This is a genomic window from Saccharothrix sp. NBAS 001 (genome assembly GCF_056640475.1).
This window is the reverse complement of sequence record NZ_CM153251.1, coordinates 5,209,980-5,267,650: the sequence shown is the minus strand read 5'-3', so window position 1 is coordinate 5,267,650 and position 57,671 is coordinate 5,209,980. Positions and strand designations below refer to the sequence as shown.

Genomic DNA, 57,671 nt, shown 5'->3' with positions numbered 1-57,671 from the left:
CCGCTCGCATCCCCGCGGTGGCTGCCTCCGCGCCCAGCGGCAACCATTCGCAACTCTCTGCTCGCATCCCGCCGCCAATGCCGAAGTCCGGTTGCGGCTGCCCCGCTTCTCCGCTGCCCCGCCTCTTTGCCTTGTCCTGCGGCCTGCCGCGCCTTCGCCGTTTCCGATCAAAAGGTCTTGGCGACCTCCCGAGCGGTGGCGAGCGCGGCCTGGCGCGAGTCCTCGGCGTCACCGGCCAAGGTCGGGTGGTGGCGGATCGAGGTCAGGTCCGTGATCCCCGTCCACCGGAGCCAGTCGTCGAAGTAGGCGGACTGGAAGTTCGACCCGAACGTCGGCGCGACCCCGGGCCCCCACACCGCGCTGGTGTAGACGACCGCCGCCCGCTTGCCCCGCCCCGCGAGCAGCGGCAGGTAGCCGGTCTCGGCGTCGAGGCCGAACACCAGTCCGGGCTGCGACACCACGTCCACGAACTGCTTCAGCACGTACGGGATGCCGGAGTTCCACATCGGCACGCTGAACAGCAGTCGGTCGGCCGAGGTGAACCGCTCGACCGCCGCGACCACCTCGCGCCAGACGGCCACCTCGTCCCCCGTCGGCTCGCCGCCGCGGATCACCGCCATCTTCGCGGCGGTCGCCGTCGGGCCGAACGCGGGCAGGCTGCCGTCCCAGAGGTCCCAGTGCTCGACCTCGGCACCGCGACGGGCCTCCCGGTAAGCCTCGACGAACGCGGACGCGATGGTCAGCGACTCGGACGCCTCGGCTCGCGGTGAGGTCGACACGTGCAGGAGCTTGGCCATGGCAATTCCCTTCCTCCTCAAATCGGACTAGAGTCCGTTTCATGGCTGCCGACAGTAGCGGACCGCAGTCCGGTTCGTCAAAGACTTCGATCGACATTTCTTTCCGGGACCTGTCGGTCGAGTACTCGCCGCCCCTCCGGGCCGACGCCGCCCGCAACCGGGTGAAGGTGCTGGCGGCGGCCGCCCACCTGTTCTCCGAGCGCGGGGTGGAGAACGTGACGATGGACGACGTGGCGGCCACCGCCGGCGTCGGGAAGGGGACCCTGTACCGCCGCTTCGGCGACAAGTCGGGCCTGGCCACGGCCCTGCTGGACCACCTGGAGGCCGAACTCCAGCAGGGCATCCTGAGCGGCCCGCCGCCGCTGGGCGGCGGTGCCTCCCCGGTCGAGCGGCTGGTCGCCTTCACGGTCGCCTACCTGGAGTTCCTCCGCGACTCGCTGGACATCGTGCTGCTGTCCCAGACCTCGACGACGGGTGCCCGCTTCCGCACCGGCGCCCACGCGTTCTGGCACAGGCACTGCGAGCACCTGCTGGAGGAGTGCCGCGCGCCCGCTCCCGGCATCGCGGCGGACGTGCTGCTGGCCGGCCTGTCCGCCGAGCAGGTGCAGCACTGGCTGGTCGACCAGGGCCTGCCGTTCGACGACCTGGTCGACGCGTTGTCGCAGGTCACGAGGTCGCTGACAACCTGAGGAAATTCATGACAACCCCCGAGCCTCCCCACCGCATGGATATGGGCGAGGGGGTCACCAAGGAGGTGGTCCACCAGCACCAGGGAGCAGAACCATGCGCACACGTCTCGTTGTCGCGGCCGGCGCCGTCCTCGTCGGCGGCATCGTCGCGGCCGTCCCCGCCCTCGCCGGTCCGTCCGTTGACAACCCGCCCGCACCGGCCGCCCCGACCACGGCCCTGCCCACCGGTCCGTCCGGCCCGCACCCCGGCCCGCACCCCGGTGTCACCCCGGCACCCGCCCCGCCGACCGCCCTGCCCACGACACCGGCCCCGACGACCCCGCCGATCCAGACCAGTCCGCCCCTGCCCACCGCGATCCCGACCACGGCGTTCCCGACCACGGCGTTCCCGAGCACCCCGGCACCGACCTCGCCGCCCGCGCCGACGACCGCGCCCCACCCGCCGACCGCCTACCCGACCACCGCGTGGCCGGAGCCGACCGCGTACCCGACCACCGGCTACCCCCAGCCGACGCCGGCACCGAGCACGACGAGGCGCTGACGGCGTGAGTTGGGACGCGGAGTTCACCGAGCACTTCGACCGGTGCGCCGACTCGATGCGCTTCACGGCGTATTTGTTGTGCGGCAACCACCACGAGGCCGAAGACGTGGTGCAGGCCGCGTTCCTCAAGCTGTACCTGGCCGGGCCGAAGCTGGTCCAGCGAGAGGGCTTGGACGCCTACCTCAGGCGGATCGTGGTCCGCACGTTCCTGGCCGAGCGCCGCAGGGTGCGCTGGCGCCGGGAAAAGCTCAGCGACGTGCTCCCGGAGACCCCGGTGGGCGCGGGGCTGAGTGAAGACAAGTTGGTGGTGTGGCGGGCTTTGTCGGCGGTGCCGGCACGGCAGCGCGCCGTGCTCGTCCTCCGGTACTGGCACGACCTGGGCGTGGAGGAGACGGCGGCCGCGTTGCAGTGCTCGGCCGGCACCGTGAAGAGCAATACCAGTCGCGGCCTCAAGGCGTTGCGGCAGAAGCTGGGACCGGCGTTCGGCGAGCTGTGGCAGGAGGTGTCACCCAATGCTTGAAGACCAACTCAAGGAGCTGTTCGAGGAACTGAACATCGAGCGCCGGCCACGGACGTTCGGTGCCGTGGATGTCATCCACCACGGCCAGGAGGTCAAGAACCGCCGCCGGGCCTTGACCGTGGCGGGCAGCGCCCTGGGCACCACGGCCCTGGTGGTGGCGGTCGGCTTGGCCCTGGCCGGGCTCCCCGGCTCCACCGGTCCGGCCACCCCGCCCGCCCCGGTCAGCACCACCACGGACGGGCCGCACCCGGAACCGTCGATCACGCCGCCCCTGCCGGTCGAGCCGACCGGCTCCCCACCGGTCGAACCGTCGCCCACGACCGCGCCCCGCTCGACCGGCTTCCGGACAACCACCGGAGCGACCGTGCCGCCCGACACCGGGACACCTCAGCCGACAGCCGTGGACAACCCGGCGGCGACCACCCGCAACCCCGGCAGCCCGCCCGTCGTCACCTCGTTACCGGTCGGCCCGACGACCGGCGGTCCCACCCCACCCAACCCCGCGAGTACGGAGGTGTCGACAACGAGCGGACATGCCGCACCGACAACGACGGCCGGTTGACCTGGCGGCGGGCGATGTGGGTCCGTGCCGGTCGCCGAAGCGAGGGCCAACTCGCCGGCTGCGCTCGGGACCAACCCTGCGCAACCCGTCGACACGTGACCTCCGGCCCACGGGGTGTCGCACAGTCCGGCCGCGCCTCCAGCGCGCCTACGACTGGCGATTGGTCGCGTTCCTTGCCTGACGTGGCCAGGTCAGGTGATGACGCGGTGCAGACGGTGCTCGCGACAGGCGGTCATTGGCGGCTGGGCGGTGATTCGTCTGTGTCGACGGGGCTGACCGGGTCGATGCCGACCGCCGTGCCGGAGGCACCGCCTGCTGCCGGGCCGAACTCGCCCTTGCCTCCGTCGCCCTTCGGCTCCGATGACACCTGGCATGGCGTTGCCCAGGCGGTGTCCTGTGGTTGATCAGGGCTTCTGGTAGTTCTGGTGCGTGGCGGGTCGTGGTCGGCGATCGAGCTGTTGCCGCCGCCGGTGGCCAAATGGTGGCCGCAGGTGGCGGGATCGCCGGCGGGTGGTCAACGCGATCCTGTGGAAGCTGCGGAGCGGCGCTGCCTGGCGTGGCCTGCCCGAAGGTACGGTCCGTGGGAGGCCGCCCACGAACGCTTTCGGCTGTGGACGGCGGACGGCACTTGGCGGCGCATCCTCGACCGGGCCGTGGTGAAGGACGACTCGGTCGGTGACATGGAGTGGGTGGTCAGGGTCGACTCCAGTGTGATCCGGCACACCAGCACGCGGTCGGTGCCCGGAGAAAGGGGATGCGGACCCGCCATCGAGGGCCCTCTCGGTCGCGGGCGAGGCGCTCGGACGGCCCCGGGGCGGGCTGAGCACCAGGATCCACCTCGTCGTGGACTGGCGCGGTCTGCCGGTGCGGGTCCTGGTCACGCGCGGCCAGGCCGGGGACAATCTGCAACTGTTGCCGCTGCTGGACACGGGGTACTCGCACGACTCCACCAGGAAGACCCTGAGGGATAGGGGCTGCGGTTCGTCTGTTCCGAACGGGGCCAACCACTCGCCCGCCGCACGGCCAAGGGCTCGCACGGTGGCGACCATCCCCGCCATCGTTTTTTGGCTCAGATGGCACCTGGCGTGGCGTTGCCTAACCCAGTGAGCCGGTGGCGAGGAGGCCGCCGTCGACCCGGACGGTCTCGCCGGTGATCCAGGCGGCGCTGTCCGACACCAGGAAGGCGACCAGGCGGGCGACATCCTCCGGGGTGCCGAGGCGCTTCAGGGGGTACGAGTCGGCCGCTGCCTCTTCCCGCCCGACGTAGAGGGCTTCGGCGAACCGGGTCTTCACCACGGCCGGGGCGACGGCGTTCACCCGGACGCCGGGGCCCAGCTGCCAGGCCAGCTCCTCGGTCAGGCGGATGAGCGCGGCCTTGCTCGCGCCGTAGGCCGCGATGGCCCCGGTCGACCGCAGGCCGCCTACCGAGGCGACGTTGACGATCGCGCCGCCGTGCTCGGCCAGCCACGCCTTCCACGCCAGCTGCACGAAGCCGAGGGCGGCCACGACGTTGACGTCGAAGATCTTCCGGACGGCGTCGAGGTCCGCGTCCACCAGCGGGCCGAAGGTGGGGTTGATGCCGGCGTTGTTCACCAGGACGTCGAGGCGTCCGAACCGCTCGACGGTCCGGGTGACGACTTCGGCCCGGTCTTCGTCGCGGCCGGCGTTGCCGGGCACGGCCAGCACCCGGTCCTCGGGCACGCCCGCGGCGGCGGCCAGGTTCGTGGCGGCCTCGGCCAGGGCGTCGGGCTTGCGGCCGGTGATGGTGACCGCCGCGCCGCGGGTGAGCAGTTCCAGCGCGATGCCGTAGCCGATGCCTCGGCTCGCGCCGGTCACCAGGGCGGTTTTGCCTGAGAACTCGCCGGTGGTCATCCACGCAATGTATGCCGGTGGACACAGGTGGCAAATTCGGTGGCGAACTACCCGTACACTGGTGTCGTGGTCATTTTGATCGAGTAGGTCCGGCGCTCGCCGCGCGCCGTCGACCCCGTCCGACCACTCACCCGGAGCTTCCTCTTGATCACCGCAACCGACCTTGAGTTGCGCGCTGGTTCGCGCATCCTGCTCTCCGACGCGACCCTCCGCGTCCAGCCCGGCGACCGGATCGGCCTCGTCGGCCGCAACGGCGCGGGCAAGACCACGTCCCTGCGCGTTCTCGCGGGCGAGGGGCAGCCCTACGCGGGCGAGGTCCGGCGCACGGGCGAGCTGGGCTACCTGCCGCAGGACCCCCGCGAGGGTGATCTGTCGGTGATCGCGAAGGACCGGGTCCTGTCCGCGCGCGGGCTGGACCAGTTGCTGCGCGACATGGAGAAGTCCCAGTCGGCGATGGCCGAGCTGGTGGACGACGACGAACTCCAGGAGGCCGTGCGCAAGTACGGCCGCCTTGAAGAGCGCTTCTCCGCTCTCGGCGGGTACGCCGCCGAGAGCGAGGCCGCACGCATCTGCTCGAACCTGGGCCTGGCCGACCGCGTGCTGGCGCAGCCGCTGCGCACGCTGTCCGGCGGTCAGCGGCGGCGGGTGGAGCTGGCGCGCATCCTGTTCGCGGCGTCCGAGGCCGGGGTGGGGGCCAAGTCGAGCACGATCCTGCTGATCGACGAGCCGACCAACCACCTCGACGCCGACTCGATCGCGTGGCTGCGCGGCTTCCTCAAGTCGCACGACGGTGGTCTGGTCGTGATCAGCCACGACGTCGAGCTGCTCGACGACGTGGTCAACAAGGTGTGGTTCCTCGACGCGACGCGCGGCGAGGTCGACATCTACAACATGGGCTGGAAGAAGTACCTGGAGGCGAGGGCCGCCGACGAGAAGCGCCGCCGCCGGGAGCGGGCCAACGCCGAGAAGAAGGCCGGCGCGTTGATGGCGCAGGCCGACAAGATGCGGGCGAAGGCGACCAAGGCGGTGGCCGCGCAGAACATGGCGCGCCGGGCCGAGAAGCTGCTGGCCGGTCTGGAGGACGAGCGCCAGGCGGACAAGGTGGCGAAGATCCGCTTCCCGCAGCCTGCCACGTGCGGCCGCACGCCGCTGACCGCCGAGGGGCTGAGCAAGTCCTACGGTTCGCTGGAGGTGTTCACCGGGGTCGACCTGGCGATCGACCGGGGTTCGCGGGTGGTCATCCTCGGGCTGAACGGCGCGGGCAAGACGACGTTGCTTCGCCTGATCGGGTCGATGGAGCGTCCGGACGCGGGCGAGGTCGTGCCCGGTCACGGGCTCAAGCTCGGCTACTTCGCGCAGGAGCACGAGACGTTGGACCACGAGGCCAGCGTCTGGCAGAACATCCGGCACGCCGCGCCGGACGTGCAGGAGCAGCAGTTGCGGTCGCTGCTCGGCACGTTCCTGTTCAGCGGTGAGCAGCTCGACCAGCCCGCCGGCACCCTGTCGGGTGGTGAGAAGACCCGATTGGCGCTTGCGGGTCTGGTGTCGAGCGCGGCGAACGTGCTGCTGCTGGACGAGCCGACGAACAACCTCGACCCGGCCAGCCGGGAGCAGGTGCTCGACGCGCTGCGCCGCTACGAGGGCGCGGTTGTGCTGGTCACGCACGATCCGGGTGCCGTGGAGGCGCTTGAGCCCGAGCGGGTGATCCTGCTGCCGGACGGGGCCGAGGACCACTGGTCGGACGAGTACCTGGAACTCGTGCAGTTGGCCTGAGCCAAGGGCTTTCGCTCCGTAACCCCTGATCCACTCTCAGTGATCAACCGACCGCTCGCCGATCTTTTCGCATGATCGCCTGGCGTTCTTGGTCTTCGTGTTCGATCATTGCGACGACAGGGGCTTTCACGGCCCGACCTGCTGTCTACGGAAGGCGGGACAAGGTGGCTGACCTGAAGAAGGGCGCCCGGATCACCGGCGCCACGCGGGACAAGCTGGCCGCTGACCTGAAGAAGAAGTACGAAAAGGGCGCGAGCATCCGGGCGTTGGCGGAGTCCACCGGACGCTCCTACGGCTTCGTGCACCGGGTGCTCAGCGAGTCCGGTGTGCAGCTGCGCGGTCGCGGTGGCGCCACCCGCACGAAGAAGAAGTAAGCTACCCTCCGGTAACACCGGGCGTCGAGGAGAGACGGCGCCCTCCCGAACCCGGAGGTCACACGCATGTCGGCACCGACCACCATCGACGCCGACCTGCTGGAGCGCGGTGGCGTGCGGCTCGTCGTCGACGGACCGCGCGCGACGGTCACGCTCGACCGTCCCGATGTGCTCAACGCACAGACGCCGTCCACCTGGGCGGCGTTGAGGGCGATCGGCGCGCAGTTGGACCCGGACGTCCGCGTCGTGGTCGTCCGGGGCTCCGGTCGTGCCTTCTCCGCTGGGCTGGACCGGCGCATGTTCAGCGGCGCACCGGTCGAGGGCGAGCCCGGCCTGCCGGAGATCACCCTGCGGGGTCCCGAAGGCGGTGCCGCGCTGATCGCGGAGTTCCAGGAGGGCTTCCGCTGGCTGCGCGACCCCGGCCGGGTGACGATCGCCGCGGTGCGCGGGCACGCCATCGGCGCGGGCTTCCAGCTCGCGCTGGCGTGCGATTTCCGCGTGGCCGCCGACGACGTGCAGTTCTGCATGGCCGAGACGTCCCTCGGCCTGGTGCCCGACCTCGGCGGCACGTTGCCGCTGGTCCGACTGGTCGGGTACGCCCGCGCGGCCGAGATCTGCGTGACCGGGCGACGGGTGGGCGGTGAGGAGGCGCTGCGGATCGGCCTCGCGAACTCCGTCGTGCCCGTCGACGGTCTCGACGCCGCGGTGGACGACCTGGTCGCCCAGGTCGTGCGCCCGATGCCGGGCGCGGTCCGGGAGACGCTCGCGCTGCTCGCGCACGCCGCGGCCGGTGCTTCCGAGGAGGAGCAGCTGGTGGCCGAGCGCACCGCGCAGGTGCGGCGGCTCGCCGAGCTGACCGCCCTGGCGACCGGCACGGCCTCGGCCTGACCGGTCCGACCGGTCCTTCCTCCGGACACCCTTCCCTGATACTGGGCTTGACCTGGGCAAAGTCGGCTTCTGGCGGGCGGTGACCCGGCCGCCGGCAGTGCCTGCGGGGGTTCGCCCACGGCGTAGTGGGGAAGTTCGGGTGCCGGGTCCGTGTTCTGTCTGAGGTGGACGGTTCTCGGGGCTTGATGCGCAGTGCGATGGCGGCGTCCGGCGCGCCCAAAGGGGTGCGGCGGGGGACGTTCCGGCGGGTGGTGGGGTTCGCCCGGCCGCATCGGGCCAAGTTGATCGCCTTCTTGTTGCTCAGCGTGGTGTCTTCCGTGCTCGCTGTGACTACTCCGGTGTTGGCGGGGCGGGTGGTCGATGCGATCGTCGGTGGGCGGGACGTGTCCGTGGTCGTGTGGCTGGCCGTGGTCATCGCGGTCATCGCCGTGGTCGACGCCGGGCTCGGCCTGGTCGAGCGCTGGCAGTCGACGCGGATCGGCGAAGGGCTGATCTACGACCTGCGGCGGGCGGTGTTCGAGCACGTCCAGCGGATGCCCGTCGCCTTCTTCACCCGCACCCGCACGGGGGCGCTGGTCAGCCGGCTGAACAACGACGTGATCGGGGCTCAGCGGGCGTTCACCTCGACGCTGTCCGGAGTGGTCACGAACGTGATCCAGCTCGGGTTGTCGCTCGGCGTGATGTTCACCCTTTCGTGGCAGGTCACCGCGCTCGCGCTGCTCCTGCTCCCGGTCTTCGTGCTGCCCGCGCGGCGGATGGGCAACCGGATGGCCGACCTCCAGCACGAGGCCGCCACCCTCAACGCGGGCATGACCACCCAGATGACCGAGCGGTTCTCGGCGCCCGGCGCGACGCTGGTGAAGCTGTTCGGCCGGCCGCGCGCCGAAGCCGACGAGTTCGGTGCCCGCGCCGCCCGCGTCCGCGACATCGGCGTCCGCACCGCGATGGCCACCCGGTGGTTCCTCACCGGTCTCACCCTGGTCTCCGCCCTCGCCCAGGCCCTCGTCTACGGCCTCGGCGGCTACCTCGCGCTCACCGGCCACCTCGCCGCGGGCACGGTGGTCTCGCTGGCCCTGCTGCTGTCGCGCCTCTACTCGCCGCTGACCGCGCTCGCCAACGCGCGCGTCGACGTGATGACGGCCCTGGTCTCGTTCGAACGGGTCTTCGAGGTGCTCGACCTCAAGCCGATGATCGACGAGGCGCCGGACGCCCGCCGGCTCCCGGACGGCCCGGTGTCGGTGGAGTTCGACGACGTCCGGTTCGGCTACCCGGCCGCCGACCGGGTGTCGCTCGCCTCGCTCGAATCAGTGGCCACACTGGACACCCGGGGTGGCGAGGAAGTGTTGCACGGCATCAGCTTCCGGGCCGAACCCGGACAGCTCGTCGCCCTGGTCGGCTCGTCGGGCGCGGGCAAGTCGACCATCGCCTCGCTCGTCCCGCGCCTCTACGACGTCGACGCCGGTTCGGTGTCACTGTCCGATGTGGACGTTCGGGGGCTGACCTTCGACTCGGTGCGCGGCGCGGTCGGCGTCGTCACCCAGGACGGTCATCTCTTCCACGATTCGATCCGCGCCAACCTGACCTACCCGCGTCCGGAGGCCACCGACGAGGAACTCTGGGACGCCCTGGACCGCGCCCGGTTGCGGCCCCTGGTCGAAGCGCTGCCCGACGGGCTGGACACGGTGGTGGGGGAGCGGGGCTACCGGCTGTCCGGCGGTGAGCGGCAGCGGCTGACCATCGCGCGGCTGCTGATCGCCCAGCCCCGGGTGGTGATCCTGGACGAGGCCACCGCGCACCTGGACTCCGAGTCCGAAGCCGCCGTGCAGGCCGCGCTGGCCGAGGCGTTGCAGGGCCGGACGGCGCTGGTGATCGCGCACCGGCTGTCCACGGTCCGGGCGGCGGACCAGATCCTGGTCGTGGAGGCCGGGCGCGTCGTGGAACGCGGCACGCACCTCGAACTCCTCGCCGCCGACGGGCGTTACGCCGAGCTGTACCGCACCCAGTTCGACGAAACGCCCGCCGTGGCCTAGAGGCCCCTGCCCGGAAACCCTTGCCGGAAACCGTTACAGGGCACCGAGGAAGGTCGCGGTCGTGTTGACGGCGACCTTGGAGGTGCCCGCGTCCACCACCAGGACCGCGAACGCGAGATCGCCCCGGTAGCCGACGAACCAGCCGTGCGAGCTGGTCCCGTCGCCGTGCTGCGCGGTCCCGGTCTTGCCCCGCACGCCACCGAGCCCGGCCAGCGCCTGCGCCGTGCCCCCGGTGACGACCTCGCCCATCATCGAGCGCAACGCCGTCACCACACCGCCCGGCAGGGCGCGGCCCTGCCCGCCCCGGGTCGGGATCTCGCGGATCAGCTGCGGGGTCGGGGTGCTGCCGTTGGCCACGGTCGCCGCGGCCAGCGCCATGCCGAACGGCGTGGTCTGCATGGTGCCCTGGCCGATGCCCGCCTCGACGCGCTGGGTGACCGTCTCCGAGGGCGGGATCTTGCCGGTGTTCGTGGTGAGGCCCGCGACCGTGTAGTCCGCGCCCAGCCCGAACAGCGCGGCCGCCTGCGGCAGCGCGGTCGGCGGGAGGTCCGCGGCCAGTTGGCTGAAGCTGGTGTTGCACGACGCCGCGAACGCCCGGTGCAGCGGCACGGTGCCGAGGTCGAACTGGTCGTCGTTGACGATCTGGCGCGGCCCGATGGTCTTCTTCCCCGGGCACTCCACGGGCGTGTCCGGGGTGACGCTGCCCGACATCAGCGCCGCCGTCGCGGTCACGATCTTGAACGTCGAGCCCGGCTCGTAGTAGTTCTGCAACGAGATCGGCCCGCCGGCACTCGCCGCGCCGTTCTGCGCCACGGCCAGGACCTCCCCGTTCGACGGGGCCAGCGCGACGATCACGGCGGGCTGCGCCACCTGGTCCACGGCGTTCTGGGCGGCGTTCTGGGTGGGCGGGTCCAGGGTCAGCGTCATCTGTTGGCGGACCTTCGCCTTCTTCTCCGCCAGCACGGTCACCGGCGTGCCCGCCGGGTCGACCACGGCGACCTGCCAGCCCGGCTCACCGGTGGAGCTGCCCAGCTCCTTGGTCACCGACGACATCACCACGGGCGCGAAACCCGGCGGCACGGGCGTTCCGTCGCGGTCGAGCAGCGCGCCGTCGCCGGACGTCGTGCTGTAGGCCAGGGACTGCCCTTCGGCCAGGTTCGGGTGCAGCAGCGCGGGCGTCCAGTGCACCTTCCACTTGTCGTCCGCACGGCGCAGTTCCAGCGACACCGCGTACTTCAACGGTGTGCTGTCGGGCAGCGTCCAGGTCACGTCGGCGGCCAGGGTCGCGGACTTGTCGTCGTCGCCGACCGTCGGTGCCGCGCCGACCCGTGCCCCGTAGGCGACGCCTTTCATGCCGTGCAGCATCTTCTCGATCGCGGGTTGCGCCGCGGCGGTGCTGTCGGTCGACGCGGCGGCCTGTGCCGCGTTGCCCGCCATCAGCGCCCCGACGAACTGCTGGGCCACCGGTGCCGGCAGGGGCTTGACGGTGGGCAGCGTCGTGGCGGACTTGCTGTCCGTCGGCCACAACACGATCACGCCCGTCACGATGACGGCCACCGCCGCCACGCCCCCGCCGGCCAGAATCCACCTTTTGCTCGTCCTGTTCATGATTCCCCCTCTGCGGTCGGAGACTAGCCAGACCGCGTGGAGGAATCGTGAGCAGATCTACTCAGCCGAGCTGCGGGATGCGGGTCTGGTACTTGCGCAGCAGGTCGGAGTTGGCCGCGTCGCCGCCTTCGACGTTCGCGCTGCGCCACAGCGGCAGTTCCACGCCCGACTCGGCGGCCTTGTCCAGCAGCCGCACCAGCAGCAGGTTCCACAGGAACGCGGTGGCCACCGTCGACACGGCCGCGGTGACCGGGTTCTCCGCCGGGTAGAGGGCGTCGCCGGGCGGCACCAGGTTGTCCAGCACCACGGTGGCGTTCTCGGCGAGCGTGGTGCCCGCGCGGCGCGGGGCGGCGGCGCTGGCGGCCAGGGATGTCACGGCGACCACGGGGCAGCCCGCGTCGGCCGCGAGCACGGCCAGTTCCACCGGGTACGGGTTGACGCCCGAGGTGGAGAACACGAACAGCACGTCGTGCGCGGCGAGTCCGGCGTCCCGCAGCACCTCGGCGGCCAGTCCGGAGCGGCGCTCGGCGGACGTGCTGCTCACCGCGCCGTGCATGGGCAGCAGTTCGGGGTGGTAGATCGGGCGCACGCAGGCCAGCCCGCCGGCGCGGTAGAAGGTCTCGGCGACGGCGGCCAGCGAGTGGCCGGCACCCGCCGCGAGCACCATCCCGTCCGCCTGCACGCCGGCCAGGACGAGTTCCGCAACGTCGTCCAACGCGCCGGCGTTCTGCTGCTCCACCCTGGTCAGGTGGGTGCGCACGACGTCGCCGAAGTCGGAGCCGGGCACGGTCTCGGTCATGCGGTCTGCCCTCCGGTGGTCTACACCAAGTTGGTGATCGCCAGTCCTACCCGATCGGCGGTCGCGCCGCCAGCAGCTGTTTGACGATCGAACACAGCTCATGTTCAGATGAACAGCATGGATGTTGCCAGACGGCACGAGCTGATCCTCCAGAGCCTGCGCCAGGGCCAGCGGGTCGGCGTCGGCACCCTCGCCGACCTCGTGGGCGCGTCGGAGATGACCGTCCGGCGCGACCTCGACGTGCTCGAACGCGACGGTCTGCTGCGGCGGGTGCGCGGCGCGGCGGTGAGCATGCTGACCGGCGAGGAGACGCCGTACGCGGCCCGGTCCCGGCAACGGCTGGAGGCCAAGCGCCGGATCGGCCTCGCCGTCGCCGAACTGCTCGACGACGGCGAGACCGTCGTGCTCGACGGCGGCACCACCACCCTGGAGGTCGCGCGCCGGCTGGCCGACCGGCGGCTCACCGTCCTGCCGCTGTCCCTGCACTCCGCCGACGTGCTGCGCACCGCCGAGCAGGTGCGGCTGGTGCTGCCCGGCGGCGACATCCGCCCCGGCGAACTCGCCCTGGGCGGCCCGCTCACCGAGTACGCGTTCAAGATCATGCGCTTCGACACGGTCGTCCTCGCGTGCTGCGGCCTGAGCGCCGCCAACGGCGTCTCCGCGCACGACCTGGCCGAGGTCGCGGTCAAGCGGGCCGCCGCCGACGCCTCCGCGCGGGTCATCGTCGCCGTGGACAGCTCCAAGTTCGGCCGCACCGCGTTCGGCCGGGTCTGCCCGGCGCGGGACGTCGACGTGCTGGTCACCGACGAGGACGCGCCCGAGGACGAGGTGGCGCGGCTGCGCGACGCGGGCGTCGAGGTGCGGCTGGTCTGACCCCGCTCAGTGCGACGGCGGTTCGTAGCAGGAGCCCTCGCCCGTCGTGCCGGTCACCGACACCGAGACCTGGCCGGGCCCGCCGTCCGGGCCGGTGCCCAGGCTGCCCAGCAGGCACCCGGTGCCCTGCGTGCTCTCCAGGGTGAGCACGAACGTCACCCCCGGTGGCGGCGTGACGCCGTACGGGGCGCGCAGCCCGGTCAGCCACACGTTCGGATGGCCCGCCCGGGTGAACACCGCCCGGGTCGCCTCCGGCGAGAAGTTCCCCGCGTCGCACAGCGCGGCCAGCACCGGCTTCACCCGCTCCGCCACCGCGACCGTCGCCGCGTGCACCTCCGGCTGGAGCGCCTTGCGCACCCGCCACGACCGGTTGTCCACGTGGTTGGGCGGCATGTCGCCGGGCAGTTCGCGCGTGGTCGTGCTCGTCGGCGCGACGGCGGGCGTCGCCGGCTCGGCGACCTCGAACCTGACCTGGCACGGGCCGTTCGGCGGCACCGACGTGGGCCCGGTCGACGTCGTGGGCACCACCGGAAGCTCGCCGACGCCGTCCGACGCGGCTTCCTGCACGTGCCTGGCACACCCCGCCACCGCCAGCGCCGTCAGCAGCAGCCCCACCCCGAGACGTGACATGGGATCGACTCTGGCACACGAGATCCGCGCCCGCGCACGGATCAGCGGAGATCCTCCGGACGGTCGACGTCCGCGCCGTCCGCCAGGTCCTCGCACGGCACCGACACCGCGCCGTGCGCACGCAGGTAGTCCCGCGCGCCGGCGTCACCGGTCGCCGAAGCCGACACAGCCGCCCAGTGCTCGCGGCCCAACAGCACCGGGTGACCCGGCGCGCCGCCGTAAGACGCACGCAGCAGCGCCGTGGGCGACGCGAGGTCGACGAACCGCCGGACCGCTCCGACCGTCACGCCCGGTGTGTCCACCGGCAGCACGACCACAGCGTCCGCCGAGGCGTCCATCGCCGCCAGACCGGCCTTCAGCGACGAACCCATGCCCGTCGCCCACTCGGTGTTCTCCACGACCACGGTGTCGTCCAACGCCGCCCGTGCGCGCACCTCGTCGGCACTCGCACCGATCACCACGACCACAGGTGCGCACCCGGCGTCGCGCAGCACGGACCGGGCCGACTCGACCCACAACGCGCCGCCGTGCGACACGAGCGCCTTGGGCCCGCCGAACCTGCGCCCGGCACCTGCGGCCAGCAGCAAACCAGCGACCCTCATGGGGTCACACTAGGGCCTGGTGTCCCTTCAGTTCGGTCCGGCTGGCCACCGCCAGCTTGCGGTACACCCTGGTCAGGTGCTGCTCCACGGTGCTCACGGTGATGTGCAGCCGCATCGCGATAGCCCGGTTGCTGTGGCCACACGCGGCGAGGGTCGCGACCCTGTGCTCCGAGTAGGTCAACTCCGTCATACGGACAAACACGTGCCACGCCGAGGGTGCGGTTCAACCATCACGGAAAAATCACGATGCGAGATGTTCCAGCAACAGCGCGGTGAACACCTCCGGCACCTGCTCCGGCACCCAGTGCGAGACGTCCTCCAGCATCTCGAAGCGGTAAGGCCCGGTGACCCACTTGGCCGTGTCGAACGCCGCCGTGGACCCGAACGCCACGTCCTCGGTGCTCCAGACGTACATCGTCGGCACCGTCACGTGCTCGATCCGGCCACCCGGGCGGCCCGCGCGGTACCAGTTCAGCGCGGCGGTCAGCGCGCCCGGCTCGGCCAGCCGCTGGAGGTAGTCGTCGATCCGCGACGGCGGCACCTGCCACTCGAACATCTGCCGCAGCGCCGCGCCGTTGTCCGCCAGCATCCGCCGTTCGGTGGAACTCTGCCGCCACTCGGTCAGGTACGCCGAGCGCATGTGCTGGTCCTCGTCGGTCTGCAACGCGTCGGCCAGCGCACGCGGGTGCGGCGTGGACACCGCGGTCAGCGTCCGCAGCCGGTCGGCGTGCTCGTAGGCCGTCCACCACGCCACCGTCGCGCCCCAGTCGTGCCCGACCAGGTCGAACCGCGACCACCCCAGCGCGTCCGCCACCGCCAGCACGTCGCCGACCAGCGAGTCCAGCCCGTACTCCAGGGCCCGCTCCGGCCGCACGCCGGGGGAGTAGCCGCGCTGGTCGAACGCCACCGCCCGGTACCCGGCGCGGCCGAGCACCGCCACCGGGTGCTCCCACGCGACGGCGGCCTCCGGGAAGCCGTGCAGCAGCAGCACCGGCCGGCCGTCCTCCGGACCGGCCGCGATCGCGTCGAACACACCTTCGGCCGTCTGCACCCCGAGCTGTTCGGTCACTGTGATCCGAGTCCCATCCTCGATCCGGTCGTCCTGTCCGAGCGAACATTGTCCTGTGGAACCCGCCATCGACGTCCTCGCACCCACCGGACCGGTCCGCGCGGTGGTCCTGGTCCTGCACGGCGGCAGTGTCGAGGGCCACCAGCCGGTGAGCCGCCGCAAGCTGCCCTACCTGCGGATGGTCCCGTTCGCGCGGGCCGTCCGCCGGCGCGGCGAGGGCATCGCCGTGTGGCTGCTGCGGCACAGCCACAACGGCTGGAACGCTCCCCACATGCACCCCGTGCAGGACGCGCGGTGGGCACTGGACAAGATCCGGCGCGAACACCCCGGCGTGCCTGTCGTGCTCGTCGGGCACTCCATGGGCGGCCGGACGGCCCTGTACGTCGCCGACGACCCGCAGGTGGTCGCCGTGTGCGCGCTCGCGCCGTGGATCGAGGCCGGCGACCCCTACCAGGGGCTCGCCGGACGTGCGCTGCTCATCGCGCACGGGGACCACGACCGCACCACCGATCCGGCGGCGTCCTACGAGTACGCGCTGCGTGCCCGGCAGGTCACCGACCGCGTCGCCCGCTTCACCGTGCTCCGCGAGGGGCACGCGATGCTGTTCCGCTTCCGCTCCTGGACCCGTCTGGTCACCGATTTCGTACTCGGCGTGCTCGACGTCGAACCGCTCGCCCCCTATCTGTCGAACGCCATGCGTGAGCCCACACCGAGGGGCCTGGACATCCCATTGGGAGGAACGCGTGGTGGTATCCGGTGAACGGCAGCGGGTAGCGGTGATCGGCAGCGGCGTCTCCGGACTCACCGCCGCGTACCTGCTCCAGCGCCAGTACGACGTGGTGCTGTTCGAACAGGACGAACGTCTCGGCGGCCACGCCCACACCCACGAACTGGCCACCGCCGACGGCGGCACGACCACGGTGGACAGCGGGTTCATCGTCCACAACGAACGGACCTACCCCAACCTGGTGCGGCTGTTCCGCGAACTGGGCGTGTCCACTCAGGACTCCGAGATGTCGATGAGCGTGCGGTGCCGGGGCTGCGGCCTGGAGTACGCGGGCGCGCGCCGGCTGGCCGGGCTGTTCGCCCGGCCCGGCAACCTCGCCCGGCCCGCCTACCTGCGGATGCTCGCCGAGATCACCCGGTTCCACAAGCACGCGAAGCGGCTGTTGGCGGTGCCCGACGAGCACGACACGACGCTCGGCGCGTTCCTGGCCATCGGCGGGTACTCGCGGTACTTCGTGGACCACTTCATCCTGCCGCTCGTGTCCGCCGTGTGGTCGGCCGGACCGGAGGTCAGCAGGAGCTACCCGGCGCGGTACCTGTTCGAGTTCCTGGCCAACCACGGCATGCTGTCCGTGGGCGGCACACCGCAGTGGAAGACCGTGGTCGGCGGGTCGCGCGCGTACGTCGAGCGCGCCGTGAAGGGCCTCACGGCCGTGCAGGTGTCCACGCCCATCCGCACCCTGCGGCGCACCGCGCACGGCGTGGAGCTGCGTGACGACGCCGACCAGCGGCACGTGGCGGACAAGGTCGTCGTCGCCACCCACCCCGACCAGGCGCTGGCCCTGCTCGCCGACCCGACCGACGCCGAACGCGAGGTGCTCGGGGCGTTCCGCTACTCCCGCAACGAGACCTGGCTGCACAACGACTCCGGAGTGCTGCCCCGGAGTGCCGGCGCCAAGGCGTCCTGGAACGTGCTCAAGCCCACGTGCCACGAACGTGGCGGCTCCATCCTGGTGAGCTACCACATGAACCGCCTCATGCGGCTCGCCGAGCCTCTTGACTACGTGGTGACACTGAACGCGACCGATCTCGTCGACCAGGGTTCGGTGATCGCCCGCATGGTGTACGAGCACCCCGTCTACACGCCCGAATCCCTTGCTGCGCAACGGCGGCTGCCCGAACTCAACACCGGTCGCACGGCGTACGCGGGCGCTTACCACGGGTGGGGGTTCCACGAGGACGGGTGCGCGTCGGGGGTGCGTGCCGCAGCCGGCCTGGGAGCGGCCTGGTGAACCTGTACGAGGTCGAGATCGGGCACGTCCGCCGGGAACGGCTGGACCGGTCGTTCAGCCACCGGGCCTACCTCTGGCTGGTCGACCTGGACGCGCTGCCGCGGCTGCCTCGATGGCTGCGACCGTTCGCCCGGTTCGAAGCGCGTGACCACCTCGGATCGCCGCAGCGCACCATCCGCCAGAACGTGGACGCGTGGCTCGCCGCGCGTGACATCGACCTGGGCGGCGGACGGGTCACCATGCTCGCCAACGCCCGTCTGCTCGGTTACGTGTTCAACCCCCTGTCGCTCTTTTGGTGCCACAACGCGTCCGGGGCGCTTGAATGCGTGATCGCCGAGGTACACAACACCTATGGGGAACGGCACGCCTACTTGTTGCACCCTGACGCCGCCGGGCGTGCACGGGTCGACAAGGACTTCTACGTGTCGCCGTTCCTGGAGATGTCCGGGCACTACGTGATGCGCGTGCCCGAACCGGCCGACGAACTCTCCGTGACGATCGCCCTGCGCCAGGGCGGTGCCACGCCGTTCAGCGCCACCATGAAGGGGCGCAGGCGGCCTGCCACACCGCGTGAACTGGTGCGGTTGCTGGTCCGCCGGCCGTTGATGACGTACCGGGTTTCCGGGTTGATCCGCCGTCATGGCATCGCGCTGTGGGCGCGGCGCGTGCCCGTAGTACCGAGGAGTAGCAACCTATGAGCACGATCGACCTGCCCCGTCCCAACCAGGGGATCTGGCCGGGGCTGCACCACCCGCCGCGCTCGCCGTGGCGGGCCGGGATCGCCGAGGCGCTGTTCCGCCGCGCCGTGCGCACGCTGCCGATCAGCGTCGTGCTGCCCGGCGGCGCCCGGCTCGGCGCGGGCGGCCCCGACGCGCCGGTCATGCGCATCCACCGCCCGGCCGCGTTCTTCCACCGGCTCGGCGTGGACGCCAAGATCGGCTTCGGCGAGGCGTACATGGTCGGCGACTGGACCTGCAACCGGCTCGCCGACCTGCTCACGCCGTTCGCCGAGCGGTTGACCACGCTCATCCCGCCCAAGCTCCAGCTGCTGCGGCGCTGGGTCGAGCGCAGGCACCCCGCGTCGGACGCCAACGACGTCGCCGGGTCGCGGCAGAACATCCACCGGCACTACGACCTGTCCAACGACCTGTTCACGGTGTTCCTGGACGAGACGATGACGTACTCGTCCGCGTGGTTCGACGGCACCGACTCGCTGCACGAGGCGCAGTTGCGCAAGATCGACGGCGTGCTGGACTACGCGGGCGTGCGCTCCGGGTCCCGTGTGCTGGAGATCGGCACCGGTTGGGGCGCACTGGCCATCCGCGCGGCGCAGCGGGGCGCGACCGTGACCTCGTTGACGCTGTCCGCCGAGCAGAAGGCGCTGGCCGAGCAACGGGCGTCCGCTGCGGGCGTGGCCGACTCCGTGGACATCCACCTGCGCGACTACCGCGAGGAGCGCGGCACCTACGACGCCGTGGTCAGCGTGGAGATGATCGAGGCCGTGGGCGGCGAGTACTGGCCCGCCTACTTCTCCATGGTCGACCGCTCACTGGTGCCCGGCGGCCGGTTCGGGCTCCAGGCCATCACCATGCCCCACGACCGGATGCTGGCCAGCGCGGCCAGCTACACGTGGATCCACAAGTACATCTTCCCCGGCGGGCTCATCCCGTCCGTGCGGGCGATCGAGGAGACCGTCCGCGACCACACCCGGCTGCGCGTCGAGGCGACCCGGGAGTTCGGCCTCGACTACGCCGAGACCCTGCGCCGGTGGCGCGAGCGGTTCCTGGAGCGTTGGGAGGACGTGGCCGCGCTCGGGTTCGACGAGACGTTCCGCCGGATGTGGGAGTTCTACCTGGCGTACTCCGAAGCGGGGTTCCGAGTGGGTTACCTGGGGGTGCGCCAGTTCGGCATGGTGAAGTAATCACGACGCCGACTGCGCCGATCGGCTCATCCTCTCCCTCGGTCGGGTGCTGTTCCCACCACGTGGGCCACGATCGTGGTCAGCTTTGGCGAATCCCGTATCAGGGGCGGACGTGCTCCCTCCTCATCAATGAGCCGGGATGTGCCGGAAGTTTGACGAGCGTGAGGAGGTCGCCGGATGGTGCACGCATCCGTGCGTACCGACGTCGGGATCGAGATCGGCGCGGTCGGCGACGCAGGCGCACCCGGCCGTCCCGAGGTCCGTCTGGTCGCGGGCGGCGTGCCGACCAGGGTGACCACCCGCTGGCTCGCCGAGGCCGAGATGTCGGAGCTGGTCGACGCCGCGCTGGCGGGGGAGCCGCGCGCGGTCGAGCAGCTGCTCACCCGCATCCAGCCGCTGGTGCTGCGGTACTGCCGGGCGCGGGTCGGGTCGCGCGAGCGCACCCTGGTGTCGGCCGAGGACATCGCGCAGGAGGTCTGCCTCGCGGTGGTCTCCGCGCTGGGCAAGTACCGCTACGAGCCCGGTTCGTTCCTGGCGTTCGTGTACGGCATCGCCGCGCACAAGGTGGCCGACGCGCGAAGACGTGCCGTGCGCAGCCGTTCCGAGGTCGTCCCGGAGCTGCCCGACACCCCGACCCTGGAGGACGGGCCGGAGCAGCGCGCCATGAACGGGGAGATGATCGAGGCCGTCACGCAGCTGCTGCGGCGGCTGCCCGAGCGCCAGCGCGAGATCCTCGTCCTGCGGGTCGCCGTGGGGCTGTCCGCCGAGGAGACCGCCGCGGCCGTGGGCTCCACGCCCGGCGCGGTCCGCGTCGCGCAGCACCGCGCGCTCGCCCGGATGCGCGAGATGTTCGCGGCCAGTGGGGGCTGACCTGGCATCGTAGGGGGATGACGACCGCCGACGAGCCCGCGTTCGACGTGTTGTTGTCCGGCACCGTGTTCCTGGACATCATCTTCACCGGCCTGCCCCGGCCGCCCGCGCCGGGCACCGAGGTGTGGGCCGAGGGGCTCGGGTCGTGTCCGGGCGGGATCGCGAACCTGGCCGTGGCGCTGAGCAGGCTGCAACTGCGCACCGCGCTGTCCGCCGCGTTCGGCGAGGACGCCTACGGGGACTTCTGCTGGGAGGTCCTGTCCGAGCAGGAAGGCGTCGACCTGTCCTACTGCCGCCGGTACTACGGCTGGCACTCCCCGGTGACCGTGTCGATGGCGATGGACCGCGACCGTTCCATGGTCACCCACGGGCACCGGCCGCCCACGTCGGCCGACGAGATCCTGTCGCCGCCGCCGTCGACCCGCGCGTGCTTCGTGCACATCCAGCCCGAAGAGGAGCAGTGGGTGCGCACGGCCAAGGCCGCGGGGGCGTTGCTGTTCGCCGACATCGGGTGGGACCGGACCGGTGTGTGGGCGCCCGAGCTGCTGCGACGGCTCGACGGGTACGACGTGTTCCTGCCCAACGACGTCGAGGCGATGCGGTACACGCGCAGCGAGACGGCGGAGCGCGCTGCGATGGCGTTGGCCGAGCACGTGCCCGTGGTGGTCGTCACGCGTGGTGGTCGCGGGGCGGTGGCGGTCGACGCGTCGACGGGGGAGGTGGCGGACGTGCCGGGGCTCAACGTCGCGCCGCTGGACTCCACCGGCGCGGGCGACGTGTTCGGCGCGGGGTTCGTGCTGGGCACGTTGGCCGGGTGGCCGTTGGCGGACCGGGTGCGGTTCGCGAACCTGTGCGCGGCGCTGTCGGTGCAGCACTTCGGCGGGTCGCTGTCGGCTCCGGGCTGGGTCGACATCGCGACGTGGTGGCGCACGGTGAGCCGTCGGGCCGACTCCGACCTGCGCGGATACGGCTTCCTGGAGGACGTGCTGCCCCACCACGCGGGCGTCGAGGTGCGCCGGGCAAGTGCGACGATCCGCCTCCGGGCCTCCGGATGATCACCCGATAGTGATCTTGTGTCAGGTCGAACTCCTGTTCGAGAATCGACCCGAACGGTCGCCGCCACCCGGAGCAGGGGGTTTGGCGTCGGCGGGATTCGGGCAGGAGTAATTTCGGGCGGGCGAGCAACCTGGAGCGGTCGCCAAGCGACTTAGAGATCAGGGGGCTTTTCCCGATGGGGATCGCAGGGGCTTCGCAAGGGGATCGGAAGGGGTTGTTCGGTGTTCGCCGCGCGCGCGACGGGTCTGTTCAAATTGCTGGGGCTGTGCCTGATGGCGGGCGTGCTGCTGGCCGCTCTGCTGTTCCCCGTCGTGGGCGGGATGGGCCTGGCGTCCAACCGGGCCGCCGACACCGTCGACCAGACCTCGGGTGAGCTGACCAAGGCCGAACCGCCGCTGGTCACCACCGTGCTCGACAAGGACGGCGCGCCGATCGCGTACCTGTACGACCAGTACCGCATCCCGGTGCCGTCCTCCGGCATCTCCGACACCATGAAGGCCGCGATCATCGCGATCGAGGACAAGCGGTTCTTCGAGCACAAGGGCGTCGACTGGCAGGGCATCGCGCGCGCGGCGGCCAAGGCGGGCGTCGACGGCGGGGCGTCCCAGGGCGCGTCGACGCTGACCCAGCAGTACGTGAAGAACTACCTGGCGTTCGTGGTCGGCGAGGGCAGCCAGGAGGCGTACGAGAAGGCCACCGAGGCCACCCTCGGCCGCAAGATCAGCGAGGCCCGGATCGCGACCCAGCTCGAACAGAAGATGAGCAAGGACGAGATCCTCACCGCGTACCTGAACATCGTCCCGTTCGGCAACGGCACCTACGGCGTCGGCGCGGCCTCCAAGACCTACTTCGACACCACCCCGGACAAGCTCACCGTGCCCCAGGCCGCGATGCTGGCCGGCCTGGTCAACGAGCCGAGCCGGCTCAACCCCGGCGCGTCCGTGGAGCCCGCGATCAAGCGGCGCAACACGGTGATCGACAAGATGCGCGAGAACGGGGCGTTCGGGCCGGACGCGAAGGTCGCCGGCGAGAAGGCCGACGAATACAAGGCGGCCGACATCGGCGTCGTGCCGGACCTCCAGCTGCTGCCCAACGGGTGCGTCGGCGCGGGCGACGGCCCGGTGTACGGCTTCTTCTGCCGGTACCTGATCGACTACCTGTCCACCGCGGGCATCTCGCCGGACAAGCTGCGCAAGGGCGGCTACACCATCCACACCACGATGGACCCGGTCGCGACCCGCGCCGCGAAGGAAGCCGCCGAGGGCCAGGTGCCCAAGACCCAGCCGGGCATCGCGAACGCGATGGCCGTGGTCGAGCCCGGTGACGACAAGCACCGCGTCCGGGCGTTGGCCGCGAACCGCGACTTCGGCAACAACGCCGACGCGGGCCAGAGCGCGTACTCGATCCCGGCCGAGGTCACCAAGTTCGGCGCGGGCTCCATCTACAAGGTGTTCACCGCCGCGTCGGCCCTGGAGAAGGGCATCACGGGCATCGACAAGCAGATCGACGTGCCCGCGACCTACGCGTCCAAGGTGTACAAGGACAGCGGCAAGCCGTACACGGTGAAGAACGCCGGCACGTACAAGGACAAGATGACGCTGACCGAGGCGCTGGCGCAGTCGCCGAACACCGCGTTCATCATCCTGGAGGAGAAGGCCGGCCTGAACAACGTGGTCGACATGGCCCACCGCCTGGGTCTGCGCGAGTCGATGCAGGGCGTCAACCGCGACGGCGACCCGTTGAAGCCGGACGGCTCGAACGGCCCGAGCCAGGGCGACGTCTACAAGCGCGACAACAGCGGTTCGTTCACCCTGGGTGCCGGCCCGACCAGCATCCTGGAGCTGTCGAACGTGGCCGCGACCATCATGAGCGGCGGCAAGTGGTGCCCGCCGACCCCGGTCGAGAAGATCACCGACCGCAACGGCAACCCGGTCCAGCTCAACGAAGCCCCGTGCGACCAGGCCGTGGCCCCGGAGATCGCGAACGCCCTGGCCACCGGCATGAGCGGCGACGTCAAGCCCGGCGGCACCGCGCACGGCGCGATCGGCGGCTGGGACCGCCCGATGATCGGCAAGACCGGCACCACCGAAGACCACTGGTCGGTCGCCTTCATCGGCGCGACCCCCCAGTACGCGGGCGCGGTGATGACCTTCACCGACGGCGTCGCCCCCCAGGTGATCTGCAACGGATCCCCGCCCCGCCTGTGCGGCACCAACGACGCGGGCGGCGTGTTCGGTGGCCAGGTAGCGGCCCCGACCTGGTTCAACGCCATGCGGACCATCCACGGCAGCGCGGAAGTCAAGCCGCTCCCCCCGGTGGACCCCCGCTACCGCTAGTCCCACCGGCCAGTACCACCCACCCCAGTCGAACCCCGCCCGCCCTCAAGGCAGGCGGGGTTCGTCACCTCCGCCCCCGCTCCGCGTCTCGCGGGCGTCCGGGCTGCTCTCGTTCTCGCCTCGGCTCCACGCCCGGCCGCTCCGATGGCCACACCCTCACCGGTCTCGTGCCCGGCGGGCGACGTGGCCGCCGCCCGCCGGACTGCGTGCGTCGGGTGGACCGGTCCCGACGCATCGCGTTCGTCGTGGCGACGGCTCAGACCCCGCCTCGGCAGCGCGGGCGAACCGGGCAGAGCCTGGCGGCGCGGCGCAAGCGGGCTGATGCGTTCGCGGCGTTGCGGCGCGCAGGTCGCCGGGCCAGACGGATCTCGACGCTGTCGTCCGTCCGCCGGGCACGGTCCTGCCCGGTACGGCTCTGGCGGTGCCTCTCCCGGGACCGGGGTTCTTCGGGCCTGCCTGTTGCGGTGAGTCAGGGGGTTGTTGCGGGGCGTTGGTTGATCACGTTGCGTTGCCTTCGGGAGGCCGTGCGCACCCCTGCCCTGACCTGCGGTTTATAACGGTGGAATACGAAACCTGCACGTGTTTGAACACGTATTGTGACGATCAGTGGGCTATCTCACCAAATTGCCCACGTTCGCGAGGTGTGGGTTGCCTTCGTTCATCACGGCGGGTTACGTTCCCCGCCGCATGTCACGGTTCGGTCACCAAAAGGACACGGCGGTGCTCCCCGAAAGCCCCGCCACCCGGATCCCCCGCCGGGCGTCCTGACCGGGCTCCCCGATGCAGGAAGGCAACCCCCTTGGCACGGCATACCAAGGCCCGTGGTCGCAGCGTGCTCGCCACGCCCCCGAGGACCACCGGCAAGCGTGGCTCGCACCGCGCGGAGGACGACAGACCCCAGGCCACCGGCAAGATCACCGCTGTGGTGGCGTTCGGAGCACTCACCGCCGGCGTCGGCGTCGCGGCCGGCTCGTCCGGCCCGCAGATCACGCCGCTCGCGGCCTCCACGGACCTGGCCGCCGCCCTGGCGTCCACCTCCGCCGCTCCGCAACCGCAGTCGATCCAGACCCGGCACGCGATCGAACCCGGCCTCGAAGCCGCGAAGCTCATGCGGTCCGAGGGCATGTACGCCCGGCAGTACGTCGACCAGGCCATCAAGCACGCCTCGGCCGGCTACGTCGACCGGGAGGCCATCCGCGAGGCGGACCGCCAGGCCGAGCTCAAGCGCCAGAAGGACGCCGACGACGCCGAGAAGGCCCGCGTCGCCGCCGAGGAGGCCGCTCGCAAGCCCAAGGTGTTCAAGCCCGCCGAAGGCACCTTCACCTCCGGCTTCGGCTCGCGGTGGGGCACCACGCACTTCGGTGTCGACATCGCGAACGCCATCGGCACCCCGATCGTGGCCCCGCTCGACGGCGTCGTCGTCGAGGCCGGTCCGGCCAGCGGGTTCGGGCTGTGGGTGCGGGTTCAGCACTCCGACGGCACGATCACCGTCTACGGGCACGTCAACGAGATCCTGGTGTCCCAGGGCCAGCAGGTCGCGGCCGGTCAGCAGATCGCGACCATCGGCAACCGCGGCCAGTCCACCGGCCCGCACCTGCACTTCGAGGTGTGGATCGGCGGCTCGCAGAAGATCGACCCGATCGGGTGGTTGGGCGAGCGCGGCATCAACCTCTGACGGCACGGCGGGCCCGGCCCGGACCAGCTCTCCTGGTCCGGGCCGGGCCTGTCGCGTGAGGCGGGCACCCGGCCGCCGGGTGCATACCGACTGGTCGGTACCTGAGGTACGGTTGGCCTCCAGCCCTGTACCGGACGGAGGCGCGATCGTGGGTCGTTGGGGAATCACGCTGCCGCTGACGGGTGTGCCGGTGCTCGACCACCGCGGCCTGGTCGCCGAACTCGCGGATCTCGGCTACACCGACATCTGGTCGGCCGAGACCGCCGGCACGGACGCGTTCACGCCGTTGGCGCTGGCCGCCCAGTGGTCCGACCGGCTCCGGCTCGGCACGGCCATCGCGCCGGTCTACACCAGGGGGCCGGCGACGCTCGCGATGACCGCCGCCACCCTGGCCGAGGTGTCCGGCGGCCGGTTCGTGCTCGGCATCGGGTCGTCGTCGCCGGCGATCGTGCGCCGCTGGAACGGCGTCGAGTTCGCCGAACCGTTCAAGCGCACCCGCGACACCCTCCGCTTCCTCAAGGCCGCGCTGGCGGGAGAGAAGGTCACCGAGGAGTACGAGACGTTCGCCGTGCGCGGGTTCCGGCTGGAACGCGTCCCGGAGCGGCCGGTGCCGATCATGCTCGCCGCGCTGCGCCCGAACATGCTCCGGCTCGCCGGGCGCGAGGCGGCCGGGGCCATCACCAACTGGCTCGGCGCCGAGGACGTGGTGAAGGTCCGCGCCGAACTCGGGCAGGGCGAACTCGCGGCGCGCATCTTCGTCTGCCCGACCGAGGACGCCTCCGCCGCCCGCGCGCTCGGCCGGATGCTCATCAGCACCTACCTGACCGTGCCCGCCTACGCCGCGTTCCACGACTGGCTGGGCCGGGGCGACGCGCTGCGGCCCATGCACGAGGCGTGGCACGCGGGCGACCGTCGCGGCGCGGGCGCGCTCGTCCCGGACGAGGTGGTGGACGACCTCGTCGTGCACGGCAGCGTCGAGCAGTGCCGCGCGCGGGTGGCCCGGTACGCCGCCAACGGCGTGGACACGCCGGTCATCGCCGTGCTGCCCACCGGGGCCGACCAGCTGGACCTGGTGCGCGCGCTGGCCCCGGGCGCTTGAGGTGGCCGACCGGGGGCGGGCGACGTCGGAGCGGATCGTGCGCGCGGCGGTCCGGCTGTTCGCCGCCAAGGGGTTCGACGCGACGACCGTCCAGGAGGTGGTGGCGGCCGCCTCGGTGACCAAGGGCGCGTTCTACCACCACTTCGGTGCCAAGGACGACCTGCTCTTCGAGATCTACCGGGCGCTGATCGAGCGGCAGACCGCCGACCTGGACCGGATCGTCGCGCAGGGCGCGGACCCGGCCACGACGGTCCGCGAGGTCGTGGTGAACCTGGTCGAGACCACCGCGGCGAGCGTGGACGAGACCGCCGTGTTCGCGCGCGAGGTGCACCGCCTCGACGCCGGGCGGATGGCCCGGTTCCGCGCGGACCGCCGCCGCTACCACGAGACGTTGCGCGCGGTGGTGGCGAAGGCGCAGGCCGAGGGGCTGTTCAGCGCGCGGGTGCCCGCCGACACGGCCGTGCTGATCGCGCTCGGCGTGGTCGACCAGCTGCCGACCTGGTACCGGCCGGACGGCCCGAAGCCGCCTGACGTGCTCGCCGCCGAGATCGCGGACTTCGTGCTCGCCGGCCTGCGCCCCTGACCGCGTCAGCGGCCGGCGTGGGCGCGCAGGGCGGCGAGGGCCTTGTCGGCGTGGGTGGTCATGGAGAACTCGGACCTGATCACGTCCAGGACCGTGCGGTCGGTGTCGATCACGAACGTGTGGCGCTTGACCGGGAGCGGGCCGAACCGGCGCTTGACCCCGAATCGGGCCGCCACCTCGCCCGACTCGTCCGACAGCAGCGGGTAGTCGAAGTGGTTGAGGTCCGCGAACTGCTTCTGCTTGGCCACCGGGTCCGTGCTGATGCCCACCCGCTGGGCACCGGCCTGCGCGAACTCGGCCGCCAGGTCGCGGAAGTGGCAGCTCTCCGCGGTGCAGCCGCCGGTCATCGCGGCCGGGTAGAAGAAGAGCACCACCGGGCCGTCCGCCAGCAGCCCGGACAGCGTGCGCGGCGTGCCGTCCTGGTCGGCCAGGGTGAAGTCGGGGGCGGTGTCGCCTGCCTTCATGGGTGGCGCGTCCTTCCACTCGGTGAGGTCCACGGGGCGTGGTGGTCACGTCTCGCAGGGTGTTCGCGTCGGGGCGACCGTACGGTTCTCGCTAATCTCGTGTCAGGTCGGGAGGTGTGCATTGACCAGCATGTCCGATGTCGCGCGCGCCGCCGGCGTGTCGGCGGCCACCGTGTCGCGCGCGCTGCGGGGCGAGCCCGGGGTGTCCGAGGCGACCCGCCGCTACGTCACCGAGGTGGCCAAGCGGATGCGGTACGCGATCGCGCGCGACGCGTCCAGCCTGGCGGGTGGGCGCAAGTACGCGGTGGCGGTGCTGACCGTCGACGTCGGGCGCGGCGACCTGCTCTCGGGCGCGGAGGGCGCGCTGCGCAACGCGGGCTACGACGTGCTGCTCTACGTGCTGCGCGACGACGAGGCGCGCGCCAGGTTCTTCGAGGACCTGCCCGCGCTCGGCCGGCGGGTGGACGGGGTCCTCGCGCTCGCCGTCGGCTTCTCCCACGACGAGCAGCAGGCCCTCGACGCGCTCGACGTCCCGGTGGTCGCGGTGCGGCCGGACGACCTGCGCGACGCGTTGCGGCTGGCCGCGGGCCACGTGCTCGAACTCGGCCACCGTGAGGTGGCGCTGGTGCTGCCCGAGGACGTGGACGAGTCCTACGACGAGCTGCTGGTGGCCGAAGGGCTGGACGTGCGTCCGGAGTGGACGCTCTGGTCGTCGTCCACGGTCGCGGGCGGCGAGCAGGTGGTGGACGTGCTGCTCGACGGCGACCGGCTGCCGACCGCGGTGATCTGCGCCCGGGGCGAGGTGGCGCTGGGGGTGTTCCTGCGGCTGCGCCGGGACGGCCGGGGCGTGCCCGAGGACGTGTCGATCGTCAGCCTGGACGGTCCGGAGCTGGCCCGCGCGGTCGGCATCACGGCGGTCGAGGGCGCGTGGCGGGAACGCGGCGAGCACGCGGTGGCCGCCCTCCTGGCCGGACTGCGCGACGAGCCGCACGACGACCGGCCCCCGTCGGTGCACCTGGTGGTCCGGGAGTCGACCGGTCCGAGGTGACCGCCGGCGGTGGAGCCCGGCGGTCGGGCGGGGGTGTTGTTGATCACTCGTCCGGGCGGTGAACTCCGATGAACCTCCTGCGACCATCGGGTGACCAAGGCGACCCCGCCTGGCCTCCGGGCACCCGGTGCGACGAAGCTGTCGCACGTGGACGACGAGCTGGCCGCACTGGCCGAACTGCACGGTGTGGCCACCCACTACGAGGATTCCGGGCAGCGCCGCGCGGACGTCGACGCCGACGTGGTGGTGGCCGTGCTCGCCCAACTGGACGTGGACGCCTCGACCCCGGAGGCCGTGCGCCGCGCGCTGGCCGCGCCCCGGCCCGAGCCGAGGACCCTGGTGCTCCGGGTCGGCGACGTGCTCGACGGGGTCGGGGTGCTGGCGCTGGAGGACGGCGGCGAGCTGACCCTGCCCGCCGAACCGCCGGCGGGCTACCACCGGCTGGGCGGGCGCACGGTGGTGGTCGCGCCGCGCGAGTTGGCCCCGGTGCCCAAGACCTGGGGCTGGATGCTCCAGCTCTACGCGATGCGCTCGGACGGGTCGTGGGGCATGGGCGACTTCGCCGACCTCGCCACGATCGCCCGGCGCAGCGCCGGCGAACTCGGCGCGGGCGTGCTGCTGGTCAACCCGGTGCAGGCGGTCGCGCCGACCGTCCCGGTCGAACGGTCGCCCTACTCCCCGTCCAGCCGCCGGTACGCCAACCCGCTGTACCTGCGGGTCGAGGACACCGACGCCTACCGGGCCGCCGACGACGCGACCCGCGCGGCGGTCGACGCGCTGCGCCCCGCCAACGACACCGAGCTGATCGACTACGACGCGGTGTGGACGGCCAAGAAGGCGGCCCTGGAGCTGCTCTGGCCGGCCGTGGAGCACGCCGCCCCGGAGGGCGACCTGCGGGAGTTCGCCCGGTTCTGCGCCCTCGCCGAGGTGCACGGCCCGGACTGGCGGCAGTGGCCGGCGGCGCAGCGCGACCCGGCGACGGCGACCGCCGACCCGGACCGGGTGGCGTTCCACGTGTGGCTCCAGGAGCTGTGCGAGCGGCAGCTCGCGGACGCCCGCCGGGCCGCCGGGGCGATGCCGGTCGGCATCGTGCACGACTTGCCGGTCGGCGTGCACCCCGGCGGGGCGGACACCTGGGCGCTGCGCGACGCGTTCGCGCCGGACGTGCGGGTGGGCGCGCCGCCGGACGGGTTCAGCCAGCTCGGCCAGGACTGGAACCTGCCGCCGTGGCGGCCGGACCGGCTCGCCGAGCAGGGCTACGAACCGTTCCGCGCGGTGCTGCGCAACGTGCTGCGGCACGGCGACGGCATCCGGATCGACCACGTCGCGGGCCTGTGGCGGCTGTGGTGGATCCCGCCGGGCGAGCCCGCGAGCCGGGGCACCTACGTGCACTACGACGACGACGCGATGCTCGCCGTGCTGACCCTGGAGGCGCACCGGGCGGGCGCGGTGGTGGTGGGGGAGGACCTGGGCACGGTCGAGCCGAAGGTCACCGACAGCCTGCACGAGCACGGCATGCTCAGTTCGGCCGTGCTGTGGTTCCAGCGCGACTACGACCGGCCCGGCCACCCGCTGATCCCGCCGGCGGAGTGGACCACGTCGGCGATGGCCAGCATCTCCACCCACGACCTGCCGACCGTCGCCGGCTTCCTGAGCGCCGAACACGTTCGGCTGCGAGCCGATCTGGGGCAGTTTGCCGGCGACCCCGAAGGGGAATTCCGGAACGCGGAGCGGGAGCGCGGAGAATTGCTCCGACTCCTCAAGCAGGAAGGGGTGGCTGCCGATGACCTGGTTACCGCTTTCCACGCCCTACTAGCGAAGGCACCGTCGCTGCTGCTGCTGACATCGCCCCAGGACGCCCTGGGGGAGATCCGCCAGCCGAACCTGCCCGGCACCGTCGACCAGTACCCGAACTGGCGGATCCCGCTGCCGGTCGGGCTGGCCGGCCTGTTCGAGGACGACCGCGTGCGGCGGGTGGCCGCGGCGCTCGCGACGGGTCGTGGCCGGTGATCGGGAACGCGCCGGTCGCCGCGGGCCGCACCGCCGCGGGGTATCGTCGATTCGTCACCCGCGCCAGCCTTGGAGGTGGCATTCACCAGTGAACACCGATTTGGTGGCCCGCACCGGGACGGTGCCGGAGCAGATGACCGCGGTCGGTCCGGGCGACGCCCTGGAGAGCGCCGTCGAGTACGCGCTGGCGGCCGTCCGACCGTCGGAACCCCTCGACGGGGTGTCGAACGCGCCACAGGCCGAAGAATCCTTGGTGGACGCCCTCAGGCGCACCGACCCGACCGCCGACGACGCCCTCGAACAGGCTGTGGCCTGCGCGGAAGCGGCCGCGGAGCACCTGCGCTACGGCGAACTCCAGGAGGCCAGGCTGCTGCTCGTGGCGGCCCGGGGCCAGCTCGTCCGGTCGCACACCCGGAGACCGTGATCTAGAACGGTAGGGTCGAAATCGTTCCAGCTCGTCCCGGAGGAGCACCTGTGCGGCCCTGGCCCGGAACGCCCTACCCGCTCGGCGCAGGCTACGACGGCGTCGGCACCAACTTCGCCCTGTTCTCCGAGGTGGCCGACCACGTCGAGCTGTGCCTGTTCGACGACGACGGGACCGAGACCCGGGTCCGGCTGCCGGAGGTGGACGGCTTCGTCCACCACGGCTACCTGCTCGGCATCGGTCCCGGCCAGAAGTACGGCTACCGCGTGCACGGCCCGCACGACCCGGAGCACGGGCTGCGGTGCAACCCGAACAAGCTGCTGATCGACCCGTACGCCAAGGCGATCAGCGGCGCGGTGGACTGGCACGAATCGCTGTTCGGCTACCCGTTCGGGGCACCCGGGGAGCGCAACGACCTGGACTCCGCCGGTCACGTGCCGCTCTCGGTGGTGGTGAACCCGTTCTTCGACTGGGCCAACGACCGCCCGCCGAAGACCCCGTACAACGAATCGGTCATCTACGAGACGCACGTGCGCGGCCTGACCATGCACCACCCCGAGGTGCCGCAACGGTTGCGCGGCACCTACGCGGGCCTCGCGCACCCCGCGGTGGTCGACCACCTGAAAGCGCTGGGCGTCACCGCGATCGAGCTGATGCCGGTGCACCAGTTCATCACCGATCACGTGCTGTCCGAGAAGAACCTGCGGAACTACTGGGGATATAACACGATCGGGTTCTTCGCGCCGCACGACGGCTACGCGGCGTTGCCGCAGCAGGCCAACCAGGTGCAGGAGTTCAAGGGCATGGTCCGCGCCCTGCACGAGGCGGGCATCGAGGTCATCCTGGACGTGGTCTACAACCACACCGCCGAGGGCAACCACCTCGGGCCGACGTTGTCCATGCGCGGCATCGACAACCAGGCGTACTACCGGCTGGACGAGGACAACCCGAAGTACTACACCGACTACACCGGCACCGGGAACTCGCTCAACGTGCGCAGCCCGCACACGTTGCAGCTGATCATGGACTCGCTGCGGTACTGGGTGACCGAGATGCGGGTGGACGGCTTCCGGTTCGACCTGGCCGCCACGCTGGCCCGCGAGTTCTACGACGTGGACCGGCTGTCCACGTTCTTCGACCTGGTGCAGCAGGACCCGGTGGTCAGCCAGGTGAAGCTGATCGCCGAGCCGTGGGACGTCGGGCCCGGCGGCTACCAGGTGGGCAACTTCCCGCCGCTGTGGACCGAGTGGAACGGCAAGTACCGGGACACCGTGCGGGACTTCTGGCGCGGCGAGCCGGCCACGCTGGGCGAGTTCGCGTCCCGGATCACCGGCTCCTCCGACCTCTACCAGGACGACGGCCGGCGGCCCTACGCGTCGATCAACTTCGTCACCGCGCACGACGGGTTCACGCTCACCGACCTGGTGTCCTACAACGACAAGCACAACGACGCCAACGGCGAGGACGGCCGCGACGGCGCGGACGACAACCGCTCGTGGAACTGCGGTGTGGAGGGTCCGACCGACGACCCCGAGGTCAACGACCTGCGCGACCGGCAGCGCCGCAACCTGCTGGCCACCACGCTGCTCTCGCAGGGCGTGCCGATGCTGCTGCACGGCGACGAGCTGGGCCGCACCCAGCAGGGCAACAACAACGCCTACTGCCAGGACAACGAACTGTCCTGGGTGGACTGGACGCTGCTGGAGAAGAACAAGGACCTGGTGGAGTTCACCGGCGCGCTCGCCGACTTCCGGCGCAGGCACCCGGTGCTCCGCCGCCGCCGGTTCTTCCAGGGCAAGCCGATCCGCAAGGGCGACGAGCTGCGCGACATCGCCTGGTTCACCCCCGCCGGCGAGGAGATGACCGAGCAGAACTGGGAGGACGACTTCGGCCGCTGCGTCGTGGTCTTCCTCAACGGCGAGGGCATCCCGAGCCTGGACCGGCGCGGGATGCGGATCCTGGACGACTCGTTCCTGATCGCGTTCAACGCCCACTACGAGGACATCGAGACCACCCTGCCCGACCCGAGCTACGGTCCGCAGTGGACGGTGGTGATCGACACGGCGACCGGTGTGGTGCGCGACGCCGACCGGGGCGAGCCGGTGCCCGCGGGCGGCACGGTCGCGCTGACCGCGCGCTCGCTGGTCGTGCTCCAGCGGACGGGCGTCGAATGACCCCGGCGTCGACCTACCGGATCCAGTTCACGCCCGGGTTCACCTTCGCCGACGCCGAAGCGGTCGTCGACTACCTCGACGCGCTGGGCGTCGGCGCGCTCTACGCGTCGCCGCTGCTGGAGGCGGTGCCGGGGTCCACGCACGGCTACGACGTGGTGGACCCGACGCGGGCGCGCGAGGAGTTCGGCGGCGAGGCGGGCCGGCAGGCGCTGGGCAAGGCGCTGCGGCAGGCCGGGCTGGGACTCGTGGTGGACATCGTGCCCAACCACATGGCCGTCGAGGACGGCCCGGTGGACCCGTGGTGGTGGGACGTGCTCCAGCGCGGCCCGAAATCGCCGTACGCCGGGTACTTCGACATCGACTGGTCCTCGGGCAAGGTGCTGCTGCCGTTCGCGGGCTCGCCCGAGGACGAGCGGGAGCACGAGCACTACGTGTCGGCGTTCTGGCGGCGCGGCAACACCGAACTCAACTACCGGCGGTTCTTCGACATCACCACCCTGGCCGGGGTGCGGGTGGAGGACCCGGAGGTGTTCGAGGCCACGCACGGCGAGGTGCTGCGCTGGGTGGCGGCCGGCGACGTGACCGGGCTGCGGGTCGACCACCCGGACGGCCTGGCCGACCCCGGCGGGTACGTGCGCCGGCTGCGCGAGCGGGCGGGCTGCTGGCTGGTCGTGGAGAAGATCCTCGGCCCGGACGAGGCGCTGCCCGCGAGCTGGCCGGTCGACGGCACCACCGGCTACGACGCGCTGCGCGAGGTGTGCGGGCTGTTCGTGGACCCGGCGGGCGAACCCGGTTGCACCGCGCTGGCCCGCGAACTGGGCGTGCCCACGGACTTCGCCTCGGTCGAGCACGAGTGCCGCGAACTGGTCGCCGACACGCTCCTGCGCGCCGAGGTGCGCCGCATCGCGGCCCTGGTCGACCACCCGGACCGGGACCTCGCCGAACGGGCCGTGGCGCGGGTGCTGGCCGCGTTCCCGGTCTACCGGTCCTACCTGCCCGAGGGGCGCGACGCCTGGGACGCGGCGGTCGCGGCGGCGGGCGACTCCCCGGCGGTGCGGGTGCTCGACGAGCAGGTCCGCGCCGACCCGCGCGGCGAACTGGCCACCCGGATCCAGCAGACCTCCGGCATGGTGGTCGCCAAGGGCACCGAGGACACCGCGTTCTACCGGTACACCCGGTTCGTGGCGCTCAACGAGGTGGGCGGCGCGCCGGACCGGTTCGGCATGTCCCCGGCCGAGTTCCACGCGCGCGCGGCGGCCCGCGAGGCCGGTTCGCCGGCCGCGATGACGACGCTGTCCACCCACGACACCAAGCGGTCCGAGGACGTGCGGGCCCGGCTGGCGGTGCTCGCCGAGATCCCCGACGAGTTCGCCGCGGCGGTCCGGCGGTGGACCGGGGCGCACCCGATCGACGAGCCGTCGCTGAACCTGCTGGCGTGGCAGTCGCTGGTGGGCGCGTGGCCGATCACCGCCGAGCGGATGGCGGGCTACCTGGACAAGGCGGCCAAGGAGTCCAAGGTCCGCACCACCTGGGTGGACCACGACGAGCCGTTCGAGGCGGCCGTCGCGGCGTGGCCGGGCCAGGTGCTCGACGGGCCGGTGGCCGCCGACGTGGCCGGGTTCGCGCGCCGGGTCGAGGCCCCCGGCTGGTCCAACGCGCTGGGGCAGAAGCTGGTGCAGCTCACCGCGCCCGGCGTGCCGGACGTCTACCAGGGCACCGAGCTGTGGGACCTCTCGCTGGTCGACCCGGACAACCGGCGGCCGGTGGACTACCCCGCGCGGCGCGCGCTGCTGGACGCGATCGCGGACGGCTGGCTGCCGCCGGTGGACGCGTCCGGCGCGGCCAAGCTGCTGGTGGTGCACAAGGCGTTGCGGCTGCGGCGCGACCGGCCGGAGCTGTTTCGCGGCTACCGGCCGCTGCCCGCCTCCGGGCCGCGCGCGGCGCACGTCGTCGCGTTCGAGCGGACCGGCCTGATCGCGGTGGCCACCCGGCTGCCGGTCGGCCTGGCCGAGGCCGGGGGCTGGGGCGGGACCGAACTGCCGCTGCCGCCCGGCGCGTGGACCGACGTGCTCACGTCCCGGCCCGCGCGGACCCGCCTGGCCGACCTGTTGGACCACTACCCGGTGGCACTGCTGGTGCGAGGAGATCAGTGAGCTTTTCGGTGTGGGCGCCGCACCACGAGCGCGTCCAGGTGCGGGTGGACGGGCAGGACCACGAGATGACCGCCGGCGACGGCGGGTGGTGGCACAGCGACGCGCACGGCGTGGACTACGCGTTCGTGCTCGACGGCGACGCGCTGCCCGACCCGCGATCGCTGTGGCAGCCCCACGGGGTGCACGAGGCGTCGCGGGTCTACGACCACGCGGCGTTCGAGTGGGGCGACGGGTCGTGGACCGGGCGCGGGCTGCCCGGCGCGGTGATCTACGAGCTGCACATCGGGACGTTCACGCCGGAGGGCACCTTCGACGGGGCCGTGGCCCGGCTGGACCACCTGGTGGACCTCGGGATCACGCACGTCGAGGTGATGCCGGTGAACTCGTTCGACGGGGTCGCGGGCTGGGGCTACGACGGCGTGCTGTGGGGCGCGGTGCACGAGCCCTACGGCGGGCCGGACGGGTTCAAGCGGTTCGTGGACGCCTGTCACGCGCGTGGCCTGGCCGTGCTGCTGGACGTGGTCTACAACCACCTCGGGCCGTCCGGTGCGTACCTGGACCGGTTCGGGCCGTACTTCGCGGGCAGCAACGACTGGGGCCCCGGCCTCAACCTGGACGGCGCGGACTCCGACCAGGTGCGCCGCTACGTGGTCGACAACGCGCTGGGCTGGCTGCGCGACTTCCACGTCGACGGGCTGCGGCTGGACGCGGTGCACGCGCTGGTCGACCGGGGCGCGGTGCACGTGCTGGAACAGCTCGCGGTCGAGGTGGACGCGCTGTCGGCGGCGGTCGGCCGGCCGCTGACCCTGATCGCCGAGTCCGACCTGAACGACGCCCGGCTGGTGAGCGCGCGGGAGGCCGGCGGGTACGGGCTGACCGCGCAGTGGGACGACGACCTGCACCACGCGCTGCACGTGGCGTTGACCGGGGAGACGTTCGGCTACTACCCGGACTTCGTCGACGCGCTGCCGACGACGTTGCGGGAGGTGTTCTTCCACGCCGGCACGTGGTCGTCGTTCCGGCACCGGCACCACGGGCGTCCGGTGGACAGGCGCCTGCCCGGGTACCGGTTCCTGGCCTACCTGCAGAACCACGACCAGGTCGGCAACCGGGCGACCGGCGACCGGCTGTCCGCGACGGTGTCGCCGGGCCTGCTCGCGGTGGGCGCGGCGATCGTGCTGTGCTCGCCGTACACGCCGATGCTGTTCATGGGGGAGGAGTGGGCGGCGAGCACGCCGTGGCAGTTCTTCGCGTCCTTCCCGGACCCGGAACTCGCCGAGGCGGTGCGCACCGGCCGGCGGCGCGAGTTCGCCCGGCACGGGTGGGGCGAGTCGGACGTGCCCGACCCGGTGGACCCGGCGACCGTCGAGCGGTCGCGGCTGGACTGGGCCGAGCGGTCCGCCGACCCGCACCGGCGGGTGCTGGAGCTGTACCGCGCGCTGATCGCGCTGCGCCGGTCCCGACCCGAGCTGTCGGACCCCCGGCTGGACCGGTTCGGGGTCGAGCGGGACGGTGCCGTGCTGGTGCTGGCGCGCGGCGGCCTGCGGGTGGCGTGCAACCTCGGCGCGGTGGCCGCGCAGGTGCCCTTGGCCGGCGAGGTGCTGCTGGCGTCGGGCGGGGCGGAGGTGGTCGGGCAGGCCGTGCGCCTGCCCGCCGAGTCGTTCGCGGTCGTTCAGCTGTCGGGCAGCCAGCCGACGGCGGCCAGTTTCTCCGCGAGCAGTTGACCGGCCAGGGTGACCTGGTCGGCGAGCTGTCTTCGCACCTCGGGCTGTTCCGCCCCGGCGGTGTTGGCCGCGTCGTAGGCCGCGACCAGCCGCCGCGCGGCCTGCACCACGTCCACCCCGGGCCAGTCGGCGGGGTCCACCTCGCCGTTGGGCTGGTGGACCGCGTGCACGGCGCGGCGCGGGCCGAGTTCGGCCGCCAGGTCGAGCAGTTTCACGGCGATGGTGTGCAGCTTCACGTTGTGGTGCTGTGACATGGCGACCAGCAGCCGGAACCCCTGCTGCGGGGTGCAGCCCTGCACGGCCGCGATCAGGCCGGTGGCCTGTCCGATGACGGTGCGGGTCTGCACCGCCTTGCGCAGTCCCGACACCTCGGCCTCAAGGCTGGCGATCCGCGCGGCAAGCGTTCCGTCCAGTCCGTCGTCCCCGACCACGGTCGGGCTCCTCTCGCGCGTCGAAAGCGGGCCGGCGCGCGCGAGGGAGGGCGGTGCCAGCCCCGGCAAGCCCTCAGCGGTCGCTGACCCTGGTGCCCAGCGTGCTGGGCTCCTGGTGGCTTGCGGCTGGCTTTTCAACCGCGTGAACGATCACCGTAGTCGAGACCGGCGGGACGTCCGGTTTCGGGGGGCGAGGTTCGCCGGCCGGACCGGTGCGCGATCGACGGCGACCAGCGGAGAACCCGGTGCGGCACGGGGAAGGGTCGGTTCCCGACAGTTCGGGCGGGTCCGGGAGCGCCGGCGGCGTGCGGCCCGTTGCGGCGCGGCGGGAGGCTCGGCGGACGGCTCGGCGAACAGGCGGGTCGGCGCATACGCAGGGTGAGCGTCCGGGAACGTGAAACGGCCCCCTGACCGTCTCCCGCACCGGGGTGCGGGCCGAGCTGGACTGGGCTCGGGGTCACGGGGGCCGGGTGGCTGCCTGGGATTCGCCCAGACCACCTTGGGGGAGGTCCTAGCGGACAGCCACCTCACGACGAGTCCTATAGCTATTCAACTTCGGACCACCTCCTTCCTCGTGTACCGCGAACGCTATGCGGTCACCGGAGGGCCTCGCAACGGGATTTCTTGATCCGTCGCCGGACGCCGGCGCGACGTCCGATTGCCGCCGGAATTCCGGCCGCCGGCCGACCACGATGACTTCCATGAACATCGAAGGCAAGGTCGCACTGGTCACGGGTGGTAGTCGGGGGATCGGCGCGGCGGTGGCGGAACGGCTGGCGCGCGAGGGCGCGGACGTCGCGGTGACCTACCGGAACAACGCGGACGACGTGGTGGAGCGGATCAAGGCCGCGGGCCGCCGGGTGCTGGCGATCCGGGCGGACAGCGCGGACCCGGCGGCGATCGCGGCGGCGGTCGACCGGACGGTCGGCACGTTGGGCCGGTTGGACGTCGTGGTGAACAACGCCGCCGAGTTCCTGGTGGGGCCGGTGGCGGAACTGGGGGTCGAGGAGTTCGACCGGACCTTCGACGTGAACGTGCGCGCGCCGTTCCTGGCGGTCAAGGCGGCCCTGCCGCACCTGGGCGCGGGCGGGCGGATCGTGAGCATCGGCAGCAACGTCGCCGAGCGGGCCGCGTTCCCCGGCTTCTCGCTGTACTCGGCGAGCAAGGCGGCCCTGCTGGGCCTGACCAAGGCGCTGGGCCGGGAGCTGGGGCCGCGCGGCATCACGGTCAACCTGGTCTGCCCCGGCCCGACCGCCACCGACCTCAACCCCGAGGACCACCCGATGGCGGACGCGATCCGCGCGTTCACCGCGGTCGGCCGGTACGGGCGGCCCGACGAGATCGCGGGCGCCGTGGCCTACCTGGTCTCCGACGAGGCCCGGTACGTGACCGGCACGCAGTTGGCCGTGGACGGCGGGTTCACCAGCTGAGCCCACCGGCGGACATGGGGCGGGGGCGTGCCTACAGGCTGGCACGCCCCCGCCGGTGTTCGGTCTTGCCGCGTTCTCAGGCCGTCATCAGCTCACGTTGACGTCGATGCAGGCGTAGAACGCGTTGGAGGTGTCGCCGATGTTCCAGATGGCGAGCACCTTCTGCTGGCCGGTGACGCCACCGAGGTTGATGGTGTGCGACACGGACGCCGGCGGCTGCTGGTTCTTGCCGTCGACGAACCCGACCCGCTTGCCGCCGATGTAGTACTCGTAGTTGGCGGTGCGGTGGCGGGCGGTGAACACCCAGTTGAACGTGACCGTCTGGCCGACGCTCGTGACCTTCCAACCCTTGCTGTCGTTGTTCAGGTCGGCGAACCCGGCGACGCCGCCGTTGCAGCTGCGCAGACCCTTCGGGCCTTCCACGCTCTGCGGCTCGTACTTGATGCTCCCGCAGCTCACGGTGCCCTTGGCGCACTGCGCCTGCCTGCTGGGCGGCGACGACACGTATCCGTGGGCGAACGCCTGGGAGGTCGGCAGTGCGACCACCAGCAGCGGCGCGGCGAGCACGCCGGCCGCCATCGCGGCGATCCGTCGGCGGAGTGCCATGTGTCAGCTCCTTTCGGGTGGACAGGACATTCGCTGGGCCGGCCCGTTCCCGAAGCAGCCGAAACCGCTTTGGGCGGACATTTCACCCAACGCGGCGGCAGGTCTAGACCATACTCTGTGTGATTGCCCCGTGACAACTTTTAACTGGAAGGCCGGGTCCGGGAGGCCCGCCACATGGTGTGCTCGCGGCTCACCGCGTCCTCCGCGTCGGCCACCTCGGCGGCCCACGCCACCTCGTCCTCGACCAGCTCCAGCCGGCCGCGCACGATGCCCAGCTCGTTGGCCGCGAAGGTGTACGCGCGGGCGAGCGTGGACAGCTGGCGCAGGCTCATCCACGCGGTGCCGGCGGCGATCACCGCGGCCACCACGCCCGCCAGGTCGATGGTGATCGCGCCGACCGCCTTGGCCAGCGCCGCGCCGATCCCGGCCACCTCGATCGCCAGCAGCGAGGTCCGCCACCACCCGGCGCGCCGCTGGTTGCGCTCGGCCCGGCGGGTGTACCAGTCCTGCTGGTCGGTGATCCGCTCGCGCAGGTAGACGGCCTTGCGGGTGGCCAGGTCCCGGGACCGCAGCGCGCGCATCGCCGGGGTCACCACGGGCCGGTGCGAGGGCGTGATGGCGGTGGTCGGCGCTTCCTCCAGCAGCTCGCGCAGCTGCCGGATGAACTCGCGCTCGACGTTCTGCGGGTCGCGGTTGGCCCGGCCGGTCCGCGCGAACGGGTTGCCGCCGACGGCGAACTTCCAGGCCAGGCTCTTGGTCGACTCGGCCAGCGCCCGCCCGTCGTACCAGCGGTCCTCGGGCCTGGTCGACTTCAGGTTCAGCTCGGTCACGGTCACCGCGGCCAGCGCGATCGCGGTGCCGACGGCGGCCAGGTCGATCCGACCCACCAGCAGCGGCCACACCCCGGTCGCGGCGGCCACCACCGCGAGCACCAGCCGCAGCCGCACCGTCCGCACGTACCGCCGCTGGCCGTCCAGCGAGGCGGCGTCGGCGGCCTCGAACAACCCGGGCAGGTCACCGTCGGCTAACCCCTTCATCCCACCACTCCCTCCCGTAGCACCCGGTCCACGCGGGCGGCCAGGCCGGTCGGCTCCACCACCGAGGTCAGCGGCGACCCGGCGATCCGCGCCGCCTCGGGACCGTCCGCGCCCGCGATCGCGTCCGCGGTCCGGCCGGTGCCGCGCACCACCAGCAGCGGACGCCCGTGCGCCAGGCTCAGCGTCGCGTCCCGGAACGTGATCTCGCCGCCGTTGACCAGCACGGTGACCGACGGGCGCGGCCCGGCGACATCGGCCGCGATCGAGGCCAGCCACGGCACCTCGTCGCCCCACTGGTCGCCCGGCACCCGCACGATCGCCGTGTGGTTGGGCTCCAGGACCGCCGGCACGCCCTCGGCCACCACGCCCACCAACGGGAACCCGCCGCGCCACCGCGCCCGGGCCCGGCCCATGGCCCGCATGACGCCGCTGTCCGTGCCGCCGTCGACCACCACGGCGTCCACGGCGTCGAGCACTGGCACCAAGTCGCCAAAAACGACCTCGGTCCGCGCGATGTCATCCGGCGTCATCCGGCCCGCTCCGCCGACCAGCACCAACACCGGTCGGCCGGACGGCAGACCCGGCAGCGACCGACCGGCGGGCGACGTGACTCGCATGGACCGCGACGCTACCGGCAGGCCGGGCCGCTGTGCCGGCCTTACCCTGGCGGGAGTGGACCTTCCCCGAGGGCTCGTCGTACTGCTGGGCACGGCCGCCGCGGTGATCGCGGGCGCCGGGATCATGGCGATGTCGTGGTTGATCGGCCCGGTGTTCCTGGCGCTGACGCTGGTGATCGCGGTCAGCCCGGTGCACCGGTGGCTGCGCCGCAAGGGCCTGCCGAACTGGGTGGCCGCCACCGCGCTGGTGATCGGCGTCTACGCCATCCTGCTGTCGCTGGTCGTCGTCCTGGTGGTGTCGGTGGCCCAGTTGGCGACCGAGCTGCCCCAGTACGCCGACCGGGCGCGGGACCTGGCCGACGCGGCGGCGAGCGAGCTGTCCCGGTTCGGCGTGGGCGCGGAGGAGCTGCGCAAGGTCGCCGAGAGCCTCGACGTCGGCAAGGTCGCGGGCATCCTCGGCACCGTGCTGAGCAGCGTGGGCGGGCTCGCCTCGAACATCGTGTTCCTGTTGTGCCTGCTGCTGTTCCTCAGCGTCGACGCGGGCAGCACCGGCGCGCGGATGGCGGTGATCGCCGCCGACCGGCCGGAGGTCGCCTCGGCGCTGGCCCGGTTCGCCGCGGGCACCCGCAGCTACCTGGTCGTGTCGACGGTCTTCGGGCTGATCGTGGCCGTGCTGGACGGCGTCGCGCTGGCGATCATGGGCATCCCGCTGCCGATCCTGTGGGCGCTGCTCGCGTTCATCACCAACTACATCCCCAACGTGGGCTTCGTGCTCGGCCTGCTGCCGCCGGTCGTGCTGGCGCTGCTGGAGGGCGGCTGGCCGAGCGCGGTGTGGGTGATCGTGATCTACAGCGTGCTGAACTTCGTGGTGCAGACGCTGATCCAGCCCCGGTTCGTCGGCGACTCGGTGGGCCTCTCGGCCACCGTCACCTTTCTCGCCCTGCTGTTCTGGGCGTGGCTGATCGGCCCGCTCGGCGCGGTGCTGGCCATCCCGCTCACCCTGCTGGTGAAGCTGCTGCTGGTCGACATCGATCCCAAAGCCCGCTGGGCGGACGCCTTCCTCACCGCGCGAGTACGCCCGGAATAGACCTGTCGGCCGTACCCGCCGGTCGGCCGTCGGGTGAATATCGGCCTGGGGGCAGACGTGGCCGGAGTCGTTCGGGCATCATGCGGTAAAGGCGGACGAGCGTGGGGAGGCGGTCGGTGTGGCAGCGCTTTCACCGACGGAACTGCCGTCGGGTTTGCTCGATCTCACTTCGATGTCGTTGGCAGAGCTGAGAGTTCTGCGCACGCCCCGGCTGGACGAGGAGATCCGGCGCACCGCGGGCCGGATCAGGGCAGGTCGGTTCGGGGATTCGATCCAGGGGCAGCGTGACTAGTGGTGGTGCGCGACCGGTCGAGCTGACCACCCACCGCCTGCCGCGATTCGTCTTCGACGAGATCTGTTCCGGACCGGTGTCGAGTACCGGAATCGCAATTTTGCGGAAAGGTCAGCACAGTCTGCGCAGACTTCGGCTGCGGGCGTTCGCGGAAGCGGTCGGGCCGCTCACCGCGCGGTTGGGTCCCTTCGCCGATCTCGACCACGTGTGGGCATTGCTGGCCGAAACCGAGGCAATCGCGCCCGCGGTTGTCGAAGAGGTGCTGATGCACCCCTCCGTGGGTGTGTGGCTCAGCCGCGTTTTGCGCCACGCATTGGGCGTCGCGCCGGACGCGACGCCGTTGCGGGCCGAAGTCGGCGGGTTCCACGCGCTGGCCGCCGCGGCGGCGGTGCGCGCCGGGCTGCCGTGCGAGATCGCGGTCCCGGTCGTGCACGGCGCGGTGAGCCTGCCGTCGGTCGGCGCGTTCCGGCTCGGCACCGGCTTCCCGGTCGGCCACGCGCTGCTGCGCCACGACGGGTCCGGCGTCACGCTCACCGCGCTCGGCGAAACCCGGCCGGTGCCGCTGGAAGCGGTGAAGCGGCACCGGAGTTCGGCCCGGGGCCGCACCGTCGACCTCGCCTTCGACGACCTCGACCCGTACCGCGAGTTCGGCGCGCCGGTCCGCGCCCGGCCGCTCGGCGACGACGAGTACGACCAGTGGCGCAAGCTGATGGACGAGGCGTGGCGGCTGCTGACCGGCGCGCACCCGGCGTGGGCGCAGGAGCTGTCGGCGGGCCTGGCCACGGTGATCCCGCTGGACGCCGCGCGGGACGTGTTCGCCGCGTCGTCGGCCGCCGCGTTCGGCAGCATCGCCATGTCGCCCAAGGGATCGGCGGTGAAGTTCGGCGAGGCGCTGGTGCACGAGTTGCAGCACTCCAAGGTCAACGCGCTGATGGACCTGGTCGACCTGGACGACGGCAGCGCCGAGGAGCGGTACTACGCGCCGTGGCGCGACGACCCGAGGCCGGTTTCGGGCCTGCTGCACGGCGTCTACGCGTTCGTCAGCGTGGTCGAGTACTGGGAGGTGCAACGCCACCGGGTGCCGGCGGACCTCGCGCCGTCGGCGCACTTCAGCCACGCGCTGCGGGCGCACCAGGTGGCCGAGGCGGTCGCCGCGCTGCGCGGCGCGACCGGGCTGACCGACCTGGGCCGCGAGTTCGCCGCCGCCGTGTCGGTCCGCCTCGCCGCGTGCGCGCCGGCCGACCCGCCCGCCGGGCTGGCCGAGACCGTCACCGCGCTCACCGACGCGCACCGGGCCACTTGGCGGCTGCGGCACGCCCGACCGGACCGCCCGGCGGTCGCCGGGCTGGCCGACGCCTGGGCCCGCGGCGGACCGGCGCACCCGGCCCCGCCGCCGGAGATCGTGCCGTCCGGCCAGTCCGGGGACAGCCGGCTGACCGCGCTGCTCCGGTTGCGGGCGCTCGACCCGTACCGCTACGGCCAGGTCGCGGGCGAGGGCGGCCCGGACGCGGCACTGCTGCGCGGTGAGCGCGCCACCGCCGTGACCGGGTTCCTGGCCCGGCTGCGCGAAGCGCCGCACGACGTGCCGTCCTGGGTCGGGCTCGGCCTCGCCCTCGACTCGCCCGCCCTGCGCGGCACCCCGGAACTCGTGCGCGCGGTGCACCGCCGGATCACCGCGCGCACCGGCACCGCACCGGACCCGGACCGGCTGGCGGCCTGGTTCGACCAGACCGCCGGCTGATCCGGGAGCTGCCCCGGTCGGAGCTGCCCCGTCAGAGCTGCCCCGTCAGAGCTGCATCGTGTCGCTGTCGCAGTTGGCGCGGATGAGCTGGGTCGCCGCGATGGTCGCCGGGTGCTCCTCGCCCAGCACGGTGCGCAGGCCCTGCACGGTCTTGCTGTGCAGCAGCGCCGACTCCGACTCCTCGCCCAGCGAGGCCAGGTCGATCGACAGGTTCAGCGCCACCGCCAGCGTGGACGGGTGGTCCGGGCCGAGCGCCTGCTCGGACTTCGCCCGGGTCTCCTCGTCCAGGTTGCGCGCCGCGAGGTGGTCGCCCAGCGCCGCCAGGTCGCTGGCCAGGTTGGTGGCCGCGATCAGCGTCGTCGGGTGGTTCGGGCCGAACACCTCCAGCAGGTTGGCGTGGGTCTGCCGGTCCAGCTCCAACGCCTCGGCCAGGTCGCCGCCCAGCCGCAGGACCACGGCCAGGTTCAGCGCCGCGACCAGGGTGTACGGGTGCTGCGGGCCGAACGTCTCGCCGAACACCCGGTAGGCGCGCCGGCCCAGCTCCAACGACCGGCCCAGGTCGCCGGTGTGCCGCAGGTCGGTGGAGACGTTCATCTCCGCGGTGACGGTGTCGAAGTGCTGGTCGCCGTGCCGCCTGCGGTAGCGGGTCAGGCAGTCCTCGGAGTACTCCCTGGCCCGCGCGTGGTAGCCGGCCTTGCGCAGCGCCACGGACAGGTTGCGGGTCGCGCCGATCGACTGCCAGTGGTCCGGGCCCGCGACCTCCAGCAGGTAGACCAGCGTCTCCTCCTGCTCCTTGGCGGCGTCCACGTACAGGCCGCACTCCCGCAGGTCCATGCACAGCGCGTTGCGGGAGCCGAAGGTCTGCAGGTGGCTCGCGCCCAGCACCGCGGTGCGCCGGCGCAGGTTCTCCTGGTCCAGCTCGCGGGCCTGCTCGTAGTCGCCCATCAGCCGGTAGCAGCTGGCCAGGTTGTTGGCGTAGGCCAGGGTTTCCGGGTCGTCCTCGCCGAGGATGTCCCGGGCCCGCTCGTAGACCTCCTGCTGGAGCCGGAGTTCGTCGGCGAACAGGCCCAGCGCGCGGCGGTCGGCGGCCACCGTGTCCAGGATCGCCAGGTACTGCTCGTCGTCCTCGCCGACCTCCTCGCGCAGCAGTTCCAGCGTCCGCTCGTTGAGCGCCCGCGCCTCGTCGGCCTGGCCCAGCCGGCGCAGGGCGATCGCGTACCGCCGGGTGATCTCCAGGGTGTCCCGGTTGTTCTCGCCCAGCGTCCGGGTCCAGTGGTCCCGGGCCTGCCCGGCCAGGTCGCGCGCGCCGCCCCAGTCGCCGATCCGGATCAGGTACCGGACCAGGTTGATGACCAGCACCCGGACCCACTTGTCACCGCTCTCCACGGCCCGCGACATCAGCGCGTGCGGCAGCAGTTCGGCGTAGCGGGGCCAGTTGGCGGCGGTGTCCGGGTCGCCCGGGTCGCCGTTGACCAGCAGCACGTGGACCGCGTGGCGCATGTTGTCCTGCTCGGGTTGGGAGAGCTTGTTCTTGAGCACGGTCTGCACCAGCCGGTGCAGTTGCAGCGCGTTGTTGCGGTGGTCGATCTTGGCCAGGCTGTAGCGGGTGATCTCCTTGACCGCCCGGCTGATCTTGATCGGGTCGCCGAACGCCTCCGCGAGCGCCTCCGGCACCGGCACGTCGCGGGCCCCTCGGAACAGTTTCTGGGAAATCGGCTCCGGCCCGAAGAAAGCGCACACCTGGAGCAGTTGCAGCGCGGCCGGCTGATCGGCCGCCAACCGCTTCAGCGGCACGTTCCAGGCCGCCGCCACCGGCAACTGGTCCTCGGTCGGGGTGTTCGCCTCCAGCAGTTCGGTGCGGTTCTGCTCCAGCAGTTCCAGGTATTCCGCGACCTGCATTCCGGTCTGCGCCCGCCAGGCCGCCGCCTGTTCCACCGCCAGCGGCAGGTCGCCGAGCGCCTCGGCCAGCGCGTCGGCTTCCGCGTGCTCGATCCCGCCGCCGCGCCGGCGGAGCAGTTCGATGCTCTCCTCCCGGGTGAACAGGTCGACCTCGACCGGCCGGGCGAATCCACCCCATTCGGAATTCCGCGAGGTGACCACGATGTGCCCGGTGCCCGCCGGGAAGAACTGGCGGACGTCCTGCGGCCGGTCGGCGTTGTCGAACACCAGGATCCACCGCTGGTGCGGCACACCCCTGCGCAACGCCTCCAGCACCGCGGGCACGGCGGTCTCGGCGGAACCCGACGCGGCCACGTTCAACTTCTTGGCCAGTTCGACGAAGCTCGCCCTGATCTGCGCGGGGTGCTCCGCCGGGATCCACCAGACGACCTCGTACTCCGCGGAATGGCGGTAGATGTACTCGATCACGGTCTGGGACTTGCCGACGCCGCCCATGCCGTGCAGCGCCTCCGGCAGGACCGCGGTGGTGCCCGATTCGCTGAGCCGGACCCGGAGTTGTTCGAGGAGTTGTTCCCGGCCCACGAAGATCGGATTTCGCAGCGGGATCTGTCCCCACACCTGCGGCTGGAACGCGGTCGGCCGGTGGTCGGTCGCGACTTCGTTATGGATACCGGGAGCAGACACGTTCGCTTCTCCTTGTGGCCCAACCGCCTCGTTGACGATCGGCTGAGGCTCGGTTACAGTCAATTCGTTCTCCCGGTTCACCTTTGTTTCCACCTGCCGGCCGCGACGCGACATCAGGGGGGCTAATCCCAAGTTCGCGCGCAAACGCTTCGACTTGGGCAGATAAGGCCCGGACAATGCGCGCAGCACCGCTTCCTGGACCTTCAGGTAAGGCGTCGACTCGGGAGTGATCTCGGGATCGTCGATGGTCGGGTCGTCCACCGCCGCGCGATAGGCGCGCAGCGCCGGGATCTCGGATCCGGCGTGTTCGTCCAAAACCCGCGCCACCCGCGCCGTGTCGCTCCGGCGGCCGATGGCCAGCAGTTCGTTGCGCACCTCGTCGTGGAAGTCGAACGCGACCGCGTCCGGCCGGTCGCGTTCGCGCTGCTGGTCGACGGGCAGTCGGGTGAGCAGGCCGCCGAGCAGCACCTCGGCGAGCGCGGTCAGGTCCGAGCCCGGCAGCAGCACCTTCTGCACCAACGTCATCAGCCGGGGCACCAGCGGCGTCGCCGCCAGCAGCACGGCCAGGTCGATCGCCTGCACCGACGCGTAGGTGCGGAACCGGCGCACCCGCTCGGCGCCCGGCACCGGGCTCCGGTCGGGCTCCTGCACCGGGATCGATTCGGCCTGCGGGCCGACCATCGCGGCGGTGGTCTCCACCCACTCCGCACCCGGCGCGGTGAGCAGCCGGGCCCACCCCGCCAGCCACTCCTCGGTCAGGCCGAGCACCGGCACCGGGATCGTCCGGGGTGCGGCCTTGCCGACGATCCGCAGCTGCTTGTTCGCCGTGCCGGGCGAGGGCGCGGACAGCCGCATCCGCTGCGACGGCAGCCCGCCCCAGGGCCACAGCCGGTGCGCCAGCGTCTGCACCACGGCGACCGGCGTCCGGCAGCCGTACTCGTAGAGCACGTGCCCCACCGCGCCGCTGTGCCAGCCGACCGTGACGGTGTCGGTCAGCACCAGGATGATCCGGTTGCCGGTCGGCTCGATCAGGTGCCGCCAGTCGTGCACCGCGCCGCCCTCGCTGCGCAACGTCAGCGATTCCGGGTCGGTGTGCGCGGAATCGAGGTGGTAGGTGCGGACGTCGCGGAACGCTCCCTGACGGTCGAGCAGCGAGCGGAAGTCGTCGACGGTCGGCCCCCAGATCTCCGGGGCCACCGCCGTGTCGACCACCAGGGCCACTTCGAACCGGTGCCACGGGGCGGCCCGCAGCTGGGGGATCCACAGGCCGTCCTGGGCGGCGCGGACGGCGGTCGCCTCCTCGTGCAGCACCTGCCGCCACGGGGACGGTTGGCTGCGTGCGAGCGGGCGCAGGGCGCGGCTGAGCCCGCGCCGGTCGGACAGGCCCGGGATGGTGGGCCAGGCCGGCGCGGCGCGCGGCAGCTCGGCCGCGCCGTCGGCGGGGGTCTGCGCGGGCGGCAGGTCGAGGGGGCCGCGCGTCCACTCCTGCGAATCCGGTCGGGGATCGGGGATGGTCTGGTCGGCGGCTTCGGGTTCCGTGGCAGCCTCCTCCGGGGGCGGCTGTTCCGTGGCTGCCGCGTCCCGGTCCTCGTCCGCCGCAGGTGGTGCCTGGTCGGGTCGCGGCGCGGGCGAGGTCGGTTCGGCAGAGTCCTGCAACCAGGTCGCGAGCCACAGGGCGTCCCGGACCTCGCGGAGGGTGAGGTCCGCGGTGCCCAGTCGCCCTTCCCGGCCTTCGGTCGCCTCCCAATGCTGGAGCAGGACTCGGCGGACCGCGGGCTCATCACGCGGTTGGGTCATCCGTGCTCCGCCGAAAGTGGATGCCAGAGGTTGTCGAGGAGGTTCCCCCACTCACCGTCCGGCTTGTAGGCACCCGATGTGCTCAACCGGGTGGCCATCTCGACGGCGTTGAGCAGTTGGTCGGCGGCCAGCGGACCGACCTTGTCGGCACGGCGCTGGAAGTCGTCGATCAGCTGGGCGATGTCCAGGTCGTGGTCGTGCCCGAAGTGCGCGGCGACCATGGCGGCCAGCCGCTCGCGGTCGGGCTGCTCGATCTTCAGGCGCAGGCAGCGCCGCAGGAACGCCGGGGGGAACTCGCGCTCGCCGTTGCTGGTGATGACCACGATCGGGAACTCGCGGCAGCGCACCCGGCCGTCGCGGACCTCGGCGTGCCGGCCGGTGTCGGCGGTCAGCACGGTGACCTCCGGCTGGGTCTTGGCGTTGCGGACCAGTTCGGGGATGTCGTACTCGCCCTCCTCGAAGATGTTGAGCAGGTCGTTGGGCAGGTCGATGTCGCCCTTGTCGAGTTCGTCGATCAGCAGCACCCGGGGCAGGTCGGCGGCGAGCAGCGCGGTGCCCAGCGGGCCCAGGTGGATGTAGTCGCCGATGTCGGGGACGGTGTCCTGGGTGTTGGCGGCCTGCACGCGCCCGATCGCGTCGTAGAGGTAGAGGCCCTCGGCCAGCGCGGTCCGGCTGGTGACCGGCCAGCGCAGCACCGGGCCCAGCCCCAGCTCGCGGGCGATCAGGTAGGCCAGCGCGGACTTGCCGGTGCCCGGCTCGCCGGTGACCAGCAGCGGCCGGCGCAGGTAGATCGCCGAGTTGACCATCTCGACCTCGCGCGGTGCGGGCACGCGCGGCACGCCGGGCACCCGGCCGACCTTGCGCTCGGCCTCGCCGCCGTCGTCGACCGGGCGGGGTGCGTCGCCCGTGCCGGTGAACCTGCGCCACGACGGGGGTTCGGGCAGGGACTCGATCGCGGACGTGGCGACCTCGCCGGTGCCCCGGTAGATGTGCCAGCCGCTCACCCGAGCGCCACCTCCTCCGGCGGTGCGGCCCGGTGCGGCAGGACCCGCCGCATCGGGTCGTCGTAGAGGACGGTCAGGTCGCCGCACGGGTGTCGGCCGTGGTTCTCGCCGAACGCGGTGGCCCGCGCGCGGCGCACCCGCTCCAGGAACGGGTGCTCGTCGTCCTCGTCGTGCAGCAGGTAGTCCACGGCGTGCACGACCGTGGGGGAGTGGCAGTCCTCGCGGTGCCACAGGATCAGCGGCACGCCGGCCTTCACCGCGGCCATCACCTCGTCCTGCGGCTCCGGCTCGGCCCGGGGCGGGCGGCTGAGCAGCAGCGAGACCACGTCCTGGCGGCGGCTGAGCATGCCGCGCAACTGCTTCACGCCGTCCTGGCCCTGGTCCTGGGCGTGGACGAAGCCGTCCCGGGCCATCGGGCGGGTGGTGCGCTCCTGGCCGGCCAGGCGGCGCCAGCGCTGCCGCCACAGCCGCAGGTACTTGTCGTCGGAGTTGCGCTCCAGGCTGCGGACCACCGTGGAGTAGCGGCTGCCCAGGGGTTCCGGCACGGACTCGTCGTTCTCGGCCGGCCACTGGTCGACCGCCAGGTTGATGTTGTCGCGCTCCAGCACGAACTCGACCCGGATGTCCGGGCCGTACCAGGCCCAGTCCCGTTCGGCCTGCTCGATCACGGCGACCACGTGCGCCTTGATGCGCTCCAGCGTGTCGATCCGGTCGCCGCCGACGGGCAGCGGCGACCAGACGTCGTCCAGGCCCAGGTGGCGGGAGGTGGACAGCCGGTAGCAGTCGCCGGTCGGCCCCTCGGTGCGCAGCATCAGCACCAGGTAGCCGATCGCGCCCGGCCGGGGCGGCGTGTCGTCCGGGGGATCGGCGCGCAGGTTGTCCCGCAGCGCCTCCACCTCGGTGGAGTACCCGGCTTTCCCGGCTTGTTCGTCGACCCATTGGCGCAGTTCCAGCGCCAGTTCTGTCCGCACTTTTGCGGCGACGTGTTCGATGAAGACGATCGGCAGCGGTATCCCGTCCGGGCCCGCGTTCAGGGTCTCCAGTTTGCGGATGACCTCGCGGTAGTTCATCGCCCGGCGCAGACCTGCCGCGGCGTCGCCGGCGACCGCGCGGTAGATGTCCGCGATGTCGGGTACGACTATGCCGGCGAGCAACTCAAGCAGCCTTGTCAGATCGTCGTTTTCGAACAGTTCGAGGGTGTGCATCCCGTCGACGAGTCGACGCAGTTCCACCATCGGCTTGGAATCCTGCTCCATCAGGTCTAGTGCGCGCAACAGCGCGGCTAACCTCTTCGGGTGCCCGATGCAGGCTTCGGCCAGGTTGAGCAGGTGCACGAAGGTGTCCGGGTGGCTGCTGATCGTGAGCGGTTCTCGCAATTCCGATCTGAGCAATCGGATCACCGAAGACCGCGTGTTCTGGTCTTCCAGGCACGGGATCCGCTGCAACGCCTTGATCAGCGGCATCAACAGCCCGGTGGCCGCGTCGTCGTTTCCGTGGATCATCCCAGGGGTCCCCCGTCCGTGTCCCCGCTCTCTCACAGTAACAACGTGACCGTTCCGCTGTTTGTCGCACCCATCCCTGGGATCGTGTTCATCACGCGATCGCGTTACTCGTCACGTCCAAGGCGACAGCGCTTCGCGCAATCTGCGCATCGGCAGGGTTTCACCCTCCAAGTTGATCAATGCGCTGTAAAGCTGGGCCAGCCCGTTCTCGTAATCCAGACAGGCGAGGATCATCCCGATGACGTAGGGCCTGGTCCGGGCATTGCTCGGGATGGCCCCCGCGATTCCGGCGGGCAACAGGCCCAGCACGGTGAGCCGGGTGTGCTCGTCCCGGATGGACGGAACGGCCTGCAACGCGTCGGCCAGAACGGCCAACTCCGCGGAGACCGCCGGCGAAAACGGCTGCGGAGTCGGCTTCGGTCCTTCCACGGGAGCGGAATCCCCCGGACGTGGACCGCTCGGCAGTCGCCCGTCCGGCACTGTGCCGTTCGGCACTGTGTCGTCCGGCACCGGGCCGTCCGGCAGCGGATCGTCCGGCGGCGGGTCGGCCTGGGCGGCGTACCGGATCCACGCGGTCTCGCGCATCCCCTTCACCTCCACCGCCACCGCGCGGTAGCGGCGCGGCTCGGCGGCCGGGTCGTGCGCGACGACGTTGGTGTAGAAGCGGTCGGAGACCATGAGCGTGATCGGCTCGTCGGACGCCTTGTGCGCGGCGCGCAGTTCGGCGGACTCCAGCAGCCGGCACGCGACCGAGATGGCGCTGCCGATCTGGCCGTCCGCCACCTTGCGGACCGGCCCCTCGTGCAGCACGAACCGCAGCCGCATCCGGGCTTCCACCGCGGACACCTCGTTGTGCCGGCGCACGTTCGCCGCGACCCGTGACGGCAACTGGTCGGCCAGGAGGCTGCCGGAGACGTGCGCGGGCACCAGCACGATCATCCCGTCGCCGGTGTTCTCGACGGTGCAGACCGACCAGTCGACCGAGACGTCGGCGAACGCCTGGCGCAGCGCGCCGAACAGACCCCGGTGCATGACGCGCCGGTGTTCGTCGGTCCGCGAGGGATCGGTCCACCGCTCGATGTCCACGACCAGGATCGTGTAGTGCAGGACCGGGCTCTCCAGGGACAAGCGCGATCACCTCGATCGGGGAGGCAGGTCGGACCACCGTCACGGTAACGACCGTTCACCCCCCGCAGGCAGGACCCGAAAGGGCGATCTGCTGGGCCGATCAGGTCCCGCCGCCTCCGGGCGGCCCCCGAACTCACCCGGCGGCCACGGGCTCGGCCGAGCCGGTTACGGCTCACGTCCGCCGTTCGCGGACAGCAACCCGCGGACCCGTTCGGCGGTGTCGACCGGTCCCGCCCCGGGCAGTCCGTCCAAGATCTCCAACGCCGCGGTCCAGTTCTCCCGCGCCTTCGCGGTGTCCCCGGCTTCCTGCCACGTCAGGCCGAGTTCGGTCCGGGCATCCGCTTGGCCGTGCAGGTCCGCCAGCTCTCCCAGCACCTCCAGGCAGCGCTCGAAGCAGTCGACCGCCTCGGGGAATCTCCGCCACCTCTGGTAGGTGATCCCCAGGTTGGACAGCGTCCTCGCCATGTCGTGGTTGTTGTCCACCGCCTTGGCCATGTCGATGCTCTTCCGGTGGTGCTCGACGGCACGCGCGAAATCGCCGAGTTCCCGATAGCAGATGCCCACGTGGTTGATCACCCGGGCGATGGCGATCTCGTCCTCGACGTCCTGGCAGATGCGCAGGTCCCGAACGTGGTATTCGAGGGCTTCGGCGGGCCTGCCCAGCAGGCGGTTGGCCAGTCCGAGGTTGTGCAGTACGTTTCCGCCGCGCTCCGGGGCTCCCAGCTGCTCGAAGATCCGGAGCGCCTGCCCGCACGTGGCGACCGAGTCGTCCAAGCGCCCCATCACCCGGTAGACCTCACCGAGCCGGTTCAGGGCTCGGGCCTCCCCCTCCCGGTCACCGATCCTCCGCAGGATCTCCAAGGACTGGTGAAGTCGCGCCAACGCCTCGTCGTGCTGGCCCCGCTGGCGGAAGAACCTGCCGACGTTGGTGGAGGTTCAGCGCCATCCGCACCACGGTGCGCGACGACAGTTCCGAGGTTGCTCCGCTCCTTGTCGGTCCACGCCAGCGCTTCCTTCACGCCCGCGAAGCGGTTCGACTCGGCCGGCTTCCCCACGCACCACAGGTTGGTGTCGTGGAAGGCTGCTGCGTAGTAGTCGATCAGGCGATTGACCGCGATCCTGCGCTCTGAGTCCTCCTCGGGACAGCCTGCGGAGCATCTCGCGGGTCTGATGGACAGGCGTGCCGGCGAGCGCCGCCACCGCCTCGGTCTCCAGATCACCATTGGGGTGCATGCCCAGCAGCCGGAACAGGCGCGCGTGTCGGGCGTCCAGGCTTGTGCAAGACAGGTCGAAAGCGGCTCGCACGGCCAGGCTCCCGTCGTAGTTCAGCACTTCCAGCCGCTTGCGGACGTCGACCAGCGCGTCCGCCATCTCGGTGATCGAACGGTCCGGATCGGCCACCAACATCGCTGCGGCCACCCGGATGGCCAGCGGAAGACCTCCGCACAACGTCGCCACCCGGCTCGTCGCGGTCGTGCCGGCGGAGGCGCGACGGTCGTCCGGGTCGCTCGCCCGGAGGATGTTCGCGAGCATCGTCACGGCCTCGGCAACCGGAAGCACGTCGACGTGCATCGACCGCGCGCCATCCAGATCCGCCAGCCGGTCTCTGCTGGTCACCAGCACTCGGTGCGCGGAGGTCCCGGGTAAGAGCGGCCGGACCTCGGCGCTCGCCGAGGCGTTGTCGGCGACGATCAGGGTCCGGCGTCGAGAACTCAACGCGGTCCGCCAGGGACCCGTCGTACCCGCGCAGGTCGATCATGATCACGCCGCCGGGGAACCAGCCCCTGCTTTCCGCCACGTGTGCCGCGCGGACCGCCGGCGCTGTCTTGCCGACGCCGGGAAGGCCGCCGAAGGCCCACACCACGATGGGCACTCCGTCCGCTGTCGGCGTCAGCGACGACAGGAGCAGGTCCAGTTCGTGTTCCCGACCCACGAACACCGGCTGGGCGGGCAGGCCCGCCACTGCGGTCGGTCGGGCGGGCACCGGGATCACCACGGTGCCCGAGCCCGTGCGACTTCGGGCAGCAGCACCGGACGCTTCGCTGTGTGCGCTGTCCATACGGGCAGTCTGGAGGCGCACACAGCGCGTCGGGAGCGGCCGAGCGGGTTACAGGTCCAGGCCGGTGAGGACGAGGACGTGCTCCTCGGTCAGGTCGGTCATCGCGGCGTGCACGCCCTCGCGGCCGGTGCCGGATTCCTTCACGCCGCCGTAGGGCATCTGGTCCGCGCGGAAGCTCGGGACGTCGCCGACGATCACGCCGCCGACCGCCAGCCGCTTGGACGCCTTGAACGCCAGCCGCACGTCGTTGGTGAACAGGCCCGCCTGGAGGCCGAACCGGGAGTCGTTGACCTTGTCGAACGCCTCCTCCACCGACTCGACCCTGGTCAGCACGACCACCGGGCCGAAGACCTCCTCGTCGACGACCTTGCAGTCCGCCGGCACGTCGGCGAGCACGGTCGGCGCGTAGACCGCGCCGTCCCGGGTGCCGCCCGTGAGCAGGGTCGCGCCCGCCGCGACGGCCTCGTCCACCCAGGTCTCCACGCGCTGCGCGGCGGCCTCGTTGATCAGCGGGCCGACGTCGGTGGCCGGGTCCTGCGGCGCGCCGGTGCCGAGCTTGCGCACGTGCGCCACGACGGCCTCGGCCACCGCGTCGTACACGTCGGCGTGCAGGTAGACCCGCTGCACCGAGATGCACGACTGCCCGCCCTGGTACATCGCGAACGTGGCGATCCGCTGCGCGGCCCAGTCCAGGTCCGTCCAGTCCGGGCAGACCACGGCCGCCGCGTTGCCACCCAGCTCCAGCACGACGTGCTTGCGCGGCACGCGGTCCAGGATGCCGTAGCCCACCGGGCCGGAGCCGGTGAACGACACGACCGGCAGCCTCGGGTCCGCGACCAGCTCGCTGGCGACCTCGTTGGGCACCGGGATGACCGACCACGACCCGGCCGGCAGGTCGGTCTCGGCCAGGATCGAGCCCAGCAGCAGCGCCACCAGCGGGGTGGCCGGCGCCGGCTTGAGCACGATCGGCGCGCCCACCGCGATGGCCGGCGCGACCTTGTGCGCCACCAGGTTCAGCGGGAAGTTGAACGGCGCGATGCCCAGCACGACGCCGCGCGGGGCACGGCGGACCAGCGCCAGCCGCCCGGACGCGGCCGGGTCGGTGTCCAGGCGCTGCAACTCGCCGGAGAACCGGCGGGCCTCCTCGGCGGCCCAGCGGAACGTCGACACCGCCCGGGCCACCTCCATCCGGGACCACTTGAGCGGCTTGCCGGACTCGGCGGTGATCAGCGCCGCGACCTCCTCGGCGCGCTCGGCGAGGCTGCGGGACACGTGGTCCAGCGCGGCGGCACGGGCGTGCGCGGGCAGGGACGCGAACTCCTCGGCCACGTCCGACGCGGCGGCGACGGCCCGTTCCACGTCCTGCGCCGTCGCGTTCGACGTGGTGCCGGCCAGCGCGCCGTCGTACGGGCTGCGCACCTCCACCACGTCCGCGCTCGACGTGGCCTGCCCGGCGACCCAGTACGGGGTGTTCATCGTCCGACTCCTTCGACAATCGCGTGTTCCAGCACCGCCAGGCCCTCGGCCAGCACCCCGTCGGGGATCACCAGCGGGGGCAGCAGGCGGATGACGTTTCCGTACGTCCCGCAGGTCAGCACGACCACTCCGGCCGCGTGGCACGCCTTGGCCACCCGCGTCGCGACCTCGGGCGTCCGGTCGGCGAACTCGACGGCCAGCATCGCGCCGCGCCCGCGCACGTCGCCGCGCCCGCCCACCGCGGCGCGCAGCCGGGGCAGCACGGTCGCCTCGATCCGCCGGGCAGCGGCGTTGAGGTCGAGTTCGGCCATGGTGTCGATCGCGCCCAGCGCGGCGGCGCACGCGACCGGGTTGCCCCCGTACGTGCCGCCGAGCCCGCCGCTGTGCACCGCGTCCAGCACGTCGGCGCGCCCGGTCACCGCCGCCAGCGGCAGCCCGCCGGCGATGCCCTTGGCGGTGGTGACGAGGTCCGGCACCACGTCCTGGTGCTCGGCGGCGAACCACGCGCCGGTGCGGCAGAACCCGGTCTGGATCTCGTCGGCGACCAGCAGCACGCCGCGCGCCCGGCACCAGTCGGCCAGCGCGGCCAGGAACCCCGGCGCGGGCTCGATGAACCCGCCCTCGCCCTGGATCGGCTCGATCAGCACGCACGCGGGCGTCCCGACCTGCTTCTCGACCAGGTCGACGGCGCGCGCGGCGGCCTCGGGGCCGGTCAGCCCGTCGCGGTAGGGGTAGGACATCGGCACGCGGTACACCTCGGGCGCGAACGGCCCGAAACCGTGCTTGTAAGGCATGTTCTTGGCGGTCAACGCCATCGTGAGGTTCGTGCGCCCGTGGTACGCGTGGTCGAACACGACGACCGGCGCGCGCCCGGTGGCGTGGCGGGCGATCTTCACCGCGTTCTCCACGGCCTCCGCGCCGGAGTTGAACAGCACCGAGCGCTTCTCGTGCGTGCCGGGCGTCAACGCGTTGAGCCGCTCGCACACCTCCACGTACTCCTCGTACGGCGTGACCATGAAGCAGGTGTGGCTGAAGCGGTCGATCTGCGCGTGCACGGCCGCCGCCACGCGCGGCGCGGGGTTGCCGACGCCGGTCACCGCGATGCCGGACGCGAGGTCGATCAGCCGGTTGCCGTCGACGTCGACCAGCAGGCCGGCCTCGGCGCGGTCGACGTAGACGGGCAGGGTCGAGCCCACCCCGGCCGCGACCGCGCCCTTGCGGCGGGCGGCGAGTTCCAACGACCGGGGGCCGGGGATCTGGGTGCGCAGTCGGGTCACGGGTCCAGCATCCGTCCCCGGAGCCGAACCGGCCAGTGGAGGAAATGGCGAACCTGGGTGTGAACCCTGTACAAAGTGTCCATGCCGCTCACGCTGGAGGGCCTGGCCCGCGAGGTGGGCCTGCCGGTGCACGTCGACGCCGGGCTGGACCGGCCGGTCGCCTGGGTGCACAGCACCGAGCTGGCCGACCCCACGCCGTTCCTGGAAGGCGGCGAGCTGCTGCTGACCACCGGCATCGCGCTCGGCCCGCACCGCGCCTACGTGCGCCGGCTGGTCGACGCGGGCGCGGTCGGGCTGGGCTTCGGCACCGGCCTGAGCCACGCGACCGTGCCCGCCGACCTGGTCGACGCCGCCCGCGCGGCCGGGCTGCCGCTGGTCGAGGTGCCGCGCAAGGTCCCCTTCATCGCGATCACCAAGGCCGT

Annotated in this window: 50 protein-coding genes and 1 pseudogene (1 of these 51 only partly in view); 30 read left to right on the top strand and 21 right to left on the bottom strand. The window is 72.0% G+C overall.

The window, feature by feature from the left end; genetic code table 11:
• Positions 1-167: 167 nt before the first annotated feature.
• Positions 168-797, bottom strand: coding sequence for an FMN-dependent NADH-azoreductase (locus AC0HI0_RS21770; RefSeq protein WP_480934221.1), 630 nt, complete (start codon positions 795-797; stop codon positions 168-170).
• A 41-nt stretch (positions 798-838) separates the two neighbouring features.
• Between AC0HI0_RS21770 and AC0HI0_RS21765 the strand changes: the two genes are divergently transcribed.
• From AC0HI0_RS21765 to AC0HI0_RS21745, 5 genes are all read left to right on the top strand, one after another.
• Positions 839-1,486 (top strand): TetR/AcrR family transcriptional regulator, encoded by a 648-nt coding sequence (locus AC0HI0_RS21765; protein WP_480934220.1) that lies wholly within the window; start codon positions 839-841, stop codon positions 1,484-1,486.
• Positions 1,487-1,580: 94 nt separating this feature from the next.
• Positions 1,581-2,027, top strand: a complete 447-nt coding sequence (locus AC0HI0_RS21760) for a hypothetical protein (protein ID WP_480934219.1) — start codon at positions 1,581-1,583, stop codon at positions 2,025-2,027.
• A 4-nt stretch (positions 2,028-2,031) separates the two neighbouring features.
• Entirely contained in the window at positions 2,032-2,547 is a 516-nt protein-coding gene (locus tag AC0HI0_RS21755; RefSeq protein ID WP_480934218.1) for a SigE family RNA polymerase sigma factor, read from the top strand.
• Positions 2,540-3,109: a hypothetical protein gene (locus AC0HI0_RS21750; protein WP_480934217.1), complete on the top strand. Its 570-nt coding sequence runs from the start codon at positions 2,540-2,542 to the stop codon at positions 3,107-3,109. Before AC0HI0_RS21755 ends, AC0HI0_RS21750 begins: the two co-directional genes overlap by 8 nt.
• Positions 3,110-3,538: 429 nt before the next feature.
• A complete protein-coding gene (locus AC0HI0_RS21745; RefSeq protein WP_480934216.1) occupies positions 3,539-3,769 on the top strand; it encodes a transposase in 231 nt (76 codons plus the stop codon).
• Positions 3,770-4,204: 435 nt separating this feature from the next.
• Here the strand turns inward: AC0HI0_RS21745 and AC0HI0_RS21740 are convergent, their stop codons facing one another.
• On the bottom strand, positions 4,205-4,981 hold the full coding sequence (locus AC0HI0_RS21740; protein WP_480934215.1) for an SDR family oxidoreductase: 777 nt from the start codon (positions 4,979-4,981) through the stop codon (positions 4,205-4,207).
• Between the two features lie 144 nt (positions 4,982-5,125).
• On the opposite strand from AC0HI0_RS21740, the gene AC0HI0_RS21735 reads away from it, so the two are divergent.
• The 4 genes from AC0HI0_RS21735 (at position 5,126) to AC0HI0_RS21720 (ending at position 10,046) form a co-directional block, all read left to right on the top strand.
• Positions 5,126-6,754 carry an ABC-F family ATP-binding cassette domain-containing protein gene (locus AC0HI0_RS21735; protein WP_480934214.1) on the top strand — a complete coding sequence of 543 codons (1,629 nt, stop codon included), beginning with the start codon at positions 5,126-5,128 and terminating at the stop codon, positions 6,752-6,754.
• 164 nt (positions 6,755-6,918) lie between these two features.
• Complete coding sequence (locus AC0HI0_RS21730) at positions 6,919-7,128, top strand: helix-turn-helix domain-containing protein (RefSeq protein WP_015103570.1); 210 nt, start codon at positions 6,919-6,921, stop codon at positions 7,126-7,128.
• Positions 7,129-7,194: 66 nt separating this feature from the next.
• Positions 7,195-8,016, top strand: coding sequence for an enoyl-CoA hydratase/isomerase family protein (locus AC0HI0_RS21725; protein ID WP_480934213.1), 822 nt, complete (start codon positions 7,195-7,197; stop codon positions 8,014-8,016).
• 185 nt (positions 8,017-8,201) lie between these two features.
• Positions 8,202-10,046 carry an ABC transporter ATP-binding protein gene (locus AC0HI0_RS21720; RefSeq protein WP_480934212.1) on the top strand — a complete coding sequence of 615 codons (1,845 nt, stop codon included), beginning with the start codon at positions 8,202-8,204 and terminating at the stop codon, positions 10,044-10,046.
• 33 nt (positions 10,047-10,079) lie between these two features.
• On the opposite strand, the gene AC0HI0_RS21715 is transcribed toward AC0HI0_RS21720, so the two are convergent.
• Positions 10,080-11,654, bottom strand: a complete 1,575-nt coding sequence (locus AC0HI0_RS21715; RefSeq protein WP_480934211.1) for a penicillin-binding transpeptidase domain-containing protein — start codon at positions 11,652-11,654, stop codon at positions 10,080-10,082.
• A 61-nt stretch (positions 11,655-11,715) separates the two neighbouring features.
• A complete protein-coding gene (locus tag AC0HI0_RS21710) occupies positions 11,716-12,453 on the bottom strand; it encodes an SIS domain-containing protein (protein WP_480934210.1) in 738 nt (245 codons plus the stop codon).
• Between the two features lie 117 nt (positions 12,454-12,570).
• Between AC0HI0_RS21710 and AC0HI0_RS21705 the strand changes: the two genes are divergently transcribed.
• Positions 12,571-13,326, top strand: a complete 756-nt coding sequence (locus AC0HI0_RS21705; RefSeq protein WP_480934209.1) for a DeoR/GlpR family DNA-binding transcription regulator — start codon at positions 12,571-12,573, stop codon at positions 13,324-13,326.
• A gap of 6 nt (positions 13,327-13,332) precedes the next feature.
• On the opposite strand, the gene AC0HI0_RS21700 is transcribed toward AC0HI0_RS21705, so the two are convergent.
• From AC0HI0_RS21700 to AC0HI0_RS21685, 4 genes are read right to left on the bottom strand one after another with little or no spacing between them, the layout of a single operon-like run.
• Complete coding sequence (locus tag AC0HI0_RS21700; RefSeq protein ID WP_480934208.1) at positions 13,333-13,956, bottom strand: hypothetical protein; 624 nt, start codon at positions 13,954-13,956, stop codon at positions 13,333-13,335.
• Between the two features lie 41 nt (positions 13,957-13,997).
• Positions 13,998-14,558: a nucleotidyltransferase family protein gene (locus tag AC0HI0_RS21695; protein WP_480934207.1), complete on the bottom strand. Its 561-nt coding sequence runs from the start codon at positions 14,556-14,558 to the stop codon at positions 13,998-14,000.
• A 4-nt stretch (positions 14,559-14,562) separates the two neighbouring features.
• Entirely contained in the window at positions 14,563-14,748 is a 186-nt protein-coding gene (locus tag AC0HI0_RS21690) for a helix-turn-helix domain-containing protein (RefSeq protein ID WP_480934206.1), read from the bottom strand.
• A 51-nt stretch (positions 14,749-14,799) separates the two neighbouring features.
• Positions 14,800-15,627 carry an alpha/beta fold hydrolase gene (locus AC0HI0_RS21685; RefSeq protein WP_480934205.1) on the bottom strand — a complete coding sequence of 276 codons (828 nt, stop codon included), beginning with the start codon at positions 15,625-15,627 and terminating at the stop codon, positions 14,800-14,802.
• Between the two features lie 55 nt (positions 15,628-15,682).
• Between AC0HI0_RS21685 and AC0HI0_RS21680 the strand changes: the two genes are divergently transcribed.
• The 10 genes from AC0HI0_RS21680 (at position 15,683) to AC0HI0_RS21635 (ending at position 27,185) form a co-directional block, all read left to right on the top strand.
• Entirely contained in the window at positions 15,683-16,387 is a 705-nt protein-coding gene (locus AC0HI0_RS21680) for an alpha/beta hydrolase (protein WP_480934204.1), read from the top strand.
• On the top strand, positions 16,371-17,645 hold the full coding sequence (locus AC0HI0_RS21675; RefSeq protein WP_480934203.1) for an NAD(P)/FAD-dependent oxidoreductase: 1,275 nt from the start codon (positions 16,371-16,373) through the stop codon (positions 17,643-17,645). The genes AC0HI0_RS21680 and AC0HI0_RS21675 overlap by 17 nt, the downstream gene beginning before the upstream one ends.
• The gene (locus AC0HI0_RS21670; RefSeq protein ID WP_480934355.1) at positions 17,639-18,343 is read left to right on the top strand and encodes a DUF1365 domain-containing protein; all 705 of its coding nucleotides are present in this window, start codon (positions 17,639-17,641) and stop codon (positions 18,341-18,343) included. Before AC0HI0_RS21675 ends, AC0HI0_RS21670 begins: the two co-directional genes overlap by 7 nt.
• On the top strand, positions 18,340-19,566 hold the full coding sequence (locus tag AC0HI0_RS21665; protein WP_480934202.1) for a class I SAM-dependent methyltransferase: 1,227 nt from the start codon (positions 18,340-18,342) through the stop codon (positions 19,564-19,566). Before AC0HI0_RS21670 ends, AC0HI0_RS21665 begins: the two co-directional genes overlap by 4 nt.
• A gap of 321 nt (positions 19,567-19,887) precedes the next feature.
• Positions 19,888-20,436, top strand: coding sequence for an RNA polymerase sigma factor ShbA (gene shbA / locus AC0HI0_RS21660; RefSeq protein ID WP_480934354.1), 549 nt, complete (start codon positions 19,888-19,890; stop codon positions 20,434-20,436).
• A gap of 17 nt (positions 20,437-20,453) precedes the next feature.
• Positions 20,454-21,491 carry a carbohydrate kinase family protein gene (locus tag AC0HI0_RS21655; protein ID WP_480934201.1) on the top strand — a complete coding sequence of 346 codons (1,038 nt, stop codon included), beginning with the start codon at positions 20,454-20,456 and terminating at the stop codon, positions 21,489-21,491.
• A 222-nt stretch (positions 21,492-21,713) separates the two neighbouring features.
• Entirely contained in the window at positions 21,714-23,828 is a 2,115-nt protein-coding gene (locus AC0HI0_RS21650; protein WP_480934200.1) for a transglycosylase domain-containing protein, read from the top strand.
• A gap of 832 nt (positions 23,829-24,660) precedes the next feature.
• Positions 24,661-25,503, top strand: a complete 843-nt coding sequence (locus AC0HI0_RS21645) for a M23 family metallopeptidase (protein ID WP_480934199.1) — start codon at positions 24,661-24,663, stop codon at positions 25,501-25,503.
• Between the two features lie 148 nt (positions 25,504-25,651).
• A complete protein-coding gene (locus AC0HI0_RS21640) occupies positions 25,652-26,602 on the top strand; it encodes an LLM class F420-dependent oxidoreductase (protein WP_480934198.1) in 951 nt (316 codons plus the stop codon).
• A gap of 1 nt (position 26,603) precedes the next feature.
• On the top strand, positions 26,604-27,185 hold the full coding sequence (locus AC0HI0_RS21635; protein WP_480934197.1) for a TetR/AcrR family transcriptional regulator: 582 nt from the start codon (positions 26,604-26,606) through the stop codon (positions 27,183-27,185).
• Between the two features lie 5 nt (positions 27,186-27,190).
• Here AC0HI0_RS21635 and AC0HI0_RS21630 read toward each other — a convergent pair whose 3' ends face one another.
• A complete protein-coding gene (locus AC0HI0_RS21630; protein WP_480934196.1) occupies positions 27,191-27,649 on the bottom strand; it encodes a peroxiredoxin in 459 nt (152 codons plus the stop codon).
• Positions 27,650-27,779: 130 nt separating this feature from the next.
• Here AC0HI0_RS21630 and AC0HI0_RS21625 point away from each other — a divergent pair, with 130 nt between their 5' ends.
• From AC0HI0_RS21625 to treZ, 6 genes are all read left to right on the top strand, one after another.
• Positions 27,780-28,697, top strand: coding sequence for a LacI family DNA-binding transcriptional regulator (locus AC0HI0_RS21625; protein WP_480934195.1), 918 nt, complete (start codon positions 27,780-27,782; stop codon positions 28,695-28,697).
• Positions 28,698-28,844: 147 nt separating this feature from the next.
• On the top strand, positions 28,845-30,707 hold the full coding sequence (gene malQ, locus AC0HI0_RS21620; RefSeq protein WP_480934194.1) for a 4-alpha-glucanotransferase: 1,863 nt from the start codon (positions 28,845-28,847) through the stop codon (positions 30,705-30,707).
• A gap of 88 nt (positions 30,708-30,795) precedes the next feature.
• On the top strand, positions 30,796-31,131 hold the full coding sequence (locus AC0HI0_RS21615; protein ID WP_480934193.1) for a hypothetical protein: 336 nt from the start codon (positions 30,796-30,798) through the stop codon (positions 31,129-31,131).
• A gap of 50 nt (positions 31,132-31,181) precedes the next feature.
• Positions 31,182-33,305: a glycogen debranching protein GlgX gene (gene glgX / locus AC0HI0_RS21610; RefSeq protein WP_480934192.1), complete on the top strand. Its 2,124-nt coding sequence runs from the start codon at positions 31,182-31,184 to the stop codon at positions 33,303-33,305.
• A complete protein-coding gene (gene treY, locus AC0HI0_RS21605; protein WP_480934191.1) occupies positions 33,302-35,458 on the top strand; it encodes a malto-oligosyltrehalose synthase in 2,157 nt (718 codons plus the stop codon). The genes glgX and treY overlap by 4 nt, the downstream gene beginning before the upstream one ends.
• Positions 35,455-37,182, top strand: coding sequence for a malto-oligosyltrehalose trehalohydrolase (gene treZ / locus AC0HI0_RS21600; RefSeq protein WP_480934190.1), 1,728 nt, complete (start codon positions 35,455-35,457; stop codon positions 37,180-37,182). Before treY ends, treZ begins: the two co-directional genes overlap by 4 nt.
• Here the strand turns inward: treZ and AC0HI0_RS21595 are convergent.
• Positions 37,131-37,613 (bottom strand): ANTAR domain-containing protein, encoded by a 483-nt coding sequence (locus tag AC0HI0_RS21595; protein ID WP_480934189.1) that lies wholly within the window; start codon positions 37,611-37,613, stop codon positions 37,131-37,133. The genes treZ and AC0HI0_RS21595 overlap by 52 nt on opposite strands.
• A gap of 701 nt (positions 37,614-38,314) precedes the next feature.
• Between AC0HI0_RS21595 and AC0HI0_RS21590 the strand changes: the two genes are divergently transcribed.
• Positions 38,315-39,043, top strand: coding sequence for an SDR family NAD(P)-dependent oxidoreductase (locus tag AC0HI0_RS21590; protein WP_480934188.1), 729 nt, complete (start codon positions 38,315-38,317; stop codon positions 39,041-39,043).
• Positions 39,044-39,130: 87 nt separating this feature from the next.
• On the opposite strand, the gene AC0HI0_RS21585 is transcribed toward AC0HI0_RS21590, so the two are convergent.
• The 3 genes from AC0HI0_RS21585 to AC0HI0_RS21575 all read right to left on the bottom strand — a co-directional run bounded on the left by AC0HI0_RS21585 (position 39,131) and on the right by AC0HI0_RS21575 (position 41,303).
• Positions 39,131-39,649, bottom strand: a complete 519-nt coding sequence (locus AC0HI0_RS21585; protein WP_480934187.1) for a lytic polysaccharide monooxygenase auxiliary activity family 9 protein — start codon at positions 39,647-39,649, stop codon at positions 39,131-39,133.
• Positions 39,650-39,789: 140 nt separating this feature from the next.
• Complete coding sequence (locus AC0HI0_RS21580) at positions 39,790-40,686, bottom strand: DUF4231 domain-containing protein (protein ID WP_480934186.1); 897 nt, start codon at positions 40,684-40,686, stop codon at positions 39,790-39,792.
• A complete protein-coding gene (locus AC0HI0_RS21575; protein WP_480934185.1) occupies positions 40,683-41,303 on the bottom strand; it encodes a hypothetical protein in 621 nt (206 codons plus the stop codon). The genes AC0HI0_RS21580 and AC0HI0_RS21575 overlap by 4 nt, the downstream gene beginning before the upstream one ends.
• Before the next feature lie 55 nt (positions 41,304-41,358).
• Between AC0HI0_RS21575 and AC0HI0_RS21570 the strand changes: the two genes are divergently transcribed.
• Positions 41,359-42,390, top strand: coding sequence for an AI-2E family transporter (locus AC0HI0_RS21570; RefSeq protein ID WP_480934184.1), 1,032 nt, complete (start codon positions 41,359-41,361; stop codon positions 42,388-42,390).
• 392 nt (positions 42,391-42,782) lie between these two features.
• Positions 42,783-44,423, top strand: coding sequence for an HEXXH motif domain-containing protein (locus tag AC0HI0_RS21565; protein WP_480934183.1), 1,641 nt, complete (start codon positions 42,783-42,785; stop codon positions 44,421-44,423).
• A gap of 45 nt (positions 44,424-44,468) precedes the next feature.
• Here AC0HI0_RS21565 and fxsT read toward each other — a convergent pair whose 3' ends face one another.
• The 8 genes and pseudogenes from fxsT to gabT form a co-directional block, all read right to left on the bottom strand.
• On the bottom strand, positions 44,469-48,803 hold the full coding sequence (gene fxsT, locus AC0HI0_RS21560; RefSeq protein ID WP_480934182.1) for an FxSxx-COOH system tetratricopeptide repeat protein: 4,335 nt from the start codon (positions 48,801-48,803) through the stop codon (positions 44,469-44,471).
• Positions 48,800-49,807 carry an AAA family ATPase gene (locus tag AC0HI0_RS21555; protein ID WP_480934181.1) on the bottom strand — a complete coding sequence of 336 codons (1,008 nt, stop codon included), beginning with the start codon at positions 49,805-49,807 and terminating at the stop codon, positions 48,800-48,802. The genes fxsT and AC0HI0_RS21555 overlap by 4 nt, the downstream gene beginning before the upstream one ends.
• Positions 49,804-51,270 carry a VMAP-C domain-containing protein gene (locus AC0HI0_RS21550; RefSeq protein ID WP_480934353.1) on the bottom strand — a complete coding sequence of 489 codons (1,467 nt, stop codon included), beginning with the start codon at positions 51,268-51,270 and terminating at the stop codon, positions 49,804-49,806. The genes AC0HI0_RS21555 and AC0HI0_RS21550 overlap by 4 nt, the downstream gene beginning before the upstream one ends.
• A gap of 150 nt (positions 51,271-51,420) precedes the next feature.
• Positions 51,421-52,437 (bottom strand): effector-associated domain 2-containing protein, encoded by a 1,017-nt coding sequence (locus AC0HI0_RS21545; RefSeq protein WP_480934180.1) that lies wholly within the window; start codon positions 52,435-52,437, stop codon positions 51,421-51,423.
• Positions 52,438-52,602: 165 nt separating this feature from the next.
• Positions 52,603-53,355, bottom strand: a pseudogene (locus AC0HI0_RS21540) (tetratricopeptide repeat protein); the annotation flags it as partial.
• Between the two features lie 18 nt (positions 53,356-53,373).
• On the bottom strand, positions 53,374-54,054 hold the full coding sequence (locus AC0HI0_RS21535; protein WP_480934179.1) for a hypothetical protein: 681 nt from the start codon (positions 54,052-54,054) through the stop codon (positions 53,374-53,376).
• Between the two features lie 490 nt (positions 54,055-54,544).
• Positions 54,545-55,972, bottom strand: coding sequence for an aldehyde dehydrogenase family protein (locus AC0HI0_RS21530; RefSeq protein WP_480934178.1), 1,428 nt, complete (start codon positions 55,970-55,972; stop codon positions 54,545-54,547).
• A complete protein-coding gene (gabT, locus tag AC0HI0_RS21525; protein WP_480934177.1) occupies positions 55,969-57,249 on the bottom strand; it encodes a 4-aminobutyrate--2-oxoglutarate transaminase in 1,281 nt (426 codons plus the stop codon). Before gabT ends, AC0HI0_RS21530 begins: the two co-directional genes overlap by 4 nt.
• Before the next feature lie 81 nt (positions 57,250-57,330).
• Here gabT and AC0HI0_RS21520 point away from each other — a divergent pair, with 81 nt between their 5' ends.
• Positions 57,331-57,671: the 5' end (the start) of a PucR family transcriptional regulator ligand-binding domain-containing protein gene (locus AC0HI0_RS21520; protein ID WP_480934176.1), read on the top strand. 952 nt of this gene lie beyond the right edge of the window; only the first 341 of its 1,293 coding nucleotides appear in the window; it begins with the start codon at positions 57,331-57,333; the stop codon falls past the right edge of the window.

Coding starts and splice junctions, on each gene's coding strand:
- AC0HI0_RS21720 (WP_480934212.1), top strand. CDS start 8,202: ATGCGCAGTGCGATGGCGGCGTCCGGCGCGCCCAAAGGGGTGCGGCGG.
- AC0HI0_RS21585 (WP_480934187.1), bottom strand. CDS start 39,649: ATGGCACTCCGCCGACGGATCGCCGCGATGGCGGCCGGCGTGCTCGCC.
- AC0HI0_RS21765 (WP_480934220.1), top strand. CDS start 839: ATGGCTGCCGACAGTAGCGGACCGCAGTCCGGTTCGTCAAAGACTTCG.
- AC0HI0_RS21725 (WP_480934213.1), top strand. CDS start 7,195: ATGTCGGCACCGACCACCATCGACGCCGACCTGCTGGAGCGCGGTGGC.
- fxsT (WP_480934182.1), bottom strand. CDS start 48,803: ATGACCCAACCGCGTGATGAGCCCGCGGTCCGCCGAGTCCTGCTCCAG.
- AC0HI0_RS21740 (WP_480934215.1), bottom strand. CDS start 4,981: ATGACCACCGGCGAGTTCTCAGGCAAAACCGCCCTGGTGACCGGCGCG.
- AC0HI0_RS21625 (WP_480934195.1), top strand. CDS start 27,780: ATGTCCGATGTCGCGCGCGCCGCCGGCGTGTCGGCGGCCACCGTGTCG.
- AC0HI0_RS21690 (WP_480934206.1), bottom strand. CDS start 14,748: ATGACGGAGTTGACCTACTCGGAGCACAGGGTCGCGACCCTCGCCGCG.
- AC0HI0_RS21700 (WP_480934208.1), bottom strand. CDS start 13,956: ATGTCACGTCTCGGGGTGGGGCTGCTGCTGACGGCGCTGGCGGTGGCG.
- AC0HI0_RS21695 (WP_480934207.1), bottom strand. CDS start 14,558: ATGAGGGTCGCTGGTTTGCTGCTGGCCGCAGGTGCCGGGCGCAGGTTC.
- shbA (WP_480934354.1), top strand. CDS start 19,888: ATGTCGGAGCTGGTCGACGCCGCGCTGGCGGGGGAGCCGCGCGCGGTC.
- AC0HI0_RS21580 (WP_480934186.1), bottom strand. CDS start 40,686: ATGAAGGGGTTAGCCGACGGTGACCTGCCCGGGTTGTTCGAGGCCGCC.
- AC0HI0_RS21770 (WP_480934221.1), bottom strand. CDS start 797: ATGGCCAAGCTCCTGCACGTGTCGACCTCACCGCGAGCCGAGGCGTCC.
- AC0HI0_RS21530 (WP_480934178.1), bottom strand. CDS start 55,972: ATGAACACCCCGTACTGGGTCGCCGGGCAGGCCACGTCGAGCGCGGAC.
- AC0HI0_RS21590 (WP_480934188.1), top strand. CDS start 38,315: ATGAACATCGAAGGCAAGGTCGCACTGGTCACGGGTGGTAGTCGGGGG.
- AC0HI0_RS21665 (WP_480934202.1), top strand. CDS start 18,340: ATGAGCACGATCGACCTGCCCCGTCCCAACCAGGGGATCTGGCCGGGG.
- treY (WP_480934191.1), top strand. CDS start 33,302: ATGACCCCGGCGTCGACCTACCGGATCCAGTTCACGCCCGGGTTCACC.
- AC0HI0_RS21705 (WP_480934209.1), top strand. CDS start 12,571: ATGGATGTTGCCAGACGGCACGAGCTGATCCTCCAGAGCCTGCGCCAG.
- AC0HI0_RS21630 (WP_480934196.1), bottom strand. CDS start 27,649: ATGAAGGCAGGCGACACCGCCCCCGACTTCACCCTGGCCGACCAGGAC.
- AC0HI0_RS21655 (WP_480934201.1), top strand. CDS start 20,454: ATGACGACCGCCGACGAGCCCGCGTTCGACGTGTTGTTGTCCGGCACC.
- AC0HI0_RS21575 (WP_480934185.1), bottom strand. CDS start 41,303: ATGCGAGTCACGTCGCCCGCCGGTCGGTCGCTGCCGGGTCTGCCGTCC.
- AC0HI0_RS21715 (WP_480934211.1), bottom strand. CDS start 11,654: ATGAACAGGACGAGCAAAAGGTGGATTCTGGCCGGCGGGGGCGTGGCG.
- AC0HI0_RS21710 (WP_480934210.1), bottom strand. CDS start 12,453: ATGACCGAGACCGTGCCCGGCTCCGACTTCGGCGACGTCGTGCGCACC.
- AC0HI0_RS21550 (WP_480934353.1), bottom strand. CDS start 51,270: ATGCCGCTGATCAAGGCGTTGCAGCGGATCCCGTGCCTGGAAGACCAG.
- AC0HI0_RS21750 (WP_480934217.1), top strand. CDS start 2,540: ATGCTTGAAGACCAACTCAAGGAGCTGTTCGAGGAACTGAACATCGAG.
- AC0HI0_RS21760 (WP_480934219.1), top strand. CDS start 1,581: ATGCGCACACGTCTCGTTGTCGCGGCCGGCGCCGTCCTCGTCGGCGGC.